The organism is Micrococcus sp. EWR3.9.1 (genome assembly GCF_052615555.1).
This window is the reverse complement of the sequence record NZ_JBQXFD010000017.1, coordinates 1-44,073: the sequence shown is the minus strand read 5'-3', so window position 1 is coordinate 44,073 and position 44,073 is coordinate 1. Positions and strand designations below refer to the sequence as shown.

Here is a 44,073-nt window from a genome sequence, read left to right as displayed (position 1 = left end):
CACTACAACTACCATCGGCCTCATACCTCCTGCGGGGACGCCCCTCCGGCCTCGTTGGCCCCGGCCCGAGTCAACAACGTCATGACCTCTTACAGCTAGGCTGGCGCACGTGATCGACGTCAAGGACCTCATCGAGCAGCCCGAGAAGTACCGCGCCTCCCAGGAGGCCCGCGGGGAGGACGCGTCCCTCGTGGACCGCGTGGTCGAGGCGGACGCGTCCCGCCGCTCGTCCATCGCGGGCTTCGAGCAGCTGCGCGCGGAGCAGAAGGCCTTCGGCAAGCGCGTCGCCCAGGCGAAGGGCGAGGAGAAGCAGGCCCTGCTGGCCGAGGTGAAGGACCTGGCCGCGCGCGTGAAGGAGGCCGAGTCGGCCGCCGGCGCGGCCGAGGCCCGCCTCGCGGAGCTGCAGCGTGCCTTCCCGAACCTGATCGTCGACGGCGTCCCGGCTGGCGGCGAGGACGACTTCGTGGTCCTCAAGGAGGTCGGCACCCCGCGCGACTTCGCCGCCGAGGGCTTCGAGCCGCGCGACCACCTCGAGCTCGGCGAGCTGCTCGGGGCGATCGACATGGAGCGCGGCGCGAAGGTGTCCGGCGCCCGGTTCAGCTTCCTCACGGGCGTGGGCGCGCGTCTCGAGCTCGCCCTGATGCAGCTGGGCCTGGACCTGGCCCTGGAGAACGGCTTCGTGCCGGTCATCCCGCCCACCCTGGTGCGTCCGGAGACCATGCAGGGCACCGGCTTCGACGTCGAGCACGACGACGAGATCTACCGCCTCGAGCGCGACGACCTGTATCTGGTGGGCACCTCCGAGGTGGCCCTGGCCGGCTTCCACGCGGGCGAGATCATGGACGTGTCCGCCCCCGTCCGGTACGCGGGCTGGTCCACGTGCTACCGCCGCGAGGCGGGCTCGGCGGGCAAGGACACCCGCGGCATCATCCGCGTGCACCAGTTCAACAAGCTGGAGATGTTCATCTACGCCGCACAGGAGGACGCGGAGGCGGAGCACGCGCGCCTGCTGGCGTGGGAGGAACGGATGCTGGGCGCCATCGAGGTGCCGTACCGCGTGATCGACATCGCCGCCGGCGACCTCGGCCTCTCCGCCGCCCGCAAGTTCGACTGCGAGGCCTGGGTCCCCACGCAGGGCACCTATCGCGAGCTGACGTCCACCTCGAACTGCACCACGTTCCAGGCCCGCCGTCTCAACATCCGCGAGCGGGTCCGCACGGAGGACGGCTCCAAGGGCGGCACCCGCATGGTGGCCACGCTCAACGGCACCCTGGCCACCACCCGCTGGATCGTGGCGATCCTGGAGAACCACCAGAACGTGGACGGCTCGGTCACCGTGCCCGCCGCGCTGCGCCCCTACCTCGGCGGGATGGAGCGTTTCGAGCTGGTCTGAGCGGACGACGTCGTCCCCCGGCGGCGTCGGCCGCCTCGCCCGCCTGCCCTGCGGCGCCCTCGCCGTTCACCCGCGCGTCGCCGTCGTGTCCGGGCCGTGTGGTTGGGTGGGGGTCATGACGAAGAAGCTCGTGTGCCTGGACGTGGACGGAACGATCGTGGACCATGACGGCCATCTGCATGAGCCCGTGCGCGCGGCCGTGCGGGCCGTGCTGGACGCCGGGCATCACGTGGTCATCGCGACGGGCCGCTCCCGCGGGGCCACCCTGCCCGTGGCCCGCTCCCTGGGGATCGACGCCGGCTTCATGGTGTGCTCCAACGGCGGGGTCACGCTGCGCCTGGACCCCGAGTTGGAGGAGGGCTACGAGGTCACGGACCTGCGCACCTTCGACCCGCGCTCGGTGCTGACCCAGCTGCGCCACCGCCTGCCCAGCGCCAAGTACGCGCTCGAGCTGCCGGACGGCACCTTCCGATCCACCGAGCGGTTCCAGGACATGTCCTTCGGCGTGGCCGCGGAGGGCGTCACGTTCGAGGAGCTGATGGACACCACGGCCGTGCGCCTCGTGGTGTTCTCCACGGACTCCTCCGCCGAGGAGTTCGGCCGCGCGGTGGAGGGCCTCGGCCTGTCCGGCGTGACCTACTCCGTGGGCTGGACGGCGTGGCTCGACGTCGCCGCGGCGGGCGTGACCAAGGCGTCCGGGCTCGAGGCGCTGCGCACCGTGCTGAAGGTGGCCCCCGAGGACACCGTGGCCGTGGGCGACGGCCGCAACGACATCGAGATGCTCCGCTGGGCCGGCCGCGGCGTGGCCATGGGCCAGGCCGTGGAGGAGGTCGTGGCCGCCGCGGACGAGGTCACCGGGCACGTGGACGAGCACGGGCTCGCCACGGTGCTGCGCTCGCTCCTCGAGGAGCCGACCGCGGCCTGAGCGGCGCGACCGGCCCGAGCCGCCGGGTCAGCCCCCCGCCAGCGTGAGCAGGCGCGCGGCGGCGGGGCGGCAGGCGTGCTCCTCGTTCCAGTAGGAGCGCTGCACCGCCTGCGAGACGGCCTGCGCCGTGATCCCGAGCGCGGCGGCCGCCGGCTTCTGCTGGCCGCGCACCCCGGGCACCAGCAGGTCCAGCACCGCCCACTCGGCGTCGGTCCGGGACCACACGAGCTGCCCGACGAGTCGCAGCACGGCCTCGGCCTCGGCGGCCGCCTCCTCGTCCCGGCCGCGCACGGCCAACGGGATCCGCGCGGTGGACACGGCCGCCGCCTCCACGGCCCGCCGCGCCGCCGCGAGACCGGGCCCGCCGGCGTCGTGCAGGTCCCCGGAGGCGGGCGCGCCCGCCGCACCGTCCGCGTGCGTCACCGTCCCGACGCCGACCCCCACGTTCCAGCGGCGCTGCCGCAGGGCGCGCAGCGCCACGTCCACGGCGACGCGCGGGTCCTCGACGGCGCCGATCAGCTCGTCGCCCACGGCGCGCTGGAACGGGAGCACGACGGCGTCGTCCAGCCCCGGCACGTCCTGGAGGGCGCGCAGGAACGTGTCCACGCGGTCGCCGGCGTCGAGGGTGTCCCGCTGGTTGATGGTGAGCACGAACATGGTCGTCGATTCTGCCAGCCCGCAGACGACGCCGGCCGCCCACCCCGAGGGGTGAGCGGCCGGCGTCGCGCGCGTGGGCGGTGCGGGGATCAGCGGCCCTGGGGCTCGTCCGTCGCCTCGCCCTCCTCGGTGGCTGGCTGCGCCTCCTCGGTGTCCACCGCGCGGCCCTGGGGCTCGTCGGTCGGGGACTCCTCGCCCTCGGCGTTGAAGCGCTGGATGGAGGCCTCGAGCTCGGCCTCGGCCGCCGCGCGGCCCTCCCAGCCCTCGGCCTTGACCCACTTGCCCGGCTCCAGGTCCTTGTAGCGGGTGAAGAAGTGCTCGATCTCCTGCTTGAGCGACTCCTCCACGTGCTCGAGCTCGGTGATGTGGTCGTAGCGCTTGTCCGCCGGGACGCACAGCAGCTTGGCGTCGCCGCCGCCGTCGTCGGTCATGTTGAACACGCCGACCGGGCGGGCCTCGACGACGCAGCCCGGCACCAGGTCGAAGCCCGGCAGGTACACAAGGGCGTCCAGGGGGTCGCCGTCCTCGCCGAGGGTGTTCTCGAAGTAGCCGTAGTGCGTGGGGTACTGCATGGAGGTGAAGAGCACACGGTCCAGGCGCAGGCGGCCGGTCTCGTGGTCGAACTCGTACTTCACGCGGGAGCCCGCGGGGATCTCGATGGTGACGTCGTGCGCCATGACTCTCCTTCGCACAGAGGGTGGGGTGTCCGGGCGGCGCGGCGCCGACCGGCGGTGCTGCCGTCAGCCTACCGGGGGCGTCCGTCATGATGGACGCATGGGACAGGTGGACACGGGGCGCGCTGGGCGTCGGGATCGACGCACGGAACGCCCCCGGAGCCGCTCGCTCCCCGCCGTCCTCCTGGCCGCGCTCGCGGCCGTCCTCGTCGCCTGCGGGCCCGTGACCGCACCGCCGGCCCCGTCGAACGCGCGCGCCTCGTCGACGACCGCCGCGCCGACGTCGTCGTCCCCGTCCGCCGGCCCCACCGCGGCCCAGGTTGCGGCCGCCGTCGAGCCGGGACTGGAGACGTCCCCGGGCACGGTCTCCGCCGAGTTCCGCGACCTGGCCACCGGCGAGGTGCTGTACGCGCGGGACGCGGACGAGCCCGTGGCCCCCGCGTCCTCGCTCAAGGTGCTCGCCGCCGCGGCCATCGTCTCCGCCCTGGGTCCTGAGACGACCCTGCAGACCACCGTGGTGGCCCAGCCCACCGCGGACGGCGCGGCCACCGAGCTGGTGCTCGTGGGCGGCGGCGACGTGCTGCTGGGCACGGGTGCCTCGGACTCGACGCACGTCTCCGGACGCGCGGGCCTGCGCACCCTCGCGGAGCGGACCGTGGCCGGGCTGGTCGAGGACGGCGTCACCGGGCAGGTGGTGGTCAGCACGGACCTGCGGCTCTTCGCGGACCGCACGGCCCTGAACCCGCGCTGGACGTCGGACATCCCGGAGAGCGGCAACATCGCGCCGGTGCAGCCGCTGGCCACCTACGGCGGCCGTGAGGCCCCCGGCACCGGGGAGGACCGCATCGAGGCCCCGGCGCAGTTCGCCGCCCTCACCTTCCAGGCCGCGCTCGACGACGCGGTGGCCGCCTCCGGCGCCGACCTCGAGGTGGGTCTGCGGGACACGCTCCCGGCCACCGAGGTGCCGCGCGCCACGGTCCTCGCCGCCGCCCCCGTCGCGGCCGTGGAGTCCGCGTCCGTGGGGGAGCAGGTCGCGTACCTGCTGGCCCACTCGGAGAACCAGGTGGTCGAGGCCCTGGCCCACACGGCCGCGCCCGCCACGGACCTGCCGGCCACCCACGAGGGCGCCACGCGGCTGCTGACGGCCACCGCCGAGGACCTCGGCGTGGACACCGCCGGGATGGCGCTCGTGGACTCCTCGGGCCTGTCCCCGGACAACCGCGTCAGTGCGGGCCAGCTGGCCGGCGTCGTGGCCGGGGTGGCCCGCACGCCCGCCCTGGCCACCGTGCTGGAGGGCCTGCCGCGGCCCGGCGAAGACTCCACCCTGGGCGACCGGTTCCCGGATGCCCCCGCGCGGCAGGCCGTGGCCGCGAAGACCGGCACGCTCGACCAGACGGTCTCCCTCACCGGCACCGTCACCACGACGTCCGGGCGGGTCCTCGCGTTCAGCATCATCTGCTCGGATCTGCAGTGGAAGCTGGAGCCCGCGCGCGCGGCGGTCGACGAGGCCGTCAGCGCCGTCGCCGGGCTCTGATCCGAGGTCCGGGCCCTGTGATCTGATGGAGCCCATGAGCGACCACCACGCGACCGACCGCCCCCGCGCCGCCGCGGACGCCGAGCCGGGCGCCCCCGCCGAGCCGGGCCCCGCCGTCGCCCACCCGGTGGACTGGGCCTTCGCGGCACGGACCGCACGGTCCCTCGCCGCCGCCGGCCCCCGGTTCACGCCGCGGGAGGCGACGCGCGAGGCGGAGGGCCTGCGCGCCGCCGCGGAGGCCGCCGTGCCGCACGTCCACCGCCTGACCGGGCTCGAGGCGGCACGGGACCTGCGCGACTCGCAGGTGCTCGTGGTGGACCGCCCCACCTGGTCGCGCGCCGCCACCCAGTCCTTCGCCACCCTGCTGGACCCCACGTTCGCGCACCTGCGGGACACCCGGCCCCGCGAGCACGCCGCCGCCACCACCCGCGTCACCCGGCACGCCACCGCCCTGGAGATGGGCGGGATCCTCGCCTGGATGTCCGGGAGGATCCTCGGCCAGTACGACCCGTTCATCGCGCTGCCCGGCCCCGGGGGGACGGCGGCCGGTCCCGCCGGCGGACGCCTGCTGCTCGTGGCCCCGAACGTCGCGCAGGTGCGCGCGGAGATCAACGTGGACCCGGCGGACTTCCGCCTCTGGGTGTGCCTGCACGAGCAGACCCACCGCGTGCAGTTCGCGGCCGCGCCCTGGCTGCGCGAGCACCTGCGGGCCGAGATCACGGCGCTCACCGTCGGCCTGTTCGACAAGGCCGAGTCCCTGCCCGAGCGCCTGCGCACCGCGCTCGCGGCGGCGAACCCGCTGGGTCGGGAGGCCGACGCCGGCCGGACTGGGGCGCGGGACGGACACGACGCGCAGGACGCGGCCCCGGCCCGCCCCACGCCGGGCCTGCTCGGTGCGATCCAGGACGAGGAGGACCGGGAGCGCCTGTCCCGGCTGACGGCCGTGATGTCCCTGCTCGAGGGGCACGCGAACGTGGTGATGGACGGCGTCGACTCCTCCGTCGTGTCCTCCGTCAAGACCATCCGCCGCCGCTTCGACGAGCGCGGCGACCGCCGCTCGCCCCTGGACCGCATGCTCCGCCGCCTGCTGGGCATGGACGCCAAGATGGCCCAGTATCGCGACGGTCAGAGGTTCGTGGCCGCCGCCGTGGCCGAGCTCGGCATGGCCGGGTTCAACGTGGTCTGGGACGCCCCCGAGCTGCTGCCGAGCGAGGCCGAGCTCCACGCCCCCGAGACGTGGGTGGCGCGCATCCGTGCCCAGGCCTGAGGCGCGGGACCCGGGGCCGACGCCGGCGGGCGGGGCCGGCGGCCTGCCCGCGGTCGGCGCGTGGCCGCCGCGCACCCGCTGGCCCGAGCCCCTGCACCGGGCCGTCGCGGCGGTGCGGGAGGCCCTGGCGGGCGACGGGCCCCGTCGCGCGGATGCCGTGCCGGGCCGGGCGGGGGGTCGCCCCCGCGGCCTCGTCGCCCTCTCCGGCGGCGCCGACTCCCTCGCGCTCGCCGTGGCCTGCGCCGTCCTCGTGGGCACCCGGGACGGTGCGCGGCTCGGCCCGATCGGCGCGGCCGTGGTGGACCACGGGCTGCAGTCGGGCAGCGACACCGTGGCGGCGGCCGCCGCCGACGTCGTCCGCATCCTCGGTCTGACCCCGGTCACCGTCACGCGGGTCGAGGTGGCCCGCACCGGCGACGGCCCCGAGGCCGACGCCCGGCGTGCCCGCCGGGAGGCCCTCGCCGCCGCCGCCCGGGACGCGGGGCAGGGGGGCGCCGCCGTCGTCCTCACCGCCCACACCGCCGACGACCAGGCGGAGCAGGTCCTCCTCGGGCTCGCACGCGGCTCCGGCACGCGGTCCCTCGCGGGGATCCCGGCGCGCGGGACGCTGCCGGGCGGGGCCGCCGTCGTCCGCCCCCTGCTGGGCCTGACCCGAGCGGACACCGAGACGATCTGCCGCTGGGCCGGGCTGACCTGGTTCGAGGACCCGCACAACCGCGATCCCGCGCTGCTGCGCTCGCGGGTCCGCACCCGTGTGCTGCCCGCGCTCGAGGACCCCGAGGCCGGCCTCGGCCCCGGCGTGCGGGCCGGGCTGGTGCGCACCGCGGCCATCGCGGCCGAGGACGCCGCGGCCCTCGACGCATGGGCCGGCGACGAGGTCACCCGGCTGCGCGTCGACCCGCCCGCCGGGGACCCGCGCGTCGTCTCCCTGGACCTGGACGCCCTGGCCGCGCTGCCCGCCGCCGTGCGCCACCGCGTGATCGCGCGCGCCGCCCGCGCCGCGGGAGGGCAGGCCCCGCCCCACGAACGGATCCTCGCGGTGGACACCCTCGTGACGGGCGCCCACGCGGGGGGCACGTCGGCCGGTCCGGTGGAGCTGCCCGGCGGGGTGGCCGCGCATCGGGCGTGTGCCAGACTGGACCTCATCCCCTGCCTTCCCGGTCCCTGACTGCGGCCCGGCCCGGCATTCCCGCACGAGCACTCACCAGGAGCGGCGCATGGACGCACAGGATGTCCAGAACGACCTCAGCCACGTCCTCATGTCCCGCGAGGACGTGCAGGGCACGATCACGGACCTGGCCCGCCAGATCGACCGCGACTACGCGGACAAGGACCTGCTCATCGTCGCCGTGCTCAAGGGCGCGGTGATGGTGGTCGCCGACCTCACCCGCGCCCTGCACTCCCACGTGGAGCTGGACTTCATGGCGGTCTCCTCCTACGGCTCCGGCACCAAGTCCTCCGGCGTGGTGCGCATCCTCAAGGACCTCGACGCGGACCTCACGGGCCGGCACGTCCTGATCGTCGAGGACATCATCGACTCCGGTCTGACCCTGTCCTGGCTCAAGGCCAACCTGGAGTCCCGCGGCCCGGCCTCGGTCGAGATCTGCACCCTGCTGCGCAAGCCGGAGGCCATGAAGGTGGACATCGACGTGAAGTACGTCGGGCGGGACATCCCCAACGAGTTCGTGGTGGGCTACGGCCTGGACTACGCGGAGAAGTACCGCAACCTGGACTTCGTGGGCACGCTCGCCCCGCACGTGTACAGCTGACCGCGGGTCCGGCCCGGCGTGGCCGCAGCAGCAGCGACCTGTCACGTGAGAGGTCGCTCTGAGGTGCCATTCACGCCCCATTCCGACTTCCTGCGTGACAGGTCGCCGGCGTCCCCGAGGTGACGGCGCACCTCCACGATCACGCGCGTGAATCCGCGGCGAGCGTCGGAGGAGGACACGGTGATGTTCCGGTAGCCCCGTCGCTCGAAGGCCGCGTTGCGCTGCACGTCACGGTCGATCTGGCGATCCGCGCCGTGGTGGCCGCCGTCGTAGTGCAGGGCCACTCTCGCCTGTCGATAGCCCAGGTCCGCCGTCGCGGGGTGGTGCAGGGAGAACTCCGGGTCCCAGACCTCGAGCTGCAGTGCGGGCTCGGGGAGCCTGGCGGCCGTCAGCGCGAGCCGGAGCCGCGTCTCCTTCGGCGAGTGCGCCCCCACCCGGACCAGCGTGGCGGCGGTGCGGAGCCGTCGTCGCCGGTTGTGCGCGGACGGGCTGGTCTCGGCCGCCTGGGTCAGGGCCGCCCGGGTCCGCTCGGCGGCGCCCGGGCCGCCGGACAGCTCCGCCCGGCGGACGAGATGGTCGCCGAGGATGACGAGCTCGTCGTCGTCGAGCAGGGCGGCGAGGTCGACCCAGAGACGGGGCGGGGCGGTGACGTGCCAGGCCAGGCCGCCGATCCGCACGCGCTCCACATCCGCGGGCGGGAGCGCCGTCCGGTGGGAGGTGACGCCGGGGAGGGAGAGCTGGCCACGGTCTCGCGGGCGGCTCACGTGGACGTCGTCCCCCGCGTCCAGTCGCTCCGGCAGCCAGATCTCCCGGGCGCGGGCCGCGGTCTGGTGCGACACCACCGTGGTGGCGCGGTGCCGGGCGAGTCGCAGCAGGAGCTCGTGTTGGGTGGCCGAGAGCGGGGTGCTCCACCGGTAGGGGGAGGAGCCGGCCACGGGGCGCTCGACGGCGGCCGGGGTGGCCTCACGCCGGCGGTAGAGGCCCCGGGCGAGGCGTTCGACGTCGGAGCGACGCAGCCGGTTGCGGTCGATGCCGGCGGCCCTCGCCTGCGCGGCGGTGAAGGGGCCGTGAAGCAAGGCCGCGGGAAGCGGGGCGGGGTGACGCATGGTGCCAGCCTGGCGCGGTGGAGCGGGCGGCGTCCTGAGCCGCCGCCGGCCTGGGGAGGGATGCGGGTGCACGGGGGTCTGTGCAGGCGGGGACGCAGGGGCGCGGTCGCAGCGCCAGCGTTCCTGTCATGCGAGCGGTCGCTCTGAGGTGCGATCCACGCGCCATTCCGACCCCTCGCATTCCCGGTGGGTGCCAGGACGGTGCTGGCCGACGTCGGCGCCGGCTGACCGCCCGCGCCCTGTCCACCTGACGCGAACAGTCAGCGGACACCCGGGCGGGGCCGGTACCGTGGAGGCTTGACCCGGGCGCGACGTCGGCCCTGCGCCGGCCCCGGCTGCACGGCGGCCGCCCCGGGGAGCCCGGCCCCCGCGGCAGACCAGGAGACACTCGGACCGTGAAGAAGCTGTTCAACAAGCCCTACGTCTGGATCCTGCTGGGCCTGCTGGTCCTCGCCGTCGCGATCCCGCTGACCACGTCACAGAGCGGCCGCACCATGGTGGACACCAACGTGGGCATGGCCCTGCTGAAGGACGACAAGGCCGCGCAGGCCCGCGTGGTGGACGGGGACCAGCGCGTGGACCTCACCCTGCGTGAGCCCTACAAGCAGGACGACCGGGACCTCGGCAAGGAGGTCTACTTCTACTTCGCCACCGCGCGCGCCACGGACGTGGTCACCGCGGTGGACGACTCGGCCCTGGACGGCTACACGGACGAGCCGGTGCGGAGCAACTGGTTCCTCTCGCTGCTCGGCTTCATGGTTCCGTTCCTGCTCATCGCACTGCTGTTCTGGTTCCTGATGTCCCGCATGCAGGGCGGCGGCGGCAAGGTCATGCAGTTCGGCAAGTCCCGCGCCAAGCTGATCAACAAGGACAACCCGGACGTGCTGTTCAAGGACGTCGCGGGCGCGGACGAGGCCGTGGAGGAGCTCCAGGAGATCAAGGAGTTCCTCACCGTGCCGGACCGCTTCCGCGCCGTGGGCGCCAAGATCCCCAAGGGCGTGCTGCTCTACGGCCCGCCCGGCACGGGCAAGACCCTCCTCGCCAAGGCCGTGGCCGGTGAGGCCGGCGTGCCGTTCTACTCGATCTCCGGCTCGGACTTCGTGGAGATGTTCGTGGGCGTCGGCGCCTCGCGCGTGCGCGACCTCTTCGAGCAGGCCAAGTCCAACGCCCCCGCCATCATCTTCGTGGACGAGATCGACGCCGTCGGCCGGCACCGCGGCGCAGGCATCGGCGGCGGCAACGACGAGCGTGAGCAGACCCTGAACCAGATGCTCGTGGAGATGGACGGCTTCGACGCCTCGACGAACGTCATCATGATCGCCGCGACCAACCGCCCGGACGTCCTGGACCCGGCGCTGCTGCGCCCGGGCCGCTTCGACCGCCAGATCCCCGTGGACGCCCCGGACCTCGAGGGCCGCGCCAAGATCCTCGAGGTGCACGCGCAGGGCAAGCCGATCGCCCTGGACGTGGACCTGCGCGCCCTGGCCAAGCGCACCCCCGGCTACACGGGTGCGGACCTGGCCAACGTGATCAACGAGGCCGCGCTGCTCACGGCGCGCTCGAACAACAACGTGATCGACAACCACGCCCTGGACGAGGCGGTGGACCGCGTGATGGCCGGCCCGCAGAAGCGCACCCGCCTGATGAACGAGCACGAGCGCAAGGTCACCGCCTACCACGAGGGAGGCCATGCGCTCGTCGCGGCCGGGCTGCGCAACTCCGCCCCGGTCACCAAGATCACGATCCTGCCCCGCGGCCGCGCCCTGGGCTACACGATGGTGGTCCCGGAGGACGACAAGTACTCCGTCACCCGCAACGAGCTCCTGGACCAGCTCGCGTACGCGATGGGCGGGCGCGTGGCGGAGGAGATCGTGTTCAAGGACCCGTCCACGGGCGCCGCGAACGACATCCAGAAGGCCACGGACACGGCCCGCAAGATGGTCACCGAGTACGGCATGTCCGCCAAGGTGGGCGCCGTCAAGCTCGGCGGCGGCAGCTCCGAGCCCTTCATGGGCGGCGCCGCCGGCGGCTCCTCCCGCGAGTACTCCGAGGAGCTGGCGTACCTGGTGGACGTCGAGGTCCGCACCCTGCTGGACCAGGCCCATGCCGAGGCCCACTGGGTGCTCACGGAGAACCGGGACGTCCTGGACCGCCTGGCCTACGAGCTGCTGGAGAAGGAGACGCTCACCCAGGAGGCCATCGCCGCCATCTTCGCGGACGTGCGCAAGCGGCCCGAGCGCGGCGTGTGGCTGGCCTCGGACGACCGGCTCCCGCAGGACATCCCGCCCGTCCGCTCCCCCTCCGAGCGCCGCTCGCGGCATGACGGCGGGCAGCAGACCCCCGTCGGCGTCGAGGGCACCACGGTGCCGGTGCGTCCGGAGGGCGCGCCGCCGTCGTCGCTGGGCGGGGACGCGGCCGGCCCCGGCCTGCCGCCGCACGGCGGCCCGAGCAACACGCCGGGCCCCGGCGAGGGACCGACCTTTTGACCGCGCAGGAGGCCCGCATGACAGCCCACACCCCCGACGACGCCGTCCCCGGCACGTTCGACCCGGACTCGACCGCGGTGGACCGGCCGCGCATCGAGGCGGCGGTGCGGGAGATCCTGCTGGCGATCGGTGAGGACCCGGACCGCGAGGGCCTGGCGGACACCCCGGCGCGGGTGGCCAAGGCGTACGCGGAGTTCTTCGCGGGCCTGCACCAGAGCCCGGACCAGGTGCTCGGCACCACGTTCGACATCGCGCACGAGGAGCTCGTGCTGGTGAAGGACATCCCGTTCTACTCGACCTGCGAGCACCACCTGGTGCCGTTCCACGGCACCGCGCACATCGGCTACATCCCCTCCGCCGAGGGCCGCGTGACGGGGCTGTCCAAGCTGGCCCGCCTCGTGGAGCTGTACGCGCGGCGTCCGCAGGTGCAGGAGCGGCTGACCACGCAGGTGGTGGAGGCGCTCATGGAGCACCTGGCCCCGCGCGGGGCGATCGTGGTGGTGGAGGCCGAGCACATGTGCATGTCCATGCGCGGCGTGCGCAAGCCGGGCGCGAAGACCGTCACCTCGGCGGTGCGCGGCCAGCTGCGGGATCCGTCCACGCGCTCCGAGGCGATGAGCCTCATCATGCACGGCTGAGGACCACCGACGGCGGAGGAGGACACGTGGACGAGAGCATCGACGCGGCGGCGCGGGAGGCGAACCGCGCCCTGCTGGGGCGGCTGCCCGCGGACCGGACCCTGGTCATGGGCATCCTCAATGTCACCCCTGACTCGTTCTCGGACGGCGGGGAGCACGCCACCGTCCGCGCGGCTCTCGAGCACGCCCGGCGCATGGTCGCGGACGGCGCGGACATCGTGGACGTGGGCGGGGAGTCCACCCGCCCCGGGGCCCGCGCCGTGCCGCCGGCCGAGGAGCAGGAGCGCATCCTGCCCGTGATCGAGGCGCTGCTGGCCGAGGACGTCGTCGTCTCCGTGGACACGCGCCACACCGCCACCGCCCGGGCCGCCCTGGCGCTGGGGCCGGTGATCGTCAACGACGTCTCCGGCCTCGCCCACGAGCCGGAGATGCCGGCGCTGATCGCCGCGTCGGGCGCGCCCTACATCCTCATGCACAACCGCGGGAACCCGCAGACCATGGACGGGCTGGCCGTCTACGAGGACACCGTCCCGGACGTCGTGTGCGAGCTGCGGGACGTGGCCGGCCGCTTCCTCGCCGCGGGCGTCGAGCCCGCGCAGCTGATCGTCGACCCGGGCCTGGGCTTCGCGAAGGCCGGCGAGCAGAACTGGGAGCTGCTGCGCGGCCTCGAGTGGCTCCGCGCCATGGGCCACCCGGTGCTCGTCGCCGCCTCGCGCAAGCGGTTCCTGGGCACGCTGCTGGCGGACGACGACGGCACCCCGGCCCCGCCCGCCGCGCGCGACGCCGCCACCGCGGCCATCTCCGCCCTCGCCGCCGCCCAGGGCGCGTGGGGCGTGCGCGTGCACGACGTGCGCGCCAGCGCCGACGCCGTCCGCGCCGCCGCCGCCTGGGTCGGGGCGCACGCCCCGGGTGAGCCCGTCTCCGAGGACGTGCTGCCGTGAGCGCCCGGGACCGCATCCGCCTGGCCGGGCTGTCCGCCGTCGGGCACCACGGGGTCTTCGACCACGAGCGCCGGGACGGGCAGCCGTTCGTCACGGACGTCGTCCTCCACCTCGACGCCGGCCCCGCCGCGGCCGGCGACGACCTCGCCCGCACCGCCAACTACGCCGGGGTCGCGGACACGGTGGTCCGCCTGGTCACCGGGGAGCCGGTGGACCTGATCGAGACCCTCGCCGACCGGATCGCCCGCGCCGTCCTCGCCGAGCAGCCCGTGGTGACCGCCGTCGAGGTCACCGTGCACAAGCCGCAGGCGCCCATCCCGCACGACTTCGCGGACGCCGCCGTCACCGTGCACCGCACCCGGGAGGACCTCGCGTGAGCACCGTCGACTGGACGCACCCGGCCGAGGGCCCCGCGCCCGTCCCCGAGCTGGGCACCCGCCCGGACGCGCCCGTCCCGGCCGTGCTGGCCCTCGGCGCCAACCTGCGCGAGCCCGCGCAGACGCTCGACGCCGCCGTCGCCGCCCTGTCCGCGCTGCCGCACATCACGGACGTCCGGGCCTCGCCCCGGGCCGTCACCGCGCCCGTGGGCGGGCCGCCGGGGCAGCCCGACTACCTCAACCAGGTGGTCACCCTGCGCACGGACCTCGCGCCGTGGGAGCTGCTCGCGGTGGCGCACCGGCTCGAGCAGGACCACCATCGGCGGCGTGAGGTCCGCTGGGGCGCGCGCACCCTGGACGTGGACGTGATCGCCTACGGAGACGTGCGCAGCGACCACCCGGACCTCACCCTGCCGCACCCCCGCGCGGCCGAGCGGGCCTTCGTGCTGCTGCCGTGGCTGTGGCTCGACGCGGACGCCACGCTCGCCGGCACGCCTGTCGCCGACCTCGCCGCCGTCGCCGCGGACGCCCCCGGGGTGCGCCGTCAGGAGCCCGAGCGGCACCGGCTGCTGGCCGGCTCCGACGACGTCGTCCCGCTCCGTCCGGCACGCCCGGACGCCCTCGGGAGGGAGGCCACGTGATCGCGCTGCGCTCCGGGTGGACCCTGCTCGTGGTGCTGGTGGCCGCCGTGCTCGGCTGGCTGGCCGGGCTCGCCGCGCCGTCCCTGGGCTGGCCGGCGCCCGTGGTGGGCCGCAGCGGCCTGATCACCGTGGCCGCGGTCTCCGTGCTGTGCCTCGCGCTGGGCTGGCGGGTGCGCCGCGACCGGGAGAAGCCCGCCGCCGCGCGGATGGACCCGCTCGCCGCGGCCCGCACCCTCGTGCTCGGCCAGGCCTCCGGCTTCGCGGGAGCGGCCCTCGGCGGCTGGCACGCCGGGGTGGCGGTGCAGGTGCTGCTGCGGGCCGGCGTGGAGGCACCGACCGTGCGGGAGGCCGCCCTGCAGGCCGTCGGCGGTCTCGTCCTGCTGGTGGTGGGGCTGATCGTCGAACGGTGGTGCCGGATCCCGCCTGAGGAGGATGCGCCCGAGGGCGGTCGTGGGCAGGATGGGTCCCCGGGCCGACCGGCCCGTCCCGAGACCGAAGGAGGGTATGCCCGTGCCCGGCATTGACCTGAGCGGCGTGGCCTTCACCCCGGCCTCGCCCCGGCTGGCGACGGTGAAGCTCATCGCCACGACCATCGGCCACCTGATCTGGCTCGCCGCGTTCTCCGTGCCGCTGATCCTCAAGCTCACCGGCCCGTGGGCGGGGATGGCCGCGTGGGTCGCGTGGGGGCTGCCGGCCGTCGTCGTCGTGTCCTGGATCGTGGACCTGATCCTGATCCCGCGGCGCGTGCGCGCGATGGGCTGGGCCGAGCGCGAGGACGACGTCCTGTGGCGCGAGGGCATCCTGTTCCGCAGCGTGCATGCGGTGCCGTACGGCCGCCTGCAGTACGTGGACGTGTCGGACGGTCCGCTGCTGCGCCGGGTCGGGCTGCAGACCCTCACCCTGAAGACCGCCGCCGCGGGCGGGGACGTCACCCTGGAGGGCGTGCCCCGCGAGAGGGCCGAGGAGCTGCGCGAGGTCCTCATGGCGCGCGGCCAGGCGCGGCTGGCGGGCCTGTGAGCGCCGCCGCCCCGCCCCCCGCCGACGACGCCGGCTGGGTCCGCGTCCACCCCGCCTCGCCCTGGGTGCGGGGCTGGACCTTCCTGCTGCTGTTCCTGTTCTTCGTGGGTCGCAACGCGGTGGAGGACTTCGCGGCGGGCCGGCTCAGCGGGGAGGACGTCCCGGGCGACGGCAGCCTGCTCGTGGCCGGCGGCATCCTGCTGGGGGCCACCCTGCTGATCAGCCTCGTGTTCTTCTTCTCCTGGTGGTTCACCCGGTTCCGCTGCGGGGAGGACCGGATCGAGCTGCGCCAGGGCTGGCTCTTCCGCAGCCGCCGGCAGATGCGCTACGACCGCATCCAGGCGGTGGACCTGCAGCACCCCCTCGTGGCCCGGCTGCTCGGGCTGGCCACGGTGAAGGTCGAGGCGGCCGACGGCGGCGAGTCCGCGCTCGAGCTGTCCTTCCTGCGCCGCGCCGAGGCCGAAGCGGTGCGCCGGGAGATCCTGGACCGCGCGTCGGGGGTGCTCGGGGGAGCCGGGGCGGACGCGTCCGCCCCGGAGCGAGCGGCCGAGCCCGGCCTCGCCGACCCCGACGCCGTGGACGCCGGCGAACTCATGCTGCAGGTGCCCGCGGGGCGGCTCCTCGGCTCCGTCCTGCTCTCCGGAGGCGTGCTGGGGGTGCTGGCCGGGTCCCTGATCTGGCTGGGCGGTCTCGCCCTCGTGGTCGCGCTGCTGCCCGAGGCGGTGCTGGACGAGGGGGAGACCCTGACCGGGATCGGCGCGGCCGCGTCCCTGCCGGCCCTGTTCTCCGTGGCCGGCGTCGCGTGGTCCCGGCTGAACGCCGGCTGGGGCTTCCAGGTGCGCCGCTCCACCGACGGGCTGCGACTGCGGCACGGGCTCACCGAGACCACCCACCAGACCGTCCCGCCGGGGCGGGTGCAGGGGGTGACCGTCTCCCAGCCCCTGTTCTGGCGGCCCTTCGGCTGGTATCGGGTGAACATGGCGGTGGCCGGCTACCTGCAGGAGTCCGACGGCGCCCGGGACGTCGCGCTGCCCGTCGGTCCGTGGGAGGACGTGCTCCGCGTCCTCACGGTCGTGGCACCGGACCCGGGCCTGGACGGTGATCCGCGCGCCGCGCAGGGGCTGACCCCCGCCGGGCTCATGCACCTGGGCGTGCACGGCTCCGGCACGGAGGGCGGCTTCCAGCACGTGCCGCGGCGCGGCAGGTGGTGGTTCAACTGGTTCGCCTGGCAGCGGATCGGCTTCACGACGACGCGGACCCTCCTGGTGGTGCGCAGCGGCTGGTTGAACCGCCGGCTGCAGACCCTCCAGCACGAGCGCGTGCAGGCGGCCGAGCTGGTGCAGGGCCCGGTGCAGCGCCGCCTGGGTCTGGCCACGGTGCGCGTGTGGGTCGCGGGGGCGAAGGCCGTGGTCCGCGACCTCGACGAGGACGTGGCCGTGGACCTGTACGCCCGGGAGGCCCGGCACGCGGCCGTCTCGCGTCGCCTCGCCGACCGCGATCAGTGGATGCGCCCCGAGGAGCTGGCCCGCTTCGAGCAGCGCACGCGCGAGGTCGCGGCCACCGAGGTGGGCCGCCGCGAACTGGCGCGGGCCGGCGTCGGCGGCGGCGCCGTCGTCGGGGAGGAGAGCGGGGCAGACGTCCCCGCTGTGCGCGGCGAGGAGGAGCGATGACCGGCGGACTCGACCTGAGCCTGGACCCGCACGACCCGGCGCAGCGGCCCGGGCGGCTGGGCGTCGGCGTGGTGAGCGCGGGCCGGGTGGGGGCCGTGCTGGGCTCGGCGCTGCGGGCTGCGGGCCACACGATCACGGGCGTGCACGCCGTCTCCGAGGCCTCGCGGGACCGCGCGGAGATGCTCCTGCCGGGCGTGCCCGTCCTGGAGATCCCCGAGATCCTGCGCCGCTCCGAGATGGTCGTCTTCGCCGTCCCGGACGACGCGCTGGGCGAGCTCGTGACCGGCCTGGCCGCCGCGGGCCACGTGCAGACCGGCCACCTGCTCGTGCACACCTCCGGCCGCTACGGGGTGGGGGTGATGGAGCCGGTGCGCGCGCACGGGGCGATCCCCCTGGCGATCCATCCGGCCATGACGTTCACGGGGCTGAGCCTCGACGTCGCCCGGCTGCAGGACTGCGTGTTCGGCGTGACCGCTGACCCCGTGGTGCTGCCCGTGGCCCAGGCGCTCGTGGTGGAGATGGGCGGCGAGCCCGTGGTCGTGAAGGAGGCCGACCGGGCGGCCTACCACCTGGCGCTGTCCCACGGGTCGAACCACCTGGTGACGCTGACGGCGCAGGCCCGTCAGATCCTCGAGACGATCGGGGTGGCCGACCCGGAGCGGGTGCTGCGCTCGCTCATGACCGCCGCCCTGGAGAACGCGCTCACCGACGGCGACGGCGCCCTCACCGGCCCCGTCGCCCGCGGTGACGTCGACACGCTGCGGACCCACCGCGAGACCCTCGGCGAGCTCGAGGCCGGGGGATTGCCCGCCGACGTGCGTGCCGTGTGGGAGACCCTCGCCCGCGCGACGACCGACCGCGCCGAGACCCGCGGCACGCTGCGCGCGGACGCGGCGGCGCGGCTGCGCGAGGTCCTCGACGGCTCCGACGACCCCCACGACGACTGACCGACCCCCCGCCGCCACCCCGCTTTCGTTCGGGAAACGGCGGGTCCCGGGCCGTTTTCGTTCGGGAAACGGCGGGTCCCAGGCCGTTTTCGTTCGTGAAACGGCCGCCTCCGGCGGCGTTCGCGTCGCTGGGACGGGACCCCGGGATTGCGCCCCGGCCGTCAGAGGCGCCCGCCGCGGATCGCGGCGACGACGCCGTCTGCCGCGTCCTCGATCTGCCGGTACATCTCCTCGAACTGCGGCCGCGGATACCCGTACGGATCGGGGACCTCGCGCACCCCGGCGCTGTCCGCATCCGACGCGAATTCGCCCATCAGGTGGATCCGGTCCCGCTGCTCGGCCGTCGTCGCGAGCCGCCGCGCGTCGACGAGGTTGGCCTCGTCCATCACCAGGATCAGGTCGGCCTCGTCCACGAGGTCGGCGGACAGCTGCACCCCCACCGTCGAGAACTCGTACCCCAGTTCCCCGCCGACCTCGCGGGTGAGGTGATGCGGCCGGGCGCCCACGTGCTCGCCGGACGTGACCTCGACGTCGTGGAGACCGGCCTCCGCGAGCTTGCGGTTCAGCACGGCCTCGGCGGCGGGCGAGCGGCAGATGTTCCCCAGGCAGACGGTCATGATGCGCATGGGGCCAGTGTCTCAAGTCCGGGCGGGGGCGGCGGACGACGACGGCCCGCACGCTCGGCTCGTCGCCGGCGGGGCGGCATCGGGTGCGTCCACGAGTGGTCCCGCTGGAGGGTCGGAGGCCTCCGGCGGTGTGTCCCCCCGGTTCCTCGCCGTTTCCCGAACGAAAGCGCTGCGACACGCCGCCGTTTCTCGAACGAAAGCGCGGCTGGCACCGTCGGTTCCGGCGACGGCGGCGCCCGACGCGCCTGGCAGGATGGAGGCCATGACCGACCAGCCCGAGATGAGCCCCCTGACCGAGCCCGAGCGGGAGTGGGTGCGCGTCCGCCGCGACTTCGCCGCGCAGGAGGGCGTGGACCACCTGGACCTGGACGCGGTCGCCGCCTACTACGACGCCGTGCTGGCCCGCTCGCAGGCCGAAGCCGAGGAGCTGGACCCCGAGGAGCTGGCGGTGCTGCTGGACGTCGTCGCGGTGCTGCTCGGCGAGCACCTGGGCGCGCGCCACGGCATGCAGTGGGTGACGGTCGCGGATGAGGAGGGGCCCGCCCTCGCGCTGCGGGACACCCTCTCGGACGCCGTCGTCTTCCCGCAGCCGGTGGTCGGCCAGAGCTGGAACCATCAGGCCACGGGGGAGTGGATGGGCGAGTACGTCGACTGGCTCGGCGAGCAGCTCCAGCAGATCCGGGCCGACGCCGGCACGCGGCCCGGCGCCTGAGGCGCGGCGGGCACCGGGGCGGCCCGCCGTCGATGCCACCACCCCGCCGCCCTCCGTGTTGCCCGGATCACGTGCGGGCCGATAGAAACGAACGCATGACCTCCACCCCGGACACCGCGGACACCCCCGCCACCCCCTTCCACGACCTCGACGCCTTCACCGCCCTGCCGCGCGTGGCCGGTCTCACCCTCAGCCCGGACGGCGCCCGCCTGGTGACCACCGTCGCCACCCGGGACGCGAAGGGCACCGGCTACGCCACCGCCCTCTGGGAGGTCGACCCCGCGGGCGAGCGCCCCGCCCACCGCCTGACCCGCTCCCGCGAGGGCGAGGCCGGCGCACAGTTCGCCGCGGACGGCACCCTCTTCTTCACCTCCGCCCGCCCCGACCCCGCCGACGCCGAGGCCGAGAAGCGCAGCGCCCTGTGGGCCCTGCCGGCCCGGGGCGGCGAGGCGCGCGTGGTGCTCTCCCGCCCGGGCGGCGTCGCCGCGGTCACGTGCGCCTCCGCGGCGGACCGCGTGGTCGTCACGGCGGACCGGCTGCTCGGTGCGACCACCGAGGCCGAGCACGCGGCCCTCGCGCAGACCCGCAAGGACGCCGGCGTGGACGCCATCCTGCACACCGGCTACCCCATCCGCTTCTGGGACCACGACCTCGGCCCCGCCCGCCCCGAGCTCTTCGTCCTCGAGCCCGGCCCGGACCCGCAGGGTGAGCCCGCCACGGACGCCGACGCCGCCGAGCCCGCCACGGACGCCGACGCCGCCGAGCCGGGCCCCGCCGCCTCCGGCCTGGCTCCCGAGGCCGACGACGTGGCGCACCACCTGCGCCACGTCTCCGGATTCCCGCGCTCCCACGCGTTCGGGATCGGCGCGCAGGTGGCCCCGGACGGCTCGTTCCTGCTCACCACGGCCGCCACCGCCGAGGCTCGCGGCAACGTGCGCGAGGGCACGGTGGTGCGCGTGGACCTGGCCACGGGCGAGCACCGCGTCCTGCACGACGTCCCCGGTGAGGACGTGGCCGTCGGCCCCGTCAGCCATGACGGCACGCGCGCCGTCGTCGTCCGCACCCCCGACTCCACCCCGCACTCCGCCGTGCACCCGCGCCTGTACGTGATGGACACGGCCACGGGCCAGACCACGCCCCTGGCCCACGGCTGGGACCGCTGGGCCGACGTCGTCGCGTGGCTGCCGGACGACTCCGCGGTGATCGCGCTCGCGGACTCCGAGGGCCGCCGCCCGGTGTTCCGCATCGAGGTGGCCACCGGCGCCGTCGCGCAGGTGACCCGGGAGGACGAGGCGTGGACCGACATCGTGCTCTCCCCGGACGGGGCCACGGCCTACGGCGTCCGCTCCTCCTACCTGTTCCCGCCGGAGGTGGCGCGGATCGACCTGGCCACGGGCGAGACCACGCGCCTGCCGAACCCCGTGGAGCGCCCCGCGATCCCGGGCACCCTCGAGGACGTGGAGACCGTCGCCGAGGACGGCACGCACGTGCGCGGCTGGCTCGTGCTCCCCGAGGGGGAGGCGCCGGCCGGCGGTCACCCGCTGCTGCTGTGGATCCACGGCGGGCCCCTGGGCTCGTGGAACGCGTGGAGCTGGCGCTGGACCCCGTGGATCATGGCGGCGCGCGGCTACGCGGTGCTGCTGCCGGACCCGGCGCTGTCCACGGGCTACGGCCAGGACTTCATCGAACGCGGCTGGGGCCGCTGGGGCCAGGCGCCCTACACGGACCTGATGGCGCTCACGGACGCCGTCGTGGCGCGTGAGGACGTCGACGGCGACCGCACCGCCGCCATGGGCGGCTCGTTCGGCGGCTACATGGCGAACTGGGTGGCCGGGCACACCGACCGGTTCCGGTGCGTGGTCACGCACGCCTCGCTGTGGGCGCTGGACGGCTTCGGCCCGACGACGGACGCCGCGTTCTACTGGGCCCGCGAGATGGACGAGCAGATGCAGCAGGAGAACTCTCCGCACCGGTTCGTGGGCGAGATCGTCTCCCCGATGCTCGTCATCCACGGCGATAAGGACTACCGCGTGCCGATCGGCGAGGGGCTGCGCCTGTGGTCGGACCTGCTGGCGAAGTCCGGGCGGCCGGCCGCCGCGGACGGCACCACCGACCACCGGTTCCTCTACTTCCCCCACGAGAACCACTGGATCCTCGCCCCGCAGCACGCGAAGGTCTGGTACGAGGTCGTCCTCGGCTTCCTGGGCGAGCACGTCCTCGGCGACGGCACCCCGTCGGCCCCGGAGACGCTGGGACTGACGCGGCCGTCGCCGACGGCGGGCTGAGCCGCCGGGCCCGGCGCCGCGCATCGTGACGGGCGGCTGAACCTCTCCGATCAGCCGCCCGTCACCGGCTGTTCACCGGACGGGCCGGCTGTGGCCGGAGGGGGCCACCCGGCCGACACCCGGATCTGGCCCACTGGAGCGGTCATCCCCCTCCCGGAAAGGACCGTTCCATGACCTCCGTCCGTCGTCACGCCGCCCGCGGCCTCGTGGCCCTCGCCGCCGCCGTCGCCGTCAGCGCCCCGCTGGCCGCCCCGGCCGCCGCCGCCCCCGCCGCACCGACGACCCCGGCCGCCGCGCAGTCCGTCACGGGCAAGCCCGTGGTGCGCCCCGACGTCGTGGGTCACCGTGGCGCCTCCGGCTACCGCCCCGAGCACACCCTGGCCGCCTACGAGCTGGCCGCCGCCCAGGGCGCGGACGTGATCGAGCCGGACCTGGTCTCCACGAAGGACGGCGTGCTCGTGGTCCGCCACGAGAACCTGATCGACGGCATCACGGACGTCGCCCAGCGACCCGAGTTCGCGGACCGCAGGACCACCAAGGTCGTCGACGGCGTGGCCCTCACCGGCTGGTTCACCGAGGACTTCACCCTCGCCGAGCTCAAGACCCTGCGCGCCAAGGAGCGCCTGCCGCAGGCCCGCCCCGAGTCCGCGTCCTACGACGGCCGGTACCAGGTGCCCACCTTCGAGGAGGTGCTCGAGCTGCGGGAGCGCCTCTCTGCCCGGTACGGCCGCGAGATCGGCGTCATCCCCGAGATCAAGCACCCCACCTACTTCGACTCCATCGGCCTGTCCATGGAGGAGCGCGTCGTCGAGTTGCTCGACGAGCACGGCCTGAACAAGCGCAACGCCCCCGCCACCGTGCAGTCCTTCGAGCTCGCCAACCTGCGCGATCTCAACGAGAACCTCGGCCTCAGGGCCGAGACGGTGTTCCTCTCCAGCGTCAACGGCGCGCCCTATGACTCCGTGGCCGCCGGCGACGGGCTCCGCGACTACGACTTCTACGAGACCGCCGCGGGCATGCGCGAGGTCCGCGCGGCCGGCGTCGACACGCTCGGCCCGGCCTTCGCGCAGATCATCACCAAGGAGAAGGACGGCTCGATGGGCGAGGAGACCGCGTTCGTCTCCCTCGCCCACCGCGCGGGCCTCGAGGTGGTGCCGTACACCTTCCGCGCCGAGAACCAGTTCCTCTACACGGAGTTCCGCTCCTCCACGGACCGGAACGCGCAGGGCGACATGGTCGGCATGATCCAGCCGTTCCTCGACGCCGGCATCGACGGCTTCTTCACCGACCACCCCGACCTCGGCGTGCAGGCCGTGGACACCTGGATGCAGGGCAAGAAGGAGCACCCGGGCCGGGGCGTCGGCAAGACCGCCCAGCGGGGCCTGAAGGTGCGCTGACCCCGTCCCGACCGGAGACGATCCCGGCGGACCCGAGGTCTTCCGGCAGGGTCCCTGCGGTGCTTACCTTGGCGCTCAAGACCGGTGGACCCGGTGACGTGGACGGCCAGAAGGGCCGGCCATGAGGGACGCCGACCCGGACGAAGGAAGGCACAGCATGACGACGAACACGCCGAAGAACGCCCACGGCTCCTCAGCCGAGGGCCGTGACGCCAAGGACCAGGCGAAGGGCAAGGCCCAGCAGGCCGCGGGCGAGGCCCAGGGCCAGGCGAAGGCCGTGGCCCACGACGCCAAGGACAAGGCCCAGGACCTCGCGGCCACCGCCAAGCACGAGGCCGGCCAGGTGAAGGACGAGGCCGCTGACCAGGTGCAGTCGCTGGTCGGCTCCGCCCAGGAGCAGGTCGGCGCGCAGGTGCAGACCCAGCAGGAGCGGCTCGCGGGCCAGGTGCGCAGCTACACCGACGACCTGCACCGCGTGGTCTCCGGTGAGCAGCCGCAGACCGATTTGGTGCGCCAGGGCGTCGCCTCGGTGGCGGACCGTGCCGAGGCCCTGACCCAGCGCCTGGAGACCGCTTCCCCGCAGGACCTGCTGCAGGACGTGCGCGGCTTCGCCGCTCGCCGTCCGGGCACGTTCCTGGCCCTCGCCCTGGGCGCCGGGCTGGTGGCCGGTCGACTGACGCGCGGCATCCGCGACGCCGCCCAGCCCGACTCCACCGCCTCCACCTCGCCGCGCCGTCACGAGACCCGTCCGGACGCGGTGCACGCGGACGTGACCCCGCACCACCTGGACTCGCAGGCCCCGGCCTACTCGAGCGATTCGCTCTCCCAGGCCGACGGCCGCGTCGCGGACGGCGCCGGGCCCCGCCGCGCGGCCGGCGTCGGGGACGTCCCGTACGGCACGCAGGCACCGGTCCAGCAGGGCCTGACCGCCGAGCGGCCGTTCGACCAGACCCGGCCCGGGGGTGACGCATGAGCACCGCCCACGAGCCGTTCCGCGACGCGACGCCGCACTCCGGCGCGCACACCCCGCCGCCCACGCAGGCGGAGTTCCGCGCCGAGCACGAGAGCCTCGGCGAGATGTTCCAGAGCCTGTCGGCCAAGCTGTCGACGCTGGTCAGCCAGGAGATCGCCCTGGCCAAGGCCGAGGCCACCGAGTCCGCGAAGAAGGCCGGCAAGGGGGCGGGGCTGCTGGCCGGCGCCGCCGTCGGCGGCTTCTTCCTGCTGATGTTCCTGTCCCTCGCCCTGATGCACCTGCTCGACGTGTTCCTGCCGATCGGCTGGGCCGCGCTGATCGTGGCCGTGCTGTGGGGCGTCGTGGCGGCCGTGCTGGCCGTGCAGGGCAAGAAGGACATCGAGAAGATCAAGGGTCTGCCGCAGACCCAGGAGACGCTTCAGGAGATCCCCGAGACCCTGAACCCCGCGAAGGAGACGCGATGACCACGAGCAACAACCCCGATGAGATCCGCGCCGACATCGAGCGTACGCGCCGCGAGCTCGGCCAGGACGTGGACGCCCTCGCCGAGAAGGTGAGCCCCACGAAGGCCGTGTCCCGGCAGACCAACCGCATCAAGGACGGCTTCATCCACGCGAAGGAGAACATCATGGGCTCCCCGGAGCAGCACCGCCACGAGCCCTCGCTGGGCGATCGCGCCCACGGGGTGATCGACGACGCCCGGGCCTCCGCGTACGACGCTGCCGGCCAGGCCCAGGACCGCCTGGGCGATGCCGGCGACCGCGTGTCCGAGTGGGCCGACGACGCCCAGCTCGCCCTGCAGCAGGCCCCGGCTCAGCTGCGCGGCCGCACCGCGGGCAACCCGCTGGCCGCCGGGCTGATCGCCTTCGGCGCCGGCCTGCTGCTCAGCTCGCTGATCCCCGCCTCACGCGTGGAGCAGCGCGCCGCGGAGGGCCTCAAGGAGCAGGCCGCCCCGCTGGTGGACGAGGCCAAGCAGGCCGCCCAGCAGCTGCGCGAGGACCTCGAGCCCGCCGCCCGCGAGGCCGCCGGGAGCGTGAAGGAGTCGGCTGCCGAGGCCGCTTCCCACCTCAAGGAGCAGGGCACGGACACGGCGCAGGACCTCAAGGCGGAGTCCCAGGACGCCGCCCGCCAGGTGAAGGACACCGCGAAGGACGCCTGAGCCCGACCCGAGCACGACGCCGGCCGGTCCCGTTGACGGGACTGGCCGGCGTCGCGCGTTTGGGGCCGAATCCGGCCCGCGGCTCAGGCCTTGGACCAGATGCGCGTGGTGAGGCGGAAGTCCTCCCCGAGGCCCCGTGCCTAGACTCGGAGGGTGACCCCTCTCGACCGCGTCCCCGACCAGCGCCCCGTCCCCGCCGGCACCGGCCTGACCCTCGAGGACGCCCTCCCCGCTCCCGTGACGCCCGAGGCTGACGGCGTCTCCGCGCGCCCGCGTCTGGCCCGGACCGTCGCCGAGATGCGCGCCGCTCTCCGTGAGCTCGTCGCCCACGCCACGGACGACGGCGACGCCGAGCCCGTCACCGTCGGCCTGGTCCCCACGATGGGCGCCCTCCACGGCGGCCACGCGGCCCTGGTGCGGCGGGCCCGCGCCGAGAACGACGTCGTCGCGGTCAGCATCTTCGTGAACCCGCTCCAGTTCGGCGATCCGGCCGACCTGGAGCACTACCCGCGCACCCTGGACGCGGACCTGGACCTGCTGGCGGCGGCGGGCGCCGACGTCGTGTTCGCCCCGGACGTGCAGGAGATGTACCCGGGCTACCCGGACGCGCCGATCGTCACCGTCTCCGCCGGCCGCATGGGGGAGGTCCTCGAGGGCGCCTCCCGCCCGGGCCACTTCGACGGCGTGGCCACCGTCGTGGCGAAGCTGTGGAACATCGTGCGCCCGGCGGTGCCGGTCCTGCGCAGCTACTTCGGCCAGAAGGACGCGCAGCAGCTCACCGTCCTGCGCCGCCTGGCCACGGACCTGGACATCGACGTCGACGTCCGCGCCGTGCCCATCGTCCGCTCGCCCGAGGGCCTCGCGCTCTCCAGCCGCAACACCCGCCTGGACGCCGCGGGCCTGGAACACGCGCTCGTCCTCAGCCGCGCCCTGCGCTCCCTGGCCGACGCCGCGGCGGCCGGTGAGCCCGTCGACGTCCAGGCCGCTCGCCGGATGGTCGAGGACGAGCCGGGCGTCGAGCTGGACCACCTCGTGGTGGTGGACCGGGACACCTTCGCCGAGCTCGGTCCGGAGCTGCTGTGCCAGCCGCTGCGCCGCGAGGCCCTCGCCCTCGTGGCCGCGCACGTGCCGCCCGTCCGGTTGATCGACACCATGGTGCTGCCCGCCGCGGGGCCGCTGCCGTGACCCCGGAGCGTCTCGCCGCCGCCTTCGACGGCCCCTCGCCCGCGCTCGCCGCGACGCTGCTGGGGTGCCGGCTGACCGTCGTCGCCCCGGACGGCGCCGTCACCGTGCGGCTGACCGAGACCGAGGCGTACGGGAACGCGGGCGCGGACCCCGGCGCCCACTCGTTCCGCGGTCGCACCGAGCGCAATGCCGCGCTGTTCGGGCCGCCGCGGCGTACGTATGTGTACCTGAACTATGGCATCCACCGCTGCCTGAACCTGGTGGGCCACCCCGAGGGGGAGGCCGGCGGTGTGCTGCTGCGTGCGGCCGAGGTGCTCGCGGGAGGGGACCTCGCGGTGGCCCGCCGTGGCCGGGACACCGGCCTCAAGCTGCTCTCCGGCCCGGGGAACCTCGGCCAGGGCCTCGGCATCACCCTGGAGATGGGCCACGCGCCCGTGGAGATCGTCGCCGCGCCGCCGGAGGTGGCCGACGACGGCGGCACCCCGGCCCGCCTCGCCGCGCCGGCCGCGCCCGCCCGCTTCCTCCTGGCCCCGCCCGCGCCCCGCGATCCGGCCGAGCCGCCGATCGAGGTCGTGACGGGCCCGCGCGTCGGCGTCTCGGGGGAGGGCGGCTCCGTGCGCTTCCCGTGGCGGTTCAGCGTGGCCGGCCACCGCAGCGTGTCCGCGTTCCGGCGTGGCCGCAACGTGCCGGACTGACCCCCAGACCTTGTCGACCGCCCCGGCCCCGTGCCTAGGTTGATCCCATGACCGAGATGAACAAGACCGCCCACGGCGAGACCCAGCAGACCGTCACCCGGACCATCGACGCGTCCGCCAAGGACGTGTTCGACTTCCTGACCCTGCCCGCGAACCACGCGAAGTTCGACGGCTCGGGCATGGTGCAGTCCGACGACAAGACCCAGCGCATCCAGAAGGTCGGCGACGTGTTCACCATGAACATGCACGCGGAGCACATGGGTGGCGACTACCAGACCGACAATCACGTGGTCGCCTACGACCCGAACAAGCTGGTCGGCTGGAAGACCGCCCCCGCCGGCACCGAGCCCAAGGGTTGGCAGTGGGTCTACCGGCTCGAGGACAACGGCTCGGGCAGCACGGTCGTGTCCCTCACCTACGACTGGACCGCCGTGACCGACCCGGAGCTGCTGGCGAAGAACCTCTTCCCGATGGTGTCCGAGGAGCAGATGGAGGAGTCGCTCGCGAAGCTGGCCGCCGAGGTCGGCTGACCCCCGCCTCCCGACGGCGGCCTCCGGGCCGGCCGTCCCCTCGACGACGGGCACGCACCCGGCCAGGGTGCGGTGCCCGTCGTCGTGTCCGGTGTCACGGCTAGAGTGCCGTGCGAGACCGTCCACCCCCACGTCCAGGAGGATCCGCCGTGACCGCCACCGCCGAGCCCGAAGTCCCGTCGCCGCGCGAGGACCTGTACCGCCACGTCAACGCCGGGTGGTTGGACACCCACGAGATCCCCGCGGACCAGGGCGCCTACGGCGCGTTCCTCGAGCTGCGGGACGCGGCCGAGCTCGCCGTCCGGCACCTGTGCGAGGACGCCGTGCGCGAGGTCGGCACGGGCTTCGACCCCGCCCAGGCGCGCGTGCAGGCCACGGCCGCGGCCGGCGCGCACCGGGACGTCCCGCTCGCGCCGCTGGATGCGGAGGACGCGGAGGGCATGGAGCATCCGGAGCTCAAGCGCCGGATCGCCGCGCTGTACGCCTCGTTCATGGACGACGAGACCGTGGAGGCCCGCGGCCTCGAGCCGATCGCCTCGGACCTGGCGGCGGTGGCCACCGTGTCCACCCCCGCGGAGCTGCTCGCCCTGTCCGGGCGACTGCAGCGCCAGGGCGTCTCCGGCCTCATCAACACCGGCGCCCTCAACGACGCCGGGAACCCGGACCGCATGCTCCTGCACCTGCTCCAGGGCGGCCTGGGCCTGCCGGACGAGTCCTACTACCGGGACGAGGCCTACGCCGAGATCCTCGAGCAGTACACCGAGCACACCGGCCGTCTGCTGGCGCTGGCCGGGATCGGCGCGGACCGGGACGAGGCCGCCGCGCTGGGCGTCCGGGTGGTGGAGCTGGAGAAGCGCATCGCCGCCCTGCACTGGGACCTGGTCCGCAGCCGGGACGCCGTGGCCCGCTACAACCCCATGACCCACGACCGGCTGACGGAGCTCTTCCCCCTGGCCGACGCGTGGCTCGAGGGCGTGGACGCCGCCGGCGAGCGCGCCGCGGAGGTCGTGGTGTGGCAGCCGGACTTCCTCTCCGGTGTGCAGGGGCTGCTCGAGGGACCCGAGGCCGCCGACCTCGAGGACTGGCGTCACTGGCTGATCCTGCAGGTGCTGCGCTCCTTCGCCGGCTTCCTGCCGGACGCGTTCGTGCAGGAGAACTTCTCCTTCTACGGCCGCCGCCTGGCCGGCACCGAGGAGGTCCGCCCCCGCTGGAAGCGCGCGGTCGCGTTCGTCAACGGGGCGGCCGGCGAGGACGTGGCGCAGCTCTACGTGGCCCGCCATTTCCCGCAGGGCCACGTGGCCGCGATGGACGAGCTCGTGGGCCTGCTCCAGGAGGCCTATCGCCGGTCCATCGAGGAGCTCGAGTGGATGGGCGAGGAGACCCGTCAGCGGGCGCTCGAGAAGCTGGCGATGTTCCGCCCCATGGTGGGCTACCCCTCGAAGTGGCTGGACTACTCCGCCCTCGAGGTCCACGCCGGCGACCTGCTGGGCAACGCCCGCTCCTCCTCGGAGCTCGAGTGGGAGCGGGACCTGCGCAAGATCGCGGACGGGCCGGACCCGGAGGAGTGGCACATCACGCCGCAGACGGTGAACGCGTACTACTCCCCGCTCGAGAACGCGATCGTCTTCCCGGCCGCCATTTTGCAGCCCCCGTTCTTCGACCCCGAGGCCTCGATGGCCGCGAACCTGGGGGCGATCGGCGCCGTGATCGGCCACGAGATCGGCCACGGCTTCGACGACCAGGGCTCGCGGTACGACGGCGCCGGTCGGCTCGAGGACTGGTGGACCGAGGAGGACCGCGCGGCGTTCACCGAGCGCACCTCCCGGCTGGTGGCCCAGTACAACGCGCTCTCCCCGGCCGAGGCCCCGGACCACCGCGTCAACGGCGAGTTCACCCTGGGGGAGAACATCGGCGACCTCGGCGGCCTGGGCATCGCCCACCGCGCCTTGGAGATCTGGCGGGACGAGGGCGACGGCGCCTCCCTCGACGCCGCGGCGGGGGACCGCGAGTTCTTCACCGCCTGGGCCACCGTGTGGCGTCAGCTCACGCGACCGGAGGCCATGGTCACCCGCATCGCCTCGGACCCGCACTCGCCCAACGAGTTCCGCTGCAACCAGGTGGTCAAGAACATCGACGCCTTCCACGAGGCGTTCGGCACGCGCGAGGGGGATCCCATGTGGCTGGCCCCGGAGGAGCGCGTCACCATCTGGTGATCCCGCCCGCCGGCCGGGCCCGCGGGTCCGGCCGGCGGCTCACTCGGACTCGGCGGGGTCCTGCATCCGGGTCTGACGCTCGGCGGCCAGCCGGTCCAGCAGGCGCGTCAGCGTCCGGATGTCCTCGCGGTCCCAGCGCGCCAGGTCGTCGCGCAGCCCGCGACCCGCCGGGCCGCCGCGCACCGCGTCGAGGCGGGCGAGCCCCTCGGGGCTGGCGCTCAGGAGGGCGGAGCGGCGGTCCCGCGGGTCCGGCTCTCGGGTGATCAGCCCGGCGGCCTCGAGGTCGCGGACCATGCGGGAGACCTGGGCGCGGTCCACCAGCAGGCCCTCGGCCACGGCCGAGGGCGTCATGGTCCCCTCGTTGGCCAGCATCATGAACGCCTTCATCGCCCCGACGGACAGGGCCGGGCTGAGGGCCGCCGCGTAGCGGACCATCACCTGGCGGTGCTGCAGGACCAGACGCGAGAACGCCTGCTCGAGCCCCTGGACGGCGGCCTCGAAGCCCGCGTCGTCGCCGCCTCTGCCCGGGTCCGGGGCGCCGTCAGCCACGGCGGGCCCGGACCAGCGCGGTGACGACGGCCGCCAGCAGGGCCGTCCCCGCCACGGCCAGCGCCGCGGGGACGACGGGCCGGCCGGCCACCGGCGACGCCGTCGCCGGGCGCTCGGCCGCCACCGCCCGGGACTCCTCCGGGTCCTCGGCGGGATGCTGCCCCTGCGCCGCGGTCACCACGGGGATCGGACCGGTCGCGGGCAGCGTCTGCATGGCCTCGGCCGTGGAGTGGGTGGCCAGGTCGGCGCGGGTGGCGTGGAGGCGCTCGGAGGTGGTCATGCGACCCAGCGGGATGTTCGGCAGGAACAGGATCGCGATCAGCGCGACGATTGCGAGGGGCACGCCCACGAGGAACGCGTGGGAGATGCCGGTGGCGTAGACGTCCTCGAAGATCGAGCGCAGGCCGTCGGGCATCTCTGCCACGCGTGGCAGGGTGCTGGACTGCAGGCTCTCGGACCACTCGGCGGCGTCCGGGCCCAGGCTGCGCAGGGCCGCGGCGAGGTCCGCGCGGCGCTCCTCGATGCGGTCCGGGACCACGTTGGAGACCACGGCGCCCATCACGGCGACACCGATGCTGCCGCCCAGGGTGCGGAAGAAGGTGACGCCGGAGCTGGCGACGCCCATCTGCCGCGGGTCGGTGGTGTTCTGCACCACGAGCACGAGGTTCTGCATGGTCATGCCGACGCCGGCGCCGAGCAGGAACATGTAGAGGGACACCAGCCAGAAGGAGGTGTCGTAGTGCAGGGTGCCGAGCAGGGCGGTGCCGGCGATCAGCAGGACGGCGCCGATCACGAGCCAGCGCTTCCACACGCCGGTGCGGGTGATGAGGCCGCCGATCACCGTGGAGGACACGAGCAGGCCGAGGATCATCGGGATGGTCATGAGGCCGGCCTGGGTCGGCGTCGCGCCGCGGGCCAGCTGCATGTACTGGGCCAGGTAGACGGAGGAGCCGAACATGGCCAGGCCCGTGGCGATCGAGGCGATCGTCGCGAGGGTGAAGGTGCGGTCGCGGAAGAGGGTGAGCGGGATGAGCGGCTCGGCGACGCGCAGCTCGGTCACGACGAACAGGACGGTGGCGACGGCGGCGCCGCCGAGCATCCACGCGGTGGTGGTGCTGGCCCAGTCGAAGTCGCGACCGGCGCTGGTGACCCAGATCAGCAGCAGCGCGGTGGCCGCGGTCAGGAACACGATGCCGAGGTAGTCGATGGACACCTTCTGGCGCTCGCGGTGCGGGAGGTGGAGGGTGCGCTGCACCATCACCAGGGCGACGACGGCGAAGGGCACCGCCACGAAGAAGTTCCAGCGCCAGCCCCACAGGTCGGTGATCACGCCGCCGGCGAGCGGGCCGCCCACCGTGGCCACGGCCATCACGGCGCCGAACAGGCCCATGTAGCGGCCGCGCTCACGCGGGCTGATGATGTCCGCCATGATCACCTGGCTGAGCGCGACGAGGCCGCCGCCGCCCAGGCCCTGCACGGTGCGGCAGACGATCAGGAAGGTCGGATCGTGGGTGAACCCGGCCGCCGCGGAGGCGGCGACGAAGATCGCCAGGGCGACCTGGAAGAGGACCTTGCGGTTGACGAGGTCGGCCAGCTTGCCCCAGATCGGGGTGGCGATGGCCGTGGCGAGCAGGGCCGAGGTGATGACCCAGGTGTAGGCGGTCTGGTCGCCGCCGATGTCGTGGATGATCACCGGCATCGAGGTCGAGACCACCGTGTTGGCGATCATCGAGACGAACATGCCCAGCAGGAGGCCGGTCAGGGCCTGGAGCACGGAGCGGTGGCGCGCGGCGTCGGCGGCGGCGCGCTCGAGCGAGGGGGCGCCGGCCGGCGCGACGGCCTCGGGGGCGGGGGAGGTCGGGGTCATGGGGTCCTTCGGCGGGAGGGGCGGCGCGGTGATTGACATAAGTCAATGATTGACGAGAGTCAATCATAAGGGGCGTCGGCCCGGGCCGCACCCGCCGTCCGCAGTTAGCCTGGTCACGCCGGACGACGCCGCGTCCTCCCCCCGATCCGAGAGTGAGGCCCCGCCGTGACCCCCCGTTTCCTGCTCATGACCCGCCTCCCTGAGCCCGGGCTCGGGATGCTGCGCGAGGCCGGAGAGGTGGTGGACGGCGCCGACGTCGGAGGGGACGCCGCGCTCGCGCGGCTGGTGGCCTCGGGGGACTACGACGTCGTCGTCGCGGCCCTGGACCAGAAGTTCACCGCCGACGTGCTCGCCGACGCGCGGATCAGGGGCATCGCCAACTACGCGGTCGGCTACAACAACGTGGACGTGGCCGCCGCGACGCGGCGGGGGATCGCCGTCGGCAACACCCCGGACGTGCTCACGGACGCCACCGCGGACATCGCGATGCTCCTGATCCTCGGGGTGACCCGCCGTGCCCCCGAGGGTGAGCGGATGGTGCGCGAGGGACGCTTCCACGGCTGGGCGCCGGACCTGCTCGTGGGCCGGGACGTGCGCGGCGCGACCCTGGGCCTGGCCGGTTTCGGGCGGATCGGCAAGGCGGTGGCCGAGCGTGCGCTCGCCTTCGGCATGGACGTCGTGTTCGCGCCGCGGCCGCCCGCGCACCGGGAGGTCGCGGCCGCGGAGCTCGGCGACCTCGCCGGCCGCGTCCGTCAGGTCCGCTGGGAGGAGCTCGTCGAGGCCGCGGACGTCCTGTCCCTCCACGTGCCCCTGACGGACGACACCCACCACCTCGTGGATGCGGACGTGATCGCGAAGATGAAGGACGACGCCGTCCTCGTCAACACGGCCCGCGGCCCCGTGGTGGACGAGGCGGCCCTCGTCACGGCCCTGCGCGAGGGGCGGCTCTTCGGCGCCGGTCTGGACGTCTACGAGGACGAGCCCGCCCTCGCCCCGGGCCTGGCCGAGCTGGGGAACGTGATGCTCCTGCCGCACCTGGGCTCCGCCACCCGGGACACCCGCGCCGCGATGGCCGAGCTGGCCGCGCGCAACGCGATCGCCATGGCCACGGGCGCGGAGGTCCCGGCCCTCGTCAACCCCGGGGTGCGCGGCTGACCGGCGGGGCGCCGTCGGTAGACTCGGGGACCGTGACCACCCAGAACTCCGCCTCCGCCGCCGTCGACCACCACGATCAGCAGGCCGTCCGCGCCGCCAAGCGTGAGCAGCTGCTCGCCTCGGGCCGCGAGGCCTACCCCGTGCAGGTGCCGCGCACCCACGCGCTGGCCGAGGTGCGTGAGCGGTTCGACGGCCACGAGCCTGACTGGGCCTCGGGCGAGACCGTGTCGGTGACCGGGCGCGTCGTCTTCCTCCGCAACACCGGCAAGCTCTGCTTCGCCACCCTGCAGGAGTCCGGCGCGGACGGGGAGGCCGTCCGCCTCCAGGTCATGGTGTCCCTGGCCGCCGTCGGTGAGGAGTCCCTGGCCGACTGGAAGAAGGTCGTGGACCTGGGCGACTTCCTCTCCGTCACCGGCGAGGTGATCGTCTCGCGCCGCGGCGAGCTGTCCATCATGGCCTCGGCATGGGAGATGGCCTCCAAGGCGCTGCGCCCCCTGCCCGTGCTGCACGCGGACCTGAACGAGGAGACCCGCGTCCGCCAGCGCTACGCGGACCTGATCGTGCGCGAGGAGGCCCGCCGCATGGTCTACACCCGCGCCAAGGTCACCTCGGCGGTGCGGCGCACCCTCGAGGGCCACGGCTACGTGGAGGTGGAGACCCCGATGCTCCAGCTCGTCCACGGCGGCGCCCTCGCGCGTCCCTTCGAGACGCACCTCAACGCGTTCGACCAGCCGATGACCCTGCGCATCGCCACCGAGCTGTACCTCAAGCGCGCCGTCGTCAGCGGCATCGACCGCGTGTTCGAGATCGGCCGCGTGTTCCGCAACGAGGGCGTGGACTCGACCCACTCGCCCGAGTTCACCACCCTCGAGTCCTATGAGGCGTGGGCGGACATGCACGTCATGGCCGAGCGCATGCAGGAGATCATCCTCAACGCCGCGGACGCGGTGGGCGCCGGGCGTCGGCTCGAGACCGCGAAGGGCGTCATCGACCTCGACGGCGAGTGGGCCTGGGTCGCCGTGTACCCGGGGCTGTCCGAGGCCGTGGGCCGCGAGATCACCCCGGAGACGGACGCCGAGACGCTGCGGGCGATCGCCGCGGAGCACGAGGTCAAGGTGGACCCCGCGTGGGACGCGGAGAAGCTCGTGATCGAGCTGTTCGGCGAGATCGTGGAGCCCACCCTGATGTACCCCACGTTCGTGTACGACTACCCGCCGGCCGCCCAGCCGCTCGCGCGCCCGCACCGCTCGGACGACCGGGTCATCGAGGCCTGGGACCTGATCATCGGCGGCATGGAGCGCGGCACCGCGTTCTCCGAGCTGATCGACCCCGTCATCCAGCGCGAGCGCCTGACCGCCCAGTCGGCGATGGCGGCCGCCGGCGACGACGAGGCGATGCAGCTGGACGAGGACTTCCTGCGCGCCCTCGAGTACGGCGCCCCGCCCATGGGCGGCATCGGCCTGGGCATCGACCGCCTGGTGATGCTGTTCACGGACGCCGGCATCCGCGAGACCATCCTCTTCCCGCTGCTCAAGCCGGAGGCCTGACATGGCCGACTTCTGGGACTACTTCTCCGTCCTCGCCCCCTCGATCGGCCTCGGGCTCATCTTCTGGCTGGTGATGCGCTCCCTGCTGCGTTCGGACACGGGTGAGCGCGAGAGTCAGGCCCGCCGGCTCTCGGGCGCGGACGCGCGGGCGGCCCGCGAGGAGGCCGAGGCCCGTGAGTGGGCGGCCCGACGCCGAGCCGAGGGAGGGCCGGAGGCCGATCCGGAGGACCGCGCCCGCTGAGATTCCTTCCCCGGCGTTGAAGAATCCTTCTGCCCGGTTTTGTTGCGGTATTCTTGACTCACCACAAGTGCACGGCCGGAATCGTGAGCACGCGGGAAAGAAGCCCGAGAGCGAAGACCGGAACCCAGGGACACGCGCACGAGAGAAGAAAGTGGGAATCACCGTTGGCACAGAAGGTAGAAGTGGTCCTCGTGGATGATCTTGACGGTTCGCCTGCAGATGAGACCGTGAACTTCGCATTGGACGGTCGCAATTACGAGATCGACCTGTCGAAGGAGCACGCCGCAGAACTCCGTGAGTTCCTGAAGCCCTACATGAAGAAGGGCCGCGCCGTGGCGCCGCCGTCGCCCAAGGTCGAGGCCGCCCAGATCCGCAAGTGGGCGGCCGAGAACGGCTACGAGGTCTCGAGCCGGGGCCGTCTGCACCGCGACGTGGTGGAGGCCTACCGCAACGCGAAGCGCAAGTGAGCGTCCCGCCCGGGTGCGTCGAGGAATCGGCGTCCCCGGGCCTCGTTCCGGCCCCTCCCGACGACGGCCGGGCCGCTTCTCCCGCTGGCGAACAGCCGCGCGGCACGCGGTCCGGGTGCGTAGTGTCGACCACGACCGTACGCAAGGAGTGTGCCCATGTTCGAGAGATTCACCGACCGCGCCCGTCGGGTGGTCGTGCTCGCCCAGGAAGAGGCGCGCATGCTCAACCACAGCTACATCGGCACCGAGCACATCCTGCTCGGACTGATCCACGAGGGTGAGGGCGTCGCAGCCAAGGCACTGGAGTCCATGGACATCTCCCTGGGCGCCGTGCGAGAGAAGGTGCAGGAGGACATCGGCCAGGGCCAGCAGAACCCGCCCGGCCACATCCCCTTCACGCCGCGCGCCAAGAAGGTGCTCGAGCTGTCCCTGCGCGAGGCGCTGCAGCTCGGCCACAACTACATCGGCACCGAGCACATCCTGCTCGGCCTGATCCGCGAGGGCGAGGGCGTGGCCGCCCAGGTCCTCGTGCAGCTCGGCGCGGACCTGAACCGCGTCCGTCAGACGGTCATCCAGCTGCTCTCCGGCTACCAGGGCGGCGCCCAGGGCGGCAAGGAGACCGCGGGTGCCGGGGTGGGCCAGGGCGCGGAGGCCGGCCAGAACGCCGGCTCCGTGGTGCTGGACCAGTTCGGACGCAACCTCACCGCGGCCGCGCACGACGGCAAGCTGGATCCCGTCATCGGGCGTGCGGGTGAGATGGAGCGCGTCATGCAGGTGCTCTCCCGCCGCACCAAGAACAACCCCGTGCTCATCGGCGAGCCCGGCGTCGGCAAGACCGCCGTCGTCGAGGGCCTGGCCCAGGCGATCGACCGCGGCGACGTCCCGGAGACGCTCAGGGGCAAGCAGCTCTACTCGCTGGACCTCGGCTCCCTCGTGGCCGGCTCCCGCTATCGCGGCGACTTCGAGGAGCGCCTGAAGAAGGTGCTCAAGGAGATCCGCACCCGCGGGGACATCATCCTGTTCATCGACGAGATCCACACCCTCGTCGGGGCGGGCGCGGCCGAGGGCGCGATCGACGCCGCCAGCATCCTCAAGCCGATGCTGGCCCGGGGCGAGCTCCAGACCATCGGCGCCACCACGCTGGACGAGTACCGCAAGCACATCGAGAAGGACGCCGCGCTCGAGCGCCGCTTCCAGCCGATCCAGGTCGCCGAGCCGTCCGTCGAGGACGCCACGGAGATCCTGCGTGGCCTGCGGGACCGCTACGAGGCACACCACAAGGTCTCCATCACGGACGGTGCGCTCAAGGCCGCCGCCGGCCTGGCGGACCGCTACGTCTCCGACCGGCACCTGCCGGACAAGGCCATCGACCTGATCGACGAGGCCGGCGCGCGTCTGCGCATCCGTCGCATGACCGTGCCGCCGGAGATCAAGGCCTACGAGTCCCGCATCGCGGAGGCGCGCACCCAGAAGGAGGCCGCCATCGACGGCCAGGACTTCGAGGGCGCCGCCCGCCTGCGCGACCAGGAGCAGCAGCTCGAGGACGAGCGCCGCGAGAAGGAACAGGCGTGGCGCACCGGTGCGGACGCCGACGTCGCCACGGTGGACGAGGACCTCATCGCCGAGGTGCTCTCCAAGTCCACCGGCATCCCGGTGTTCAAGCTCACCGAGGAGGAGACGGACCGCCTGCGCAACATGGAGGAGGAGCTCCACCGCCGCGTGATCGGCCAGGACGAGGCGATCAAGTCCCTGTCCCGCGCCATCCGCCGCACCCGCGCGGGCCTGAAGGACCCGAACCGCCCCTCGGGGTCGTTCATCTTCGCCGGCCCCACCGGCGTCGGCAAGACGGAGCTGGCCAAGTCCCTCGCGGAGTTCCTCTTCGGGGACGAGGACGCGCTCATCACGCTGGACATGTCCGAGTTCCAGGAGAAGCACACCGTCTCGCGTCTGTTCGGTGCCCCTCCCGGCTACGTGGGCTACGAGGAGGGCGGCCAGCTCACCGAGAAGGTCCGCCGCCGTCCGTTCTCCGTGGTGCTGTTCGACGAGGTGGAGAAGGCCCATCAGGACCTCTTCAACTCCCTGCTGCAGATCCTCGAGGACGGTCGCCTGACCGACTCGCAGGGCCGTGTGGTGGACTTCAAGAACACCGTGATCATCATGACCACGAACCTCGGCACCCGGGACATCTCCAAGGGCGTCATGACCGGCTTCCAGTCGGCCACGGACACCACCACCGGGTACGAGCGGATGAAGGGCAAGGTCAAGGAGGAGCTGCGCCAGCACTTCCGCCCCGAGTTCCTCAACCGTGTGGACGACGTGATCGTGTTCCCGCAGCTGCAGAAGCACGAGATCGTGCAGATCGTGGACCTGTTCATCTCCCGCCTCGGCAAGCGCCTGGCGGAGCAGGACCTGTCCATCGAGCTCACCCAGTCCGCCAAGGAACTGCTCGCGGACCGCGGCTACGATCCGGCCATGGGTGCCCGCCCGCTGCGCCGCACCATCCAGCAGATGGTGGAGGACCAGCTCTCGGAGAAGATCCTCTTCGGTGAGATCCCGGCCGGCTCCCTCATCACCGTGGACACCACGGGCGAGGGGGAGGGCGCCGAGCTGACGTTCACGTTCTCCGGCGGCCGGGAGGCCCTGGAGGGCGCGGACCTGGCCGAGCTCGAGTCCGGTGCCGGCGATCCGGTGGACGCCGCCCGCTCCGCGTGACCCGCGGGGCCTGATCCGAGACGCCGGACCGCGCATCCGGTGCCCACGGCCCGTCGCCCCTCCCCTCGGGGAGGAGGCGGCGGGCCGTCGTCGTGCCCCCGCGGGGCGCCGGGGCCGAGGTCCGCGACACCGCCGCCGGCATCAAGGACGGCCTCGCGAAGGACCGCTGAACCGGCCCGCCTCCCCGCAGGCGCGAGAGGGGTTCCCTCGCGGCGGGATCGGTGCCACTGTGGTCTGTGACCGCTCGACGGTGGTCCTGTCTCCGCTTCGGCCCGGCACTCGCCGGGACGGCCGCGGAGCAGCCCCGAGAAGAAGGAGGCCGCCCATGGGTATCGGTGACCTGAACAACCTCGCAAACCAGCACTCGGACAAGATCGACGAGGCCGTGGACAACGCTCAGGAGCAGCACGGCGACAAGCTCGGCGAGCACGGCGACACCGTGAACAAGGGTGTCGACGGCGCGCAGGAGAAGTTCCTGTCCGGGGACGAGGGCGAGCAGCAGGCCTGAGCCTGCCGTCGACGCCGCGGGAGCCCCCGCCCGGTCCGCCGGGACGGGGGCTCCCGTCTGTCCGGGGTCGGGATGTCCGTGCCTAGACTGGACCCCATGCCTGCCGACCGCCCCCTCACCCTCCGCTCGGCGCGGACCCAGGACGTCCCGGTCATCCAGGCGCTCGTGGAGCCGCTGGCGCGGGAGCGCGTGCTGCTCCAGAAGGAGGCTGTGGCCTACTACGAGGCCATCCAGGAGTTCGTGGTCGCCGAGGAGGCGGATGGGACCCTGGCCGGCTTCGGCGCCCTCCACGTGATGTGGCAGGACATCGCCGAGGTCCGCACCCTCGCCGTCTCGGAGGCCCACCGGGGGGCCGGCGTCGGGCACCTGATCATCGAGGAGCTGCTGGGCCGGGCGCGGGCCGTGGGCGTCGAGCGGGTCTTCTGCCTGACCTTCGAGGTCGAGTTCTTCCGCCGGCACGGTTTCGAGGTGATGGCGGACCAGTCCGCCGTGGACCCGGAGGTCTACGCGGAACTGCTGCGCTCCACGGACGAGGGCGTCGCCGAGTTCCTGGACCTCGCCCGGGTCAAGCCGAACACCCTCGGCAACACGCGGATGATCCGCCGCCTCTGATCCGCCGCACCGCGGGCCGCCCCGTGCCCCGGCGAGGTCAGTCCGGGAAGGTGAGGCCGCCGTCGTCGTCCCGGGCCAGCAGCCCGTCCGACACGAGCCCGGCGACGCACCGCGCCCACTGCGCGTCGTCGGGGCGGTGCGACCCGAGCCGCCCCCCGGCCACGACGACGGCGGGCACCTCCGCCTCGGCCACGCGCCCGTGCTCGCGGACGGCGGCCATCACGGCCCCGCGCACCTGACGGTCCGTGCCGGCCCAGGCCTGGCCGCGCGGCACCTCCACCGGCGGCGGGGAGCCCGCCGCGACCCACGCGCACGTCTCCGCCAGGGGGCAGCGCTCGCAGGCGGGGGAGCGGGCGGTGCAGACGAGGGCCCCGAGCTCCATGACGGCCGCGTTCCACGCGTTGGCGCGGGTGGGGTCCTCGGGCATGAGGGCCTGGGCGCGGCGCATCTCGGCGCGGGTCAGCGACCTGCCGGGCAGGGCCTCACCCGCGACCGCGCGCGCGATCACCCGGCGCACGTTGGTGTCCACGACGGTCTCGGGGATGCCGAACGCGAAGCTCGCGACCGCCGCGGCCGTGTACTCGCCGATGCCGGGCAGGGCGCGCAGGGCGGCGGGGTCGGCCGGCACCCGGCCGTCGTGGCGCTCGACGACGGCCCGGGCGGCCTCCTGGAGGCGCAGGGCCCGGCGCGGGTAGCCGAGCCGGTCCCAGGCCGTGAGCACGTCTGCGGTGGGGGCGGCGGCCAGGTCCGCGGGGGTGGGCCAGCGCTCCAGCCACTCCCGCCAGCGGGGCAGCACCCTCACGACCGGTGTCTGCTGGAGCATGATCTCCGAGACGAGCACGCCCCACGGGGAGCAGTCCGGGCTGCGCCAGGGAAGGTCCCGGGCGTGGACGGCGAACCAGCCCAGCACCGCGTCGTGCAGGCGCGGCACGTCCACCGTGGGCGGGACGAGGGGGGCGGGCGCGGGCATGGCGTCCACTGTAGGGTGCGCCGCCGCCTACCCTGGATCGCATGCCGTCTCGTCCGACTTCCCCCGGGTCGAAGCCGTCCCCCGCCGTCTACCGCCGCCGGCGGCTCGTGGCCGCCCTGCTCGCCCTCGTGCTCCTGCTCCTGGTGGGGTGGGCCGTCGTGGCGCTCGTCCGCGCCGGGATCGGCGCCTTCTCCTCCGAGGACGCCGACCCCTCCGCCGCCCCGACGCCGGTGCACTCCCCGTCGCCCGCCCCGGCGACGGACGCCGAGTCCGGCTCCGCCTCGCCCACCGTGGCCCTCGAGGACGCGGCCGAGTGCCAGCCCTCGGACCTGCGGATCACCGCCTCCGCGGACCGGTCCGAGTACCAGCGGGGCGAGGAGGCCGAGCTGCGCCTGGGCATCACGAACCTCTCCTCGACCCCGTGCCGCACGGATGTGGGCACGGCCCGACAGGAGTTCAGGATCCGCACGGCCGAGGGCGACGACGTCTTCTCCACCCGCATCTGCCAGGCGGACCCCGCGGAGGCCCAGCGGGTGCTGTACCCGCACGAGGAGCTCACCGCCGTGTACCGCTGGTCCGGCCGTGCCTCGAGCCAGGACTGCGGCCGACTCGGCGCTCTCGCGGAGCCCGGACCCCATCTGCTGACGGTCAGCCTCGGCGACGTCACCTCCCGCCCCGTCGCGCTGAAGATCCTCGAGGAGCTCGCCCCGGGGGCCCAGGACGGCGGCTCCTCGGCCACCCCCTCCTCGGCCACCCCCTCCTCGAGCGGCAGCGCCTCCCCGTCGGCGTCCGCCTCAGCTCCGGCGTCGGCCTCAGCCTCGGCGTCCGCCTCAGCATCGGCGTCGGCCTCGCCGTCCGCGGCACCGGCCACGACCACCGACCCGTCGCCGTCGCCGTCCCGCTGAGCCGGGCGCGTCGTCAGCGGCCGGGGCCGACCTCCGGACGCGCGGCCGGGCCGCCGCCGGTCCACGTGGGGATCGTGGCGAGGGCCTCGCCGATCGAGCCGACCTCCGCCACCGTGAAGCCCGCCGGGACCTCCCCGAGCGGCTCGGGGGAGCGGGGGACCAGCGCGCGGGTGAAGCCCAGCCGCGCAGCCTCACGCACCCGTCGCCCGATGCCGGGCACGGGGCGCACCTCCCCGGCAAGCCCGAGCTCGCCGACCGCGATCATCCCCTGCGGGACGGGGGCCGAGAGCTTCGCCGAGGCCACGGCGACGGCCACGGCCAGGTCCGAGGCGGGCTCCGAGAGTCGCACGCCGCCCACGGTGGCCACGTAGCAGTCGTCCTGGGCGAGGGCGAAACGGGCCCGGCGCTGGAGCACGGCCAGGAGCATGTTCACGCGCGCCGCGTCCACGCCGGAGACGGTGCGGCGCGGGCTGCCGCCGGCGGACGGGGTGAGCAAGGACTGCACCTCGGCCACGAGCGGGCGCCGGCCCTCGAGCGTCACCGTCACGCACGTGCCCTCGACCGGCTCCGAGACGCCCGAGAGGAACAGACCGGAGGGGTCGTCCAGGGACTCGATGCCGTCCTCCCGCAGATCGAAGCAGCCGACCTCGTCCGTGGGCCCGAAGCGGTTCTTCACCGCACGCACCAGGCGCAGCCGTGAGTGGCGGTCCCCCTCGAACTGGCAGACCACGTCCACGAGGTGCTCGAGCAGCCGCGGACCCGCGATGGTCCCGTCCTTCGTCACGTGGCCCACCAGGACCGTGGTGATCCCCTTCTCCTTGGCCGTGCGGATGAGGCTGGCCGCCACCTCGCGCACCTGGCTGACGCCCCCGGCGATCCCGTCCACCTCGGTGGACTGCAGGGTCTGCACGGAGTCCACGATCACCAGCTCCGGGTCCGTCCGCTCGATCTGCCCCAGCGCCCGACCCAGGTCCGTCTCCGCCGTCAGACGCAGGGTCTCCGCGATCGCCCCGATCCGGTCTGCCCGAGAGCGCACCTGCGCCGCCGACTCCTCACCCGTCAGGTACAGCACCGAGCGCGGACCGCCGCCTCCCGCGCCGCGCGCCGTCTGGGCGGCCACGTCCAACAGCAGCGTGGACTTGCCGATGCCCGGCTCGCCGGCCAGCAGGATCACCGCGCCCGGCACGAGGCCGCCGCCGAGCACGCGGTCCAGCTCGCGCACCCCCGTGGAGCGGAACGAGGCCAGCGTGGCGTCCACGTCCGCGATGCGCGGCGCGACCTCCGCGACCGTGGCCGCGCGCGTGCGGCCGGTGGTCGACGTCAGCCCGATCTCCTCGACCGTGCCCCACGACTGGCACTCCCCGCAGCGGCCGACCCACTTCACGGTGGTCCAGCCGCACTCGGTGCAGCGGTATCCGGGGGCGCGCTTCGGGGCGGTCTTGGTGGCCATGCGCCCACTCTAGGAGCCGGGGCGGACGCGTTAACCGGCCCGCGCACGGCCCCGCCGTCGACCGCCGGGGCCGCGCTCCGCCGTCGGGCTCAGACGCGGGGCAGGTAGGCCCGCGCCTCGTCGTGCTCGGCGCCCGTGGCCTCGATGAGGTCCACCATCATGGGCCGCAGCAGCATCACGAGCGCCTCGCCGTGCACGGATCCGCCGCCCAGCTGGTGCGGGTCCAACGCGGAGGCGGACGCCCCCAGGGCGTCCCGCGCCACGGACAGCGAGCGATGGCGGCCCTCGGCCTGGGGCTCCACGAGGGAGCGGTGCAGGATCTCGACGGCGTCCGCGGCGTCGTCGAACCAGGCGGCCAGGCGCTCGCGGACGTCGTCGTCGAGCACGCCCTCGTCCAGGGCCGAGACCACCCGCCGGGCCACGATCCGCAGGGAGCGCACCGCCAGATCCGAGCGGTCCGCCGCGTTCACCGCGTCCTCCACGAAGGAGCGCGAGGAGCGGTGCAGCGGGTTGAACACGGTCTGCTCATGCGTGACGCGCAGCTCCTTGCGCAGCGCCTCCAGCGTGGTGTGCATGCCGCGGCTGGCCACCAGCGCCATCCAGGCGGTGCGGGAGTCGTCCTCCCGCAGGGCCCGGGAGAGGTCGCGCAGCACCGTGGCGATCGAGTCGTAGAGTCCACCCAGCTGACGCACCGCGGGACGGCGCACGTCCTGGGGCGAGAGGAACGTGACGAGCAGGGCCAGGACGCCGCCCACGATCGCGTCCTGGCTGCGGACGAACGGCCCTCCCGTGCCGGTGGGCAGGAGGACCACGAGGACGGACTGCAGGGACATCTGCATCGTGAATGTGGCGCCGGAGTCCAGGAACCGGGCCACCATCACGGACACGAACAGGACCACCGAGGCCTGCCACAGGCCGCGGCCGAGCCCGACCATGAGCAGGTCCCCGATCAGGATGCCGACGGTGCAGCCGACGGCGACCTCGGCCACCTTGCGCAGCTTCGGCTCCCGTTGGAAGCCGAGGGCGATCAGCAGGGCGGTGGAGGCGAACAGGGGCTGCTGGTGGCCCAGGACGGCCTCCGCGAACCAGTAGGCGCCCACCGCGCAGACAGCGACGAGGGCGGCCTGGCCCACGGAGGAGCGGACGCGGGACCAGCCCGCACGGGCGCGCCGACGCAGGAAGCGGCCGAGACGTTCCCCGCGGGTCTGGGGGTCGACCATCGGCACCGTGCCCGTGGCGGTGGCGAAGCGGTCCGTCATGCGGCCAGCCTAGT

The 44,073-nt window shown here is 74.1% G+C and carries 42 protein-coding genes and 1 pseudogene; 34 read left to right on the top strand and 9 right to left on the bottom strand.

Annotated features, from left to right (window positions below):
* From ACUJ8O_RS09925 to ACUJ8O_RS09915, 3 genes and pseudogenes are all read left to right on the top strand, one after another.
* Positions 1–99 (top strand): annotated as a pseudogene (locus ACUJ8O_RS09925) (IS481 family transposase); the annotation flags it as partial.
* A gap of 10 nt (positions 100–109) precedes the next feature.
* The gene (serS, locus tag ACUJ8O_RS09920) at positions 110–1,393 is read left to right on the top strand and encodes a serine--tRNA ligase (protein WP_396830969.1); all 1,284 of its coding nucleotides are present in this window, start codon (positions 110–112) and stop codon (positions 1,391–1,393) included.
* 115 nt (positions 1,394–1,508) lie between these two features.
* Positions 1,509–2,318 carry an HAD family hydrolase gene (locus ACUJ8O_RS09915; protein ID WP_036337172.1) on the top strand — a complete coding sequence of 270 codons (810 nt, stop codon included), beginning with the start codon at positions 1,509–1,511 and terminating at the stop codon, positions 2,316–2,318.
* A gap of 27 nt (positions 2,319–2,345) precedes the next feature.
* On the opposite strand, the gene ACUJ8O_RS09910 is transcribed toward ACUJ8O_RS09915, so the two are convergent.
* Together ACUJ8O_RS09910 and ACUJ8O_RS09905 are read right to left on the bottom strand one after the other, a co-directional pair.
* On the bottom strand, positions 2,346–2,975 hold the full coding sequence (locus ACUJ8O_RS09910; protein ID WP_036337173.1) for a hypothetical protein: 630 nt from the start codon (positions 2,973–2,975) through the stop codon (positions 2,346–2,348).
* 89 nt (positions 2,976–3,064) lie between these two features.
* Positions 3,065–3,652 (bottom strand): inorganic diphosphatase, encoded by a 588-nt coding sequence (locus ACUJ8O_RS09905; RefSeq protein WP_036316226.1) that lies wholly within the window; start codon positions 3,650–3,652, stop codon positions 3,065–3,067.
* Between the two features lie 220 nt (positions 3,653–3,872).
* Here ACUJ8O_RS09905 and ACUJ8O_RS09900 point away from each other — a divergent pair, with 220 nt between their 5' ends.
* Genes ACUJ8O_RS09900 through hpt form a run of 4 tightly spaced genes read left to right on the top strand, consistent with a single transcriptional unit; the run spans position 3,873 to position 8,219 of the window.
* Positions 3,873–5,183, top strand: coding sequence for a D-alanyl-D-alanine carboxypeptidase/D-alanyl-D-alanine-endopeptidase (locus ACUJ8O_RS09900; protein WP_235187746.1), 1,311 nt, complete (start codon positions 3,873–3,875; stop codon positions 5,181–5,183).
* Positions 5,184–5,217: 34 nt separating this feature from the next.
* Positions 5,218–6,450 carry a zinc-dependent metalloprotease gene (locus ACUJ8O_RS09895; protein WP_396830967.1) on the top strand — a complete coding sequence of 411 codons (1,233 nt, stop codon included), beginning with the start codon at positions 5,218–5,220 and terminating at the stop codon, positions 6,448–6,450.
* Positions 6,437–7,618 carry a tRNA lysidine(34) synthetase TilS gene (gene tilS, locus ACUJ8O_RS09890; RefSeq protein WP_445373347.1) on the top strand — a complete coding sequence of 394 codons (1,182 nt, stop codon included), beginning with the start codon at positions 6,437–6,439 and terminating at the stop codon, positions 7,616–7,618. The genes ACUJ8O_RS09895 and tilS overlap by 14 nt, the downstream gene beginning before the upstream one ends.
* Positions 7,619–7,667: 49 nt before the next feature.
* Complete coding sequence (gene hpt, locus ACUJ8O_RS09885; protein WP_044659872.1) at positions 7,668–8,219, top strand: hypoxanthine phosphoribosyltransferase; 552 nt, start codon at positions 7,668–7,670, stop codon at positions 8,217–8,219.
* A gap of 41 nt (positions 8,220–8,260) precedes the next feature.
* Here hpt and ACUJ8O_RS09880 read toward each other — a convergent pair whose 3' ends face one another.
* Complete coding sequence (locus ACUJ8O_RS09880; protein ID WP_152743579.1) at positions 8,261–9,325, bottom strand: type IV toxin-antitoxin system AbiEi family antitoxin domain-containing protein; 1,065 nt, start codon at positions 9,323–9,325, stop codon at positions 8,261–8,263.
* Positions 9,326–9,720: 395 nt separating this feature from the next.
* On the opposite strand from ACUJ8O_RS09880, the gene ftsH reads away from it, so the two are divergent.
* From ftsH to ACUJ8O_RS09835, 9 genes are read left to right on the top strand one after another with little or no spacing between them, the layout of a single operon-like run.
* The gene (ftsH, locus tag ACUJ8O_RS09875) at positions 9,721–11,811 is read left to right on the top strand and encodes an ATP-dependent zinc metalloprotease FtsH (RefSeq protein ID WP_036337186.1); all 2,091 of its coding nucleotides are present in this window, start codon (positions 9,721–9,723) and stop codon (positions 11,809–11,811) included.
* Positions 11,812–11,828: 17 nt separating this feature from the next.
* Positions 11,829–12,449, top strand: a complete 621-nt coding sequence (gene folE, locus ACUJ8O_RS09870) for a GTP cyclohydrolase I FolE (protein WP_020625291.1) — start codon at positions 11,829–11,831, stop codon at positions 12,447–12,449.
* Between the two features lie 26 nt (positions 12,450–12,475).
* Entirely contained in the window at positions 12,476–13,390 is a 915-nt protein-coding gene (gene folP / locus ACUJ8O_RS09865) for a dihydropteroate synthase (protein ID WP_371506817.1), read from the top strand.
* Complete coding sequence (gene folB, locus ACUJ8O_RS09860; RefSeq protein ID WP_036337193.1) at positions 13,387–13,767, top strand: dihydroneopterin aldolase; 381 nt, start codon at positions 13,387–13,389, stop codon at positions 13,765–13,767. Before folP ends, folB begins: the two co-directional genes overlap by 4 nt.
* Positions 13,764–14,408: a 2-amino-4-hydroxy-6-hydroxymethyldihydropteridine diphosphokinase gene (gene folK / locus ACUJ8O_RS09855; RefSeq protein WP_036337194.1), complete on the top strand. Its 645-nt coding sequence runs from the start codon at positions 13,764–13,766 to the stop codon at positions 14,406–14,408. Before folB ends, folK begins: the two co-directional genes overlap by 4 nt.
* Positions 14,405–14,932, top strand: coding sequence for a DUF3180 domain-containing protein (locus tag ACUJ8O_RS09850; protein ID WP_036337195.1), 528 nt, complete (start codon positions 14,405–14,407; stop codon positions 14,930–14,932). The genes folK and ACUJ8O_RS09850 overlap by 4 nt, the downstream gene beginning before the upstream one ends.
* A complete protein-coding gene (locus ACUJ8O_RS09845) occupies positions 14,913–15,425 on the top strand; it encodes a PH domain-containing protein (protein WP_020625296.1) in 513 nt (170 codons plus the stop codon). Before ACUJ8O_RS09850 ends, ACUJ8O_RS09845 begins: the two co-directional genes overlap by 20 nt.
* A complete protein-coding gene (locus tag ACUJ8O_RS09840; RefSeq protein WP_158184780.1) occupies positions 15,422–17,095 on the top strand; it encodes a PH domain-containing protein in 1,674 nt (557 codons plus the stop codon). Before ACUJ8O_RS09845 ends, ACUJ8O_RS09840 begins: the two co-directional genes overlap by 4 nt.
* Entirely contained in the window at positions 17,092–18,042 is a 951-nt protein-coding gene (locus ACUJ8O_RS09835; protein ID WP_036337199.1) for a Rossmann-like and DUF2520 domain-containing protein, read from the top strand. The genes ACUJ8O_RS09840 and ACUJ8O_RS09835 overlap by 4 nt, the downstream gene beginning before the upstream one ends.
* A 161-nt stretch (positions 18,043–18,203) precedes the next feature.
* Here ACUJ8O_RS09835 and ACUJ8O_RS09830 read toward each other — a convergent pair whose 3' ends face one another.
* Complete coding sequence (locus tag ACUJ8O_RS09830) at positions 18,204–18,668, bottom strand: low molecular weight protein-tyrosine-phosphatase (protein ID WP_036337201.1); 465 nt, start codon at positions 18,666–18,668, stop codon at positions 18,204–18,206.
* 262 nt (positions 18,669–18,930) lie between these two features.
* Between ACUJ8O_RS09830 and ACUJ8O_RS09825 the strand changes: the two genes are divergently transcribed.
* The 10 genes from ACUJ8O_RS09825 to ACUJ8O_RS09780 all read left to right on the top strand — a co-directional run bounded on the left by ACUJ8O_RS09825 (position 18,931) and on the right by ACUJ8O_RS09780 (position 29,817).
* Complete coding sequence (locus ACUJ8O_RS09825) at positions 18,931–19,380, top strand: DUF3806 domain-containing protein (RefSeq protein ID WP_020625300.1); 450 nt, start codon at positions 18,931–18,933, stop codon at positions 19,378–19,380.
* A 95-nt stretch (positions 19,381–19,475) separates the two neighbouring features.
* A complete protein-coding gene (locus ACUJ8O_RS09820; RefSeq protein WP_445373346.1) occupies positions 19,476–21,665 on the top strand; it encodes an alpha/beta fold hydrolase in 2,190 nt (729 codons plus the stop codon).
* Positions 21,666–21,835: 170 nt separating this feature from the next.
* Positions 21,836–23,062, top strand: a complete 1,227-nt coding sequence (locus ACUJ8O_RS09815; protein WP_445373345.1) for a glycerophosphodiester phosphodiesterase — start codon at positions 21,836–21,838, stop codon at positions 23,060–23,062.
* Between the two features lie 157 nt (positions 23,063–23,219).
* Complete coding sequence (locus ACUJ8O_RS09810; RefSeq protein ID WP_020625303.1) at positions 23,220–24,035, top strand: CsbD family protein; 816 nt, start codon at positions 23,220–23,222, stop codon at positions 24,033–24,035.
* Positions 24,032–24,499 carry a phage holin family protein gene (locus ACUJ8O_RS09805; protein ID WP_036314802.1) on the top strand — a complete coding sequence of 156 codons (468 nt, stop codon included), beginning with the start codon at positions 24,032–24,034 and terminating at the stop codon, positions 24,497–24,499. The genes ACUJ8O_RS09810 and ACUJ8O_RS09805 overlap by 4 nt, the downstream gene beginning before the upstream one ends.
* The gene (locus tag ACUJ8O_RS09800) at positions 24,496–25,194 is read left to right on the top strand and encodes a DUF3618 domain-containing protein (RefSeq protein ID WP_036338457.1); all 699 of its coding nucleotides are present in this window, start codon (positions 24,496–24,498) and stop codon (positions 25,192–25,194) included. The genes ACUJ8O_RS09805 and ACUJ8O_RS09800 overlap by 4 nt, the downstream gene beginning before the upstream one ends.
* A 153-nt stretch (positions 25,195–25,347) precedes the next feature.
* The gene (gene panC, locus ACUJ8O_RS09795) at positions 25,348–26,379 is read left to right on the top strand and encodes a pantoate--beta-alanine ligase (RefSeq protein WP_445373344.1); all 1,032 of its coding nucleotides are present in this window, start codon (positions 25,348–25,350) and stop codon (positions 26,377–26,379) included.
* Positions 26,376–27,074 (top strand): DNA-3-methyladenine glycosylase, encoded by a 699-nt coding sequence (locus tag ACUJ8O_RS09790; RefSeq protein ID WP_036314811.1) that lies wholly within the window; start codon positions 26,376–26,378, stop codon positions 27,072–27,074. The genes panC and ACUJ8O_RS09790 overlap by 4 nt, the downstream gene beginning before the upstream one ends.
* Positions 27,075–27,121: 47 nt before the next feature.
* On the top strand, positions 27,122–27,604 hold the full coding sequence (locus tag ACUJ8O_RS09785) for an SRPBCC family protein (RefSeq protein ID WP_036380856.1): 483 nt from the start codon (positions 27,122–27,124) through the stop codon (positions 27,602–27,604).
* 149 nt (positions 27,605–27,753) lie between these two features.
* A complete protein-coding gene (locus tag ACUJ8O_RS09780; protein WP_377681042.1) occupies positions 27,754–29,817 on the top strand; it encodes a M13 family metallopeptidase in 2,064 nt (687 codons plus the stop codon).
* Between the two features lie 39 nt (positions 29,818–29,856).
* On the opposite strand, the gene ACUJ8O_RS09775 is transcribed toward ACUJ8O_RS09780, so the two are convergent.
* Complete coding sequence (locus ACUJ8O_RS09775) at positions 29,857–30,366, bottom strand: MarR family winged helix-turn-helix transcriptional regulator (protein WP_036314817.1); 510 nt, start codon at positions 30,364–30,366, stop codon at positions 29,857–29,859.
* Positions 30,359–32,233 (bottom strand): MDR family MFS transporter, encoded by a 1,875-nt coding sequence (locus tag ACUJ8O_RS09770; RefSeq protein ID WP_044658624.1) that lies wholly within the window; start codon positions 32,231–32,233, stop codon positions 30,359–30,361. The genes ACUJ8O_RS09775 and ACUJ8O_RS09770 overlap by 8 nt, the downstream gene beginning before the upstream one ends.
* Positions 32,234–32,398: 165 nt before the next feature.
* Between ACUJ8O_RS09770 and ACUJ8O_RS09765 the strand changes: the two genes are divergently transcribed.
* From ACUJ8O_RS09765 to ACUJ8O_RS09735, 7 genes are all read left to right on the top strand, one after another.
* Positions 32,399–33,388, top strand: coding sequence for a 2-hydroxyacid dehydrogenase (locus tag ACUJ8O_RS09765; RefSeq protein WP_127435170.1), 990 nt, complete (start codon positions 32,399–32,401; stop codon positions 33,386–33,388).
* Positions 33,389–33,420: 32 nt separating this feature from the next.
* Positions 33,421–34,935 carry a lysine--tRNA ligase gene (gene lysS, locus ACUJ8O_RS09760; protein ID WP_371506810.1) on the top strand — a complete coding sequence of 505 codons (1,515 nt, stop codon included), beginning with the start codon at positions 33,421–33,423 and terminating at the stop codon, positions 34,933–34,935.
* A 1-nt stretch (position 34,936) separates the two neighbouring features.
* A complete protein-coding gene (locus ACUJ8O_RS09755) occupies positions 34,937–35,176 on the top strand; it encodes a hypothetical protein (RefSeq protein WP_002856071.1) in 240 nt (79 codons plus the stop codon).
* 164 nt (positions 35,177–35,340) lie between these two features.
* A complete protein-coding gene (locus tag ACUJ8O_RS09750) occupies positions 35,341–35,643 on the top strand; it encodes a histone-like nucleoid-structuring protein Lsr2 (RefSeq protein WP_036314827.1) in 303 nt (100 codons plus the stop codon).
* Positions 35,644–35,799: 156 nt separating this feature from the next.
* Positions 35,800–38,355, top strand: a complete 2,556-nt coding sequence (locus tag ACUJ8O_RS09745) for an ATP-dependent Clp protease ATP-binding subunit (RefSeq protein ID WP_036336788.1) — start codon at positions 35,800–35,802, stop codon at positions 38,353–38,355.
* Between the two features lie 325 nt (positions 38,356–38,680).
* Entirely contained in the window at positions 38,681–38,863 is a 183-nt protein-coding gene (locus ACUJ8O_RS09740; protein WP_041104640.1) for an Rv0909 family putative TA system antitoxin, read from the top strand.
* 96 nt (positions 38,864–38,959) lie between these two features.
* Complete coding sequence (locus ACUJ8O_RS09735; RefSeq protein WP_065572796.1) at positions 38,960–39,475, top strand: amino-acid N-acetyltransferase; 516 nt, start codon at positions 38,960–38,962, stop codon at positions 39,473–39,475.
* Between the two features lie 37 nt (positions 39,476–39,512).
* On the opposite strand, the gene ACUJ8O_RS09730 is transcribed toward ACUJ8O_RS09735, so the two are convergent.
* Positions 39,513–40,445, bottom strand: coding sequence for an A/G-specific adenine glycosylase (locus ACUJ8O_RS09730; protein WP_179297177.1), 933 nt, complete (start codon positions 40,443–40,445; stop codon positions 39,513–39,515).
* A 41-nt stretch (positions 40,446–40,486) separates the two neighbouring features.
* Here ACUJ8O_RS09730 and ACUJ8O_RS09725 point away from each other — a divergent pair, with 41 nt between their 5' ends.
* Positions 40,487–41,350: a hypothetical protein gene (locus ACUJ8O_RS09725; RefSeq protein ID WP_036339123.1), complete on the top strand. Its 864-nt coding sequence runs from the start codon at positions 40,487–40,489 to the stop codon at positions 41,348–41,350.
* A gap of 13 nt (positions 41,351–41,363) precedes the next feature.
* Here the strand turns inward: ACUJ8O_RS09725 and radA are convergent, their stop codons facing one another.
* Both radA and ACUJ8O_RS09715 read right to left on the bottom strand, forming a co-directional pair.
* Positions 41,364–42,800 (bottom strand): DNA repair protein RadA, encoded by a 1,437-nt coding sequence (gene radA, locus ACUJ8O_RS09720; RefSeq protein ID WP_061873059.1) that lies wholly within the window; start codon positions 42,798–42,800, stop codon positions 41,364–41,366.
* 89 nt (positions 42,801–42,889) lie between these two features.
* Positions 42,890–44,059 (bottom strand): FUSC family protein, encoded by a 1,170-nt coding sequence (locus tag ACUJ8O_RS09715; protein WP_036314845.1) that lies wholly within the window; start codon positions 44,057–44,059, stop codon positions 42,890–42,892.
* Between the last annotated feature and the right edge of the window lie 14 nt (positions 44,060–44,073).

Coding starts and splice junctions, on each gene's coding strand:
- ACUJ8O_RS09915 (WP_036337172.1), top strand. CDS start 1,509: ATGACGAAGAAGCTCGTGTGCCTGGACGTGGACGGAACGATCGTGGAC.
- ACUJ8O_RS09910 (WP_036337173.1), bottom strand. CDS start 2,975: ATGTTCGTGCTCACCATCAACCAGCGGGACACCCTCGACGCCGGCGAC.
- ACUJ8O_RS09905 (WP_036316226.1), bottom strand. CDS start 3,652: ATGGCGCACGACGTCACCATCGAGATCCCCGCGGGCTCCCGCGTGAAG.
- ACUJ8O_RS09895 (WP_396830967.1), top strand. CDS start 5,218: ATGAGCGACCACCACGCGACCGACCGCCCCCGCGCCGCCGCGGACGCC.
- hpt (WP_044659872.1), top strand. CDS start 7,668: ATGGACGCACAGGATGTCCAGAACGACCTCAGCCACGTCCTCATGTCC.
- ACUJ8O_RS09880 (WP_152743579.1), bottom strand. CDS start 9,325: ATGCGTCACCCCGCCCCGCTTCCCGCGGCCTTGCTTCACGGCCCCTTC.
- folE (WP_020625291.1), top strand. CDS start 11,829: ATGACAGCCCACACCCCCGACGACGCCGTCCCCGGCACGTTCGACCCG.
- ACUJ8O_RS09845 (WP_020625296.1), top strand. CDS start 14,913: ATGCCCGTGCCCGGCATTGACCTGAGCGGCGTGGCCTTCACCCCGGCC.
- ACUJ8O_RS09835 (WP_036337199.1), top strand. CDS start 17,092: ATGACCGGCGGACTCGACCTGAGCCTGGACCCGCACGACCCGGCGCAG.
- ACUJ8O_RS09830 (WP_036337201.1), bottom strand. CDS start 18,668: ATGCGCATCATGACCGTCTGCCTGGGGAACATCTGCCGCTCGCCCGCC.
- ACUJ8O_RS09825 (WP_020625300.1), top strand. CDS start 18,931: ATGACCGACCAGCCCGAGATGAGCCCCCTGACCGAGCCCGAGCGGGAG.
- ACUJ8O_RS09820 (WP_445373346.1), top strand. CDS start 19,476: ATGACCTCCACCCCGGACACCGCGGACACCCCCGCCACCCCCTTCCAC.
- ACUJ8O_RS09815 (WP_445373345.1), top strand. CDS start 21,836: ATGACCTCCGTCCGTCGTCACGCCGCCCGCGGCCTCGTGGCCCTCGCC.
- ACUJ8O_RS09810 (WP_020625303.1), top strand. CDS start 23,220: ATGACGACGAACACGCCGAAGAACGCCCACGGCTCCTCAGCCGAGGGC.
- ACUJ8O_RS09805 (WP_036314802.1), top strand. CDS start 24,032: ATGAGCACCGCCCACGAGCCGTTCCGCGACGCGACGCCGCACTCCGGC.
- ACUJ8O_RS09800 (WP_036338457.1), top strand. CDS start 24,496: ATGACCACGAGCAACAACCCCGATGAGATCCGCGCCGACATCGAGCGT.
- ACUJ8O_RS09785 (WP_036380856.1), top strand. CDS start 27,122: ATGACCGAGATGAACAAGACCGCCCACGGCGAGACCCAGCAGACCGTC.
- ACUJ8O_RS09770 (WP_044658624.1), bottom strand. CDS start 32,233: ATGACCCCGACCTCCCCCGCCCCCGAGGCCGTCGCGCCGGCCGGCGCC.
- ACUJ8O_RS09755 (WP_002856071.1), top strand. CDS start 34,937: ATGGCCGACTTCTGGGACTACTTCTCCGTCCTCGCCCCCTCGATCGGC.
- ACUJ8O_RS09745 (WP_036336788.1), top strand. CDS start 35,800: ATGTTCGAGAGATTCACCGACCGCGCCCGTCGGGTGGTCGTGCTCGCC.
- ACUJ8O_RS09740 (WP_041104640.1), top strand. CDS start 38,681: ATGGGTATCGGTGACCTGAACAACCTCGCAAACCAGCACTCGGACAAG.
- ACUJ8O_RS09735 (WP_065572796.1), top strand. CDS start 38,960: ATGCCTGCCGACCGCCCCCTCACCCTCCGCTCGGCGCGGACCCAGGAC.
- ACUJ8O_RS09730 (WP_179297177.1), bottom strand. CDS start 40,445: ATGCCCGCGCCCGCCCCCCTCGTCCCGCCCACGGTGGACGTGCCGCGC.
- ACUJ8O_RS09725 (WP_036339123.1), top strand. CDS start 40,487: ATGCCGTCTCGTCCGACTTCCCCCGGGTCGAAGCCGTCCCCCGCCGTC.
- radA (WP_061873059.1), bottom strand. CDS start 42,800: ATGGCCACCAAGACCGCCCCGAAGCGCGCCCCCGGATACCGCTGCACC.
- ACUJ8O_RS09715 (WP_036314845.1), bottom strand. CDS start 44,059: ATGACGGACCGCTTCGCCACCGCCACGGGCACGGTGCCGATGGTCGAC.